The following is a 56,553-nucleotide window of genomic DNA, read 5'->3' on the forward strand; positions in this document are numbered from 1 at the left end:
GGGACAGGGAATCGGCGAGTAATCGATGGACATGGCTGGAAAAGGATGAGGAAAGGAAATGCCCGGACGCCCGCCGCACGGCACCCCGGCACGGCGCGGCGAACTGATCGATCATTCCGTGTTCCGCCGCCTCGCGCAAGAGGCACGCACGTCCGGACAGCGCGACGCTGGCCCGGTGGCCCGACCGGGCCAGCCGGGCCGGCGCGCGTTCGCGCCATCGTTTTCCGGATTGAAAAAGGATGGCCCGCCGGTGGCGAAACGGTTCCGCTCGGGTTCCGTACACACGATTTTCTCGGCCTATATCGAGACGTATCTGCGAAACCGATGGTTCATCCCCATTGGCGGATCGATAAAAACACACCGCCCACCTGATACAAATCACGGAGCGAATCCGATACACAAAATCCGAACGTGGAAAAAACATCCACCATTCCGGCGCGCATTTGGGGGAACGACTGCGGAATTGCCGTACCGCGGCTCGCACGAAATTCCACTAACCGTTTGATTAAAATAAGAAACCTTCGCTGCCTCGACGCATATTCCAATACCGTACCGGTTTCACCCGGCGCCTCCCTGCTGCGTTGCAGCGTTAAACCGGTACTCGCGATTTAGATTTTATGCAACCCGCCCATTTTCTCAGGTTGACGGATATCGGTTCTCTATTTAACAATTGTCTGCGGAATCGAAAACCGATTTTTCGATACGAGGGCGAGCTGGAGCCGCGCGAAGCGCTTTCGACGTTGCGTGGCGAAAAATCACAACCAAAATCAATCAACCGGGCCAGAAATACGCAAGCCATGAACCAGATTCAGACCATGCGTGTATTCGTCTGCGTCGCCGAGCAGCAAAGCTTCCGGCGCGCGGCGCACCATCTCGGCGTGTCCAATGCGCTCGTCACGCGTTCGATCGCGATGCTCGAGGGCCACCTGAACACACGGCTGATCCATCGCACCACGCGCAACCTGTCGCTCACCGAGGCCGGCGTGCGCTACCTCGATGGTTGCCGCGCGCTGCTCGAGGAATTCGACCACCTCGAATCGTCCGTCGCGCATGCCGTGCGCGAACCGGCCGGCACGCTGCGCGTCGTCGCGTCGGGGCTGCTGTCGCCGCTGGCGCTGACGCCGCTCGTCAGCAGCTTCCGGCACCGCTACCCGGAGCTGCGCGTGCAGCTGACCGTCGCCGAAGGGCCGCTCGACGTGCTCGATTCCGGCTACGACGTCGGCATCGTCACCGGCACCCGGCTCGACGGCAACCCGTCGCTGATCGGCCATGCCCTCGCGCCGAACCCGTTCGTCGCGTGCGCGGCGCCGGCCTATCTCGACCGCCGCGGCGAGCCGCGCGTGCCCGACGACCTGCCGGGCCACGACTGGGTCACGCTCGCGCCGCACCAGCACGCGCCGACGTGGCAACTGGTCGGCCACGACGGCGTCGCCCATTCGGTCACGGTGCGCCCGGCCTGCACGGTCAACCAGCTCGCGCTCGTCCAGGCGGCGGCCGTAGCCGGCGCCGGCATCGCGGTGCTGCCCGAGCCGTGCGTGGCCGACGCGCTCAACCACGGCACGCTCGTGCGGCTGATGGCCGGCTACCGGATCGACGATCCCGACGCGCAGTTGTCGCTCGTCTATCCGAACCGCCAGTACGTTCCCGCCCGCACGCGCAGCTTCGTCGAGCACGCGCTCGAGCACTTCAACGCGCCGGCCGCCCGCGAGCAGACGGACTACGGCTTCCTGCGGCCGGTGCGCGGCCCCGAACGCGCCGACATCGTCACGGGCCTGCAGTAAACTGCGCGCGTCAGCCATCGGAGGTGCAGCGTGCGCGTGATCCTGTTCAGCAGCCGGCAGTACGACGACGATTCATTTGCCGCCGCCAACCGGCAGTTCGGCTATCGGCTGCACTTCCAGCCGTCGCACCTCGATGCGGAAACCGCGATCCTCGCGCACGGCTATGACGTCGTCTGCCCGTTCGTCAACGACACCGTCGACGCGGCCGTGCTCGAGCGGCTCGCCGACGGCGGCACGCGGCTGATCGCGCTGCGCTCGGCAGGCTTCAACCATGTCGATCTCGCCGCCGCCGAACGGCTCGGCATCACGGTCGTGCGCGTGCCCGCGTATTCGCCGCATGCGGTCGCCGAGCACGCGGTCGCGCTGATCCTCGCGCTCAACCGCCGCCTGCCGCGCGCGGTCGCCCGCACCCGCGAAGGCGACTTCTCGCTGAACGGCCTGCTCGGCTTCGACCTGCACGGCAAGACGGTCGGCGTGATCGGCACCGGCATCATCGGCAGCGTGTTCGCGAAGATCATGATGGGCTTCGGGATGCACGTGCTCGCGCACTCGGTGCCGCCCTACAACGACGAGCTGATCGCGTTCGGCGCGCGCTACGTCGAACTCGACGAGCTGCTGCATCACGCCGACGTCGTCAGCCTGCATTGCCCGCTGCTGCCGTCGACGCACCACCTGATCAACGAACGGACGCTCGCGCGGATGAAGCACGGCGCGATGCTGATCAACACGGGGCGCGGCGGCCTCGTCGATGCGCAGGCGCTGGTCGACGCGCTCAAGAGCGGCCAGCTCGGCCATCTCGGGCTCGACGTGTACGAGGAGGAAAGCGGGCTCTTCTTCGAGGATCACTCCGACCTGCCGCTGCAGGACGACGTGCTCGCGCGCCTGCTGACGTTCCCGAACGTGATCGTCACGTCGCACCAGGCGTTCTTCACGCGCGAGGCGCTGGCCGAGATCGCGCACACGACGCTCCTGAACATCGAGGCGTGGCATGCGGGCACGCCGCAGAACGTCGTGACGGCAAACCGCTGAAAACGGCACGTTTGACGCTCGGCAGCGCATCCGCAATCGTTTGCTCCTGCTTGCTGCCGCGCACCGCACTCATCTTCATTAACAATTCCCCGCATTGTTTCGACTGAAGTCACGTTTCGCGCGCGTCGTCTGCTATCGTTGCGCCGACGTCATCCCCGCCTTCGCCGCTCATGCGTTTCGACGATTCCGACCTCGCCGCCGTCTACCGTGCCATCTTCGAACGGCGCGACATGCGCCACTTCACGCCGGCGCCCGTCGATCCGGCCGTGCTCGCGCGCCTGCTGCGCGCGGCGCACCATGCGCCGAGCGTCGGCTTCATGCAGCCGTGGCGCTTCATCCGCATCACCGATCCCGCCTTGCGCACCGCGATCCACGCGCTGGTCGAGGCCGAGCGCCGCGCGACCGCCGACGCGCTCGGTGAGCGCCAGGACGCATTCATGCGGCTGAAGGTCGAAGGCGTGCGCGAATGCGGCGAGCTGCTGGTCGTCGCACTCGCCGACGGCCGCGAACGCCACGTGTTCGGCCGCCGCACGCTGCCGGAGATGGATCTGGCGTCCGCCGCGTGCGCGATCCAGAACATGTGGCTCGCGGCACGCGCCGAAGGGCTCGGGATGGGCTGGGTGTCGCTGTTCGACGTCGATGCGCTGCGTACGCTGCTGCGGATGCCCGACGGCGCGAAGCCGATCGCCGTGCTGTGCGTCGGGCACGTCGACGCGTTCTATGCGAAGCCGATGCTCGAAGAAGAACGCTGGGCCGCGCGGATGCCGATCGACGCCTGCCTGTTCGAGAACGGCTGGGACGATCCGGCGGCGAGCGACGGGGCCGAATCGGCTGCCGTGCCGTCGGAAACGGCGCCGGACACCCAGACCACGAACCCGTCGGACGCGGCGACGCCCGACAGGTCGTCCGAACGCATCGCCTGATCCGCAGTTGACGGCGGCCATCGTCCCGGCCCTGAAACGGCCGCAAATCCCACAGTGTGAGCGTCTCGCCCGCCGGCCCGTCGCACGCCGGCAACACCCGTTTTGGCCCCAAGCGTCAGGGTTTTCACTGAAGTAGAATCGCGGCTGACGTTCGCCTCACCGACCGCCCGCCCCGCGCGTCCCGCGCCCGGCTCGAGCGGCATCCTTTCCCGAGCCTACCGCGATGCCCCTGCCTCTTTTCGCCCTTGCCGTCGCCGCCTTTGGAATCGGTACCACCGAATTTGTGATCATGGGGCTGCTGCCGAATGTCGCGCGCGACCTCGGCGTGTCGATCCCGGCCGCCGGGATGCTCGTGTCGGGCTACGCGCTCGGCGTGACGATCGGCGCGCCGATCCTCGCGATCGTCACCGCGAAGATGCCGCGCAAGCGTGCGCTGATGGGCCTGATCGGGCTGTTCATCGCCGGCAACCTGTTCTGCGCGATCGCGCCCGGCTACGCGGTGCTGATGGCCGCGCGGGTCGTCACCGCGTTCTGCCACGGCGCGTTCTTCGGCATCGGCTCGGTCGTCGCCAGCAACCTCGTCGCGCCGAACCGCCGCGCGCAGGCGATCGCGCTGATGTTCACCGGCCTCACGCTCGCGAACGTGCTCGGCGTGCCGCTCGGCACCGCGCTCGGCCAGGCATACGGCTGGCGCGCGACGTTCTGGGCCGTCACCGGGATCGGCATCGCCGCGGCCGCCGCGCTCGCCGTGTGCCTGCCGAAGCACCTCGCGATGCCCGACACCAGCATCACGCGCGAATTCGGCGTGCTGAAGCACCCGCAGGTGCTGATGGTGCTCGGCATCAGCGTGCTCGCGTCCGCGAGCCTGTTCAGCGTGTTCACGTACATCACGCCGATCCTCGAGGACGTGACGGGCTTCTCGCCGCGTCAGGTCACCTACGTCCTGCTGCTGTTCGGCCTCGGCCTGACGGTCGGCGGCACGCTCGGCGGCAAGCTCGCCGACTGGCGCCGGATGCCGTCGCTGATCGCGACGCTCGCGCTGATCGGCATCGTTCTCGCGCTGTTCGCGGGCACGATGCATCTGCCGTTCGCCGCGCTCGCGACGATTTTCGTGTGGGGCATCCTCGCGTTCGCGATCGTGCCGCCGCTGCAGATCCTGATCGTCGATCGCGCGAGCGACGCGCCGAACCTCGCGTCGACGCTGAACCAGGGCGCGTTCAACCTCGGCAACGCGACCGGCGCCTGGCTCGGCGGGATGGCGATCGGCTCGGGCGTGTCGCTCGTGAACTTGCCGTGGGTCGGCGTCGCGATGGCCGTCGCGGCGCTCGCGCTCACGCTGTGGTCGGCGTCGCTCGAACGCCGCCCGGCGGCCGTGCCGACCGAGTACGTCTGAACGCCCCCCCTGCTGCAACCCTGCGGCGATCGTTGCGGACACAACGCCATTCGATCCTGACGGCCTTCATGGACCTTTCAAGGGCCGCGGTGTAGCATCCCCGCCGATGAAAGCCATTCTCAATCGCGATTTCCTCGCGCTGATCCTGAGCGTCGCGGTCGTCGGCCTCGGCACCGGCGCCACGCTGCCGCTCACCGCGCTCGCGCTGACCGAAGCCGGGCACGGCACCAACGTCGTCGGCATGCTGACGGCCGCGCAGGCCCTCGGCGGCCTCGCGATCGTCCCGTTCGTCACCGCGCTCGCGCGGCACATCGGCGCGCGCCGCGCGATCGTCGTGTCGGTCGTGCTGCTCGCGGCGGCCACCGCGCTGATGCAGTTCACGTCGAACCTGATCCTGTGGGGCGTGCTGCGCGTGCTGTGCGGCGCCGCGCTGATGCTGCTGTTCACGATCGGCGAAGCATGGGTGAACCAGCTCGCCGACGATTCGACGCGCGGCCGCGTCGTCGCGATCTACGCGACCAATTTCACGCTGTTCCAGATGGCCGGCCCCGTGCTCGTCAGCCAGATCGCGGGCGCGACGGGTATCCGTTTCGCGCTGTGCGGCGCGCTGTTCCTGCTCGCGCTGCCGATGCTCGCGACGATCCGCCGGGCGCCGCTCGCCGGCGACGACGCGCATCACGCCGCGCACGACAGCTGGCTCGCGGTGCTGCCGCGCATGCCCGCGCTGATCATCGGCACCGGCTTCTTCGCGCTGTTCGACACGCTCGCGCTGTCGCTGCTGCCGCTCTATGCGATGGACCACGGCGTCGAGAGCGCGACCGCCGTGCTGCTCGCGTCGATCATGCTGTTCGGCGATACCGCGATGCAGTTTCCGATCGGCTGGCTCGCCGACAAGCTCGGCCGCGAACGCGTGCACCTCGGCGCGGGCTGGATCGTACTGGCCGGCCTGCCGCTGCTGCCGTTCGTCATCGCGAATCCGTGGCTGTGCTGGCCGCTGCTGTTCGTGCTCGGCGCGGCGGCCGGCAGCATCTACACGCTGTCGCTCGTCGCGTGCGGCGAACGCTTCCGCGGCGCGGCGCTCGTCACCGCGAGCTCGCTCGTGTCGGCGTCGTGGAGCGCCGCGAGCTTCGGCGGCCCGCTGGTCGCGGGCGCGTTGATGGAGCAACTGGGCAGCCATGCGCTGGTCGGCGTGCTGGTCGCCTGCGTCGCCGCGTTCGTCGCGGCGGCGCTGTGGGAGCGCCGCGACGCGGTGCAACGCGCGGCCTGATACAGATTGGCGCTGGATCGGCCCGCTCTCGCCCATCCCCCGGTAAACGAAAACGGCCCGCGCAATGCGGGCCGCGCTGTCCTGCCGAACTACACGTGACCGGCGCGTGATGTCTCGCGCCGCGATGCGTCACGCACTCCGCGCCGGCAGGATCTTGCCCGCACACGTACCGAAGCCGACGCGATAACCGTCGCCCTGGCACCAGCCGGCGAGCGTCAGTTCGTCGCCGTCCTCGATGAACGTGCGGCTGCCGCCGCCGTTCAGCGCGACCGGCTCCTTGCCGTTCCACGTCAGCTCGAGCAGGCTGCCGAACGAATCCTTCGTCGGCCCGCTGATCGTGCCCGAACCCATCAGGTCGCCGACGCGCGTGTTGCAGCCCGCGACCGTGTGATGCGCGAGCTGCTGCGCCATCGTCCAGTACATGTGCTTGAAGTTCGTGCGGCAGATCGACGTCGCTTCGGCCGCCCCTTCCGCGCGCAGCGTCACCTCCAGCGCGATGTCGAACGCGTGCTTGCCCGCGTGCCGCAGATACGCGAGCGGCTGCGGCGACTGCTCGGGCTGCGCGACGCGAAACGGTTCGAGCGCGTCGAGCGTGACGATCCACGGCGAGATCGTCGTCGCGAAGCCCTTCGAGTTGAACGGTCCGAGCGGCACGTATTCCCACTGCTGTATGTCGCGCGCGCTCCAGTCGTTCAGCAGCACCATCCCGAAGATGTGCGCTTCCGCGTCCTCGCACGCGATCGGCTCGCCGAGCGCGTTGCCCTTTCCGACGATGAAACCGGTCTCCAGTTCGATGTCGAGCTTGCGGCACGCGCCGAACACCGGGCGCTCCCGGTCGGGCAGCTTCAGTTGCCCGTTCGGGCGCCGCACCGGCGTGCCGCTCACGACCACCGACGATGCGCGGCCGTTGTAGCCGATCGGCATCTCCGACCAGTTCGGCAACAGCGCATTCTTCGGATCCCGGAACATCGACCCGACGTTGGTCGCATGCTCCTTCGACGAATAGAAATCGGTGTAGCCGGGAATCTCGATCGGCAGATGCAGCGTCGCGTCGCGCCGCGCGACGAGCACCTGCGCGCGCAGCGCCGCATCGTCACGCAATGTCGCGTTATCGCGCGAGAACAGGGCCGACAGTTGCACGCGCACGCCGCGCCATGCATCGCTGCCGAGCGCGATGAACGCATTGAGCGTCGGCGCGGCGAACACGTCGGCGCCGGCCGGCAGCGTCACGAGGCCCGCACGCGCGAGCGCGGCGAGATCGACGACCTGGTCGCCGAGCGCGACGCCCGCGCGGCGCGCCGTCTGCTTCGCATCGCTGAAGATCCCGAACGGCAGGTTCTGGATCGGGAAATCGCAGGCGGGATCGTTCGCGGTATCGATCCAGCTCTTGCGAGCCGGGTCGAGCGTCGCGCGCCAGTCTTGGGTGTCGCTCATCGTTGCTCCGGATTGAAGTGTTTCCTGATGCCTTGCCAGCATTCGAAGTAGTCGGCCTGCAGCTGCGCGGTGTCGAGCGCATAGCGCGTCGGCCGGATCAACGTGCGGGTTTCGAACATGAACGCCATCGTCGCGTCGACCTTGTGCGGCTTCGTCGTGTCGCTCGCGGACGCCTTCTCGAACGTGTCCGCATCGGGCCCGTGGCCCGACATGCAGTTGTGCAGGCTCGCGCCGCCCGGCACGAAACCTTCGGCCTTCGCGTCGTACGCACCGTGCACGAGCCCCATGAACTCGCTCGCGACGTTACGGTGGAACCAGGGCGGGCGGAACGTATCCTCGGCCGCGAGCCAGCGTGGCGGGAAGATCACGAAGTCGATCGTGTCGACGCCCGGCGTGTCGCTCTGCGCCTGCAGCACGAGGAAGATCGACGGATCGGGATGGTCGAAGCTGATCGAGCCGATCGTGTTGAACAGGCGCAGGTCGTATTTATACGGCGCATAGTTGCCGTGCCACGCGACGACGTCGAGCGGCGAATGGCCGATGTCCGCGCGCCACAGCCGGCCGTTCAGCTTCGCGACGAGTTCGAACGCGCCTTCGCGATCCTCGTAGGCGGCCTGCGGCGTCAGGAAGTCGCGCGGGTTAGCGAGCCCGTTCGAGCCGATCGGGCCGAGATCCGGCAGGCGCAGCAACGCGCCGAAGTTCTCGCAGATGTAGCCGCGCGCGTCGCCGTCCGGCAGCGCGACGGTAAAACGCACGCCGCGCGGGATCACCGCGATTTCGAACGGCTCGACGTCGAGCCGGCCGAGTTCGGTCGCGATGAACAGGCGCCCCTGCTGCGGCACGATCAACAGTTCGCCGTCCGCGCTGTAGAAGAAGCGGTCCTGCATCGACCGGTTCGCCGCGTACAGATGGATCGCGCAGCCGTTCATCGCGGCCGCCGAGCCGTTGCCGGCCATCGTGACAAGCCCCTCGACGAAATCGGTCGGCTCGACCGGCATCGGCAGCGGATCCCAGCGCAACTGGTTCGGCGGCGTCGGCGGCACGTCGGCCGAATCGCCGAATTCCGACACGAGCCGCTGCGGGCCTGCATACGGCTCGAACGGCCGGTGCACGGCCGCCGGCCGGATCCGGTACAGCCACGAGCGGCGGTTGTGGCCACGCGGCGCGGTAAACGCGGTGCCCGACAATTGCTCCGCGTACAGCCCGTACGGCGCACGCTGCGGCGAGTTGCGGCCGTGCGGCAGCGCGCCGGGCAGCGCCTCGGTCGCGAATTCGTTCGCGAATCCGCTCAGGTAGCCGGCGGCTGCCGGTTTCGACAGGTCAAGCGTCATCGTTTCCTTTCTCCATCAATTCAGGGCGGCGTTCGGCGCCTGCGCGCCGCCGCGCCGCGCGACACCGGCGAGGCCCAGCACGAACAGCGCCGAGCACAGCACGGGCACCGCGGCCGCGTGGAACAGCGCGCCGTTGGTCCAGTTCAGCGCGATCAGTTGTCCGCCGACGAGCGGCCCGAGCACCGAGCCGATCCGGCCGATGCCGAGACTCCAGCCGATGCCGGTCGAGCGCAGCGACGTCGGGTAATACTGGCCCGCGAGCGCGTTCACGGCCGGCTGCCCGCCGACCACGCAGAAGCCGCCCGCGAACACGACGACCAGCAGCCACGGCAGCGCATGCGCGACCGAGCCGATCAGGCCCACCGACACGGCCGCGCACGCGAAGCACGCGAACAGCACGCGCACGAAGCCGTAGCGTTCGATGAACCAGCCGAGCGACAGCGTGCCGATCACGCCGCCCGTCTGCAGCACCGTGCCGACGATCACGGCCGTACCCGGCGAATAACCGGCGTCGCGCATCACGGTCGGCAGCCAGTTCGACAGGAAGTACAGGTCGATCAGGTTCATGAAGCTGATCGACCACAACAGCAGCGTGACCGGCAGGCGGCCGTCACGGAACAGTTCGGCGACCGGCGCGCCGCTCGCCGCACGCTCGCGCACGACGAGCCGCGTGTTCGCATCGATGCCGGCGTGCGGCGCGAAGCGCGCGAGCCAGTCGCGCGCCTGCGCGACGCGCCCTTTCAGCACCAGGAACTGCAGCGATTCCGGCAGCCGCGCGAGCATCGCGATCGCGAGCGCGAGCGGCACCGCGCCGCCGACGAAGAACACCGAACGCCAGCCGAGCGCCGGGATCAGCGCCGCGCTGACGAAGCCGCCGAGCGCCGCGCCGAGCGTGAAGCCGCACGACACGATCATCATCCGCTTCACGCGATGCGCGGCCGGGCTGAACTCGCCGACGAGCGCCATCGCGTTCGGCATGATGCAGCCGAGGCCGAGCCCCGTGACGAAGCGCAGCGCCATCAGCACGGGGATCGAGCCCGCGAACGGCGTCGCGAGCATCGTCACCGCGAAGAACAGCGTCGAGCCGATCAGCACCGGGCGCCGCCCGATCCGGTCGGCCAGCACCGACAGCCCGAGCGCACCGAGCAGCATCCCGAACAGGCTCGCGCTGAACACGGGCCCGAGCGCCTGTTTCGGCACGCCCCATTCGGCGATCACGCTCGGCGCGACGTAGCCCATCGCCTGCGCATCGAAACCGTCAATCACGAGGCACAGCCCGCAGAGCGCGAGCAGCATCCCGTGAAAACCCGGGCGACGGGTCTCGTCGATCACGCGCTCGACTTCGAGCACGCGCGGTTCGGCCGCCGCGCTCATTGCGCCACCTCGGCGGCCGGGTGCACGGGCGGCGTCACGCCCTGGCGCGCGAGCGCCATCGCTTCGCGCAGCACGTCGGCGTCGCCGACCTGGTTCGCGAGCAGCAGGATCAGCTTCGCGTTGACGAGCTGGCTGTCCGCGTCGGACAGGTCGCGATGCATGTCGATCAGCGCTTCGTAGAACGCGTCGGGGTCGGCGAGGCGCGGGCGGGTATCGAGTGAGGGCATGACGGTGTCTCCGGTGTCTTTATCGTAGTCAGCGTGCGCAGCTCGCGCGCGCCAGTGCGTCGGCAATCGCCTGACGGTCGAGCGTGCGCGTACGGGCGCAGACGTGCTGGTCGGGACGCAGCAGGTAGAACGTGCCGGGCTGCGCGTCGTAGCGCCGCGCGGCGAGCCCGTCGACGTCCTCCACGACGTCGACGCCGGCCACCGGCCGCGCGTGCCCGGCCGGCACGACGAGCACCGGCCGCACCGGCAGCACGAGGCCGTCGACGGCCCGCGCGAGCGCGGCCGCATCGCCCGGCAATCCGAACAGCACGCCGGTGAAGCCGCCGCGCAGATGCTGCAGCAGCCAGCCCGACGCACCCTGCGCACGCACCGGCGCATCGGCCGCCGCCGCACCCGGCCGCATCGCGCACGCGAATGCGTCGCCGTTACGGTCCGGCGTATTGAGCGGCGAATCGGCCAGCACCGCCGGCACCGACAGGCGCCCGCTGTTCACCAGCTTGCGTGCGAACTCGCAGTCGCGCGCGAGCTTCAGCGTCGCATCGCGGAACACGCGCGACACCGCGCTCTTCGGCGTGATGAAGTCGGTCGAGCGCGTCGAGTTGCGGATGTTCTCGTCCGCCGCGAACTCGCGCTCGCTCGCGTAGGTGTCGAGCAGACGGTCGTGCGCGCGGCCGTCGAGCACCAGCTTCAGCTTCCACGCGAGGTTGTCCGCGTCCTGCACGCCGCTGTTCGCGCCGCGCGCGCCGAACGGCGACACGCCGTGCGCCGAATCGCCCGCGAACAGCACCCGGCCGTGCCGGAACGTCTCCATCCGCTGGCAGCGGAACGTGTAGACGCTCACCCACTCGAGCTCGAACTCCACGTCCGGCCCGAGCAGCGCGCGCACGCGCGGGATCACGCGCTCCGGCTGCTTCTCGGCAACCGGATCGGCATCCCAGCCGAGCTGGAAGTCGATGCGCCACACGTTGTCCGGCTGGCGGTGCAGCAGCACCGACTGGTTGCGGTGAAACGGCGGATCGAACCAGAACCAGCGCTCGGTCGGAAACTCCGCCTTCATCTTCACGTCGGCGATCAGGAAGCGATCCTTGAACGTGCGGCCGCGGCTTTCCAGGCCCATCATCGTGCGCATCGGGCTGCGCGAACCGTCGGCCGCGATCACGTACTGCGCGCGCAGCGTCGCGACGCCGTCCGGCGTCTCGATCGTCAGCACCGCGTGTTCGGCCGACTGCTCGACGCCCGTGACCTTGTGCTTCCAGCGGATGTCGATATTCGGCAACTCGAACGCGCGATCGGCCAGATAGCCTTCGACGTAGTACTGCTGCAGGTTGATGAACGCGGGGCGCGCATGCCCTTCCTCGGGCAGCAGATCGAATGCGTAAAGCTGCTCGTCCTGCAGGAACACCTTGCCGACGTGCCAGCTCACGCCCTTGTCGACGAAGCGCTCGCCGCAGCCGAGCCGGTCGAAGATCTCGAGCGTGCGCTTCGCGAAGCAGATCGCGCGCGAGCCGGTCGACAGCGTGTCGTCGTCGTCGAGCAGCACGACCGGCACGCCCTGCTGCGCGAGGTCGATCGCGGCCGCGAGGCCCACCGGGCCCGCGCCGACGACGATCACCGGATGGACGGCCGCGTCGTGCGCACGCGCCCGGTACTCGAACTTCAGCGTCTGGTAATCGATGCTCATGGTCGCCATCCGCGCCTCAACCGCGCCGCGCGCGCACCGCCGCGCCCGTCGTCCCGTCCGTCTTCTGCCGGCGCGTGTGCGCGCCTGTCCTGTCTACCGCCACGTCTCGCTCCTTGCTCCTGTTGATTCGCGAACGACGCCGCGTCGCGGCGCCCGCCTGCCGCATTTCTTGATCGGCGACCCATCCTGGATTTACGAATAGTAAAACCAATTACGGATAGTGAAATCAACGTAAACCCTAGTCGTTCGCTCGGGGACGGGATAACCATATGAGTGAAACGCCGAGCCGAGCGCGGCGCGCGCTGCTAATATCAAGTCACGAGGCGGCCCTTTCGGCCGCCATTTTTCCTTCTCACGCCGATGATTCCGCCTACCATCCCCGAGCTGGTCGCCCGTGCCGGGCAACTGCCGTATCTGCGGGAACACCTCGCGCTTGCCGAAGGCGGCACCGCGTGCGCGACTCTGCCCGAGCGCACGCTCGCCAGCGCGTACGAGCCGATCTACGACGTGACGATGCCGGGCTCGCCGCAATCGACGTCGTTCGCCGACGCGATCGAGCGCTACGGCGACGAGCTCGGCTTCCAGGCCGTCACGCTCGTCACCGACGGGCAACACGATCCGGTCGACGCAGCCGTCGACGACCAGACGCTGGTCGCGATCGACCGCCTGTCGCGCGCGCTGCACGCGATCAATTTCTTCGGCGCGCAGCGCCACGGGCTGCTGTTCCTGCGTGTGCACGAGCGGCTGCTCAAGAGCGTGAAATACGACCACGGCAAGCATTTCTCGTCGGTGCTGCAGCGCTTCGGGCTGCCGACCGAGCGGATCGTGATCGAGCTGCCGGCGGTCGCGGTCGCCCACAAGACGTTCCTCGGCTACCTGACGCGCAGCTACCAGCATCACGGCTTCAAGGTCGCGGACAAGCTGCCCGACCCGGGCCGCATCCTCGCGGTCGAATCGGACATGGCGCGCCCCGACTACATCAAGATGGATGCGGGCATCGCGCTGCGCGACGGGATGGTCAAGGCGCTCGTCGCCTACGCGCAGCGCGTGCGCATTCCGCTGATCTTCGACGGCGTCGTCGACGAGACGCAGTGCGAGCTGCTGCGCCAGCACGACGTGCGGTTCATGCAGGGGCCGGTGTTCGCGAAGGTCGTGACGGCCTGAGCGATGGGCGGAGAAGGCGCGCCTGCGGCCGGGTGGTATCGAGATGTTCCGGGGATGGAAAACGCAGCCGCGTCGCGCGGCCTGCGGCCCCTGCCGAGAGTTACCGCCTACGCCCTTCCGTCATCGTCGTGCTTGGGCAGATCGTCGCCGATCTCGACGCCCGGCAAACGATCGCCATACCAGACGTGCCACGCCGGACGCAGCCGCGACGGCTCGTCGAGCGTCGCGTAGTTGATCTCGACCGTTTGTGGCGCGTCGGCGCGCCGGTATTCGAGCTGCGCGCCGCAACGGCCGCAGAAACGCCGCTCGCCCCACGCGCTCGACGCATAGACGGTCGGTTCGCCCTGCAGGTATTCGAATGCGTCGATCGGCACCGATGCCGATGCGACGACCGCCGCGCCGGTCGTGCGCTGGCAGAGCCGGCAGTGGCAGAAGCCGGCATCGGTCGGAACGTCGGCGATACGGTAGCGGATCGCGCCGCACGCGCATCCGCCTTCCATCGGTTCCGGGTGCGTCATGGCGGACCTCGTCGTCGGGAAGCAGGCGATCGATGATGAGCGCGGTTCGCCCGTCGCGCAAGACGCGAGCGCGCCGCCTCTGCCGCCACGCGCGTCGGGACTGCAACGGCTGCCGCGCGACCGCAACGCCCGCGCGTGCTCCCTTCCCCTGCTCAGACCGTCTGCCCGAGCCGCTGCGCGAGCGCCTTCAGCCGCGGCCCGACCTGCGTGCGAAACACGGCCTCGTCCATCGACGACGCCGGGCCGCTGCAGCTCAGGATCAGCCAGCGCCCCTCGCGCGGCTCGCGAAACGGCACGGCCGCCGCGTTCACGTCCGTGTGCCACGCGCGAAACGAATAGCAGCAACCGCCCGTCGAGAACTCGGCCACCGCCTGCCGCGCGGCCTCGACGAGCGCGTCCGCGTCGGCCGCGCCGCCGGCCGCGCGATGCAGCTCGGCATAGAGCGCGCGGCGCACGTCGTCCGGCTGCACGGCCAGGTACGCACGCCCCATCGAGCTCGTCAGCATCGACAGCCGCGAACCGGGCGCGAGCCCGAGCGTCAGCGCGGTCTCGCTGCGGATCGTCTCCAGATAGATCATGTCGAGCCCGTCGCGGCAGCCGAGCGACACGGCCGCGCCGATCTCGCGCGCGAGCGCCTGCATGTGCGGCCGCGCGAGATCGATCGTCCCCGCGCCCGACAGCAGCGCGTAGCCGAGCGACAGCACGCCGGCGTCCAGCGCATACTTGCCGAGCGTCTCGTCGTAGCGCAGGTAGCCGAGCACCGTCAGCGTATAGGCGAGCCGGTTCACCGTCGCCTTCGGCAGGCCCGTGCGCTCCGCGAAATCGCGGTTGCCCAGCATCGTCTCGCCGGGCCGGAACGCGCGCAGCAGGTCGAGCCCGCGCGCGAGCGCGACGACGAACTTGCGCTCGTCGATCGGGGTGTCGTCGATGGTTGAAAGTGTCATCCGGTGCTACACTGGGTTCGATTTGCAAAACATTGTTCCGCACAGCGGAACTTGAGTCAAGCAAACTTTTGGCACGGGGCCGGCTGGAAGACCGGACCAACAGGAGATGAGACGATGAGTGCTGCAACCTTTCATTGGGACGATCCGCTGCTGCTCGACCAGCAACTGACCGAAGAGGAGCGGATGGTGCGCGATGCCGCGCAGGCCTACGCACAGGACAAGCTCGCGCCGCGCGTCACCGAAGCGTTCCGCCATGAACGCACCGACGCGGCCATCTTTCGCGAGATGGGCGAGGTCGGCCTGCTCGGCCCGACGATTCCCGAGGAATATGGCGGCCCCGGCCTCAACTACGTCAGCTACGGGCTGATCGCGCGCGAAGTCGAGCGCGTCGATTCCGGCTACCGGTCGATGATGTCCGTGCAGTCGTCGCTCGTGATGGTGCCGATCTTCGAATTCGGCTCGGACGCGCAGAAGCAGAAATACCTGCCGAAGCTCGCGACCGGCGAATGGATCGGCTGCTTCGGCCTGACCGAGCCGAACCACGGCTCCGACCCGGGCAGCATGGTCACGCGCGCGAAGAAGGTGCCGGGCGGCTACGCGCTGTCCGGCGCGAAAATGTGGATCACCAACTCGCCGATCGCCGACGTGTTCGTCGTGTGGGCGAAGCTCGAGGAAAACGGCAAGGACGCGATCCGCGGCTTCATCCTGGAGAAAGGCTGGAAGGGCCTGTCGGCGCCCGCGATTCACGGCAAGGTCGGGCTGCGCGCGTCGATCACCGGCGAGATCGTCCTCGACGAAGTGTTCGTGCCGGAAGAGAACCTGATGCCGAACGTGAGCGGCCTGCGCGGCCCGTTCACCTGCCTGAACTCGGCGCGCTACGGGATCGCTTGGGGCGCGCTGGGCGCCGCCGAATCCTGCTGGCATACCGCGCGCCAGTACGTGCTCGATCGCCAGCAGTTCGGCCGGCCGCTCGCCGCGAACCAGTTGATCCAGAAGAAGCTCGCCGACATGCAGACCGAAATCACGCTCGGCCTGCAAGGCGTGCTGCGTCTCGGCCGAATGAAGGACGACGGCACGGCCGCGGTCGAGATCACGTCGATCATGAAGCGCAACTCGTGCGGCAAGGCGCTCGACATCGCGCGGCTCGCGCGCGACATGCTCGGCGGCAACGGCATCTCCGACGAATTCGGCGTCGCGCGCCACCTCGTGAACCTCGAAGTGGTCAACACGTACGAAGGCACGCACGACATCCACGCGCTGATTCTCGGCCGCGCGCAGACGGGCATCCAGGCATTCTTCTGATGGTCCGGCCATGACGCACGCGGCAGCGATGCCGCGCATGCGCCGCCAGGTAAAAGGCCCGCCCGGCATCGCTGCCGGACGGGCCTTCTTTCACCGCCGGGGCCGGGGCTGCGGCTCGCGGCCGACGTCGCTTACTTGTTCGGCTGCGGCGTCAGGCGCAGATACGGACGCACCGCTTTGAAGCCCTTCGGGAAGCGCTTCTTCAACTCTTCCGGATCCTGCAGCGACGGCACGATCACGACGTCGTCGCCGTCCTTCCAGTTGCCGGGCGTCGCGACCTTGTAATTGTCGGTCAATTGCAGCGAATCGATCACGCGCAGCACTTCGTCGAAGTTGCGCCCCGTGCTGGCCGGATAGGTGATCGTGAGCCGCACCTTCTTGTTCGGGTCGATCACGAACAGCGAACGCACCGTCAGCGTTTCGTTCGCGTTCGGGTGAATCATGTCGTACAGCTGCGACACCTTGCGGTCCGCGTCGGCGATGATCGGGAAGCCCACGACCGTCGACTGCGTTTCGTTGATGTCGTTGATCCAGCCCTTGTGCGATTCGACGCCGTCGACCGACAGCGCGATCACCTTCACGTTGCGCTTCTCGAATTCGCCCTTCAGTTTCGAGGTCAGCCCGAGTTCGGTCGTGCACACCGGCGTGTAGTCGGCCGGATGGGAGAACAGGACACCCCAGCTGTTGCCGAGCCACTCGTGAAACTTGATGGTGCCCAGGCTCGATTCCTGCTCGAAATCCGGTGCGATGTCGCCAAGACGCAGACTCATGATGTTCCCTCCTCGAACGATGCTGGTTGAAACCGCGCGCCGGACAGCGCGAGGCAGTCCATCAGCTTACGGGAAGCAATGGGCCGTGCGAACGATTATTCCGTTTGATATTCATACTTTTTTGTCATTTTTACCCGGCGTCGTGGCAGGACGGAGGGCCGCGGGGAAACTTTTCAACCCGTTTGCCGCTCTGTTCATGATTACAAGTCGTTTACCATGCAGTCTTGCGCTGCCGCCGTGTGCCTTCCCGGCTCGCCAGCAGGCAGGGGTTTCGCTACGATGTGAACCTGCAGCATGACAGCACGAAGGGAGTTGCAATGTCGGAAATCAACAAGGAGAAACTGATGTCGGATATCAAAACCGTTCTCTCGGACGCCGAAGACCTGCTCAAGCAAGCGGCGAGCAGCACGGGCGGCCGAGCTGCGCGAGAAAGCCATGTCGCGCCTGAAGCAGGCCAAGGAAAAGGCAGCCGACGTCCAGGTCGTGGTGGTCGAGAAAGGCAAGAAGGCCGCGCGCGCGACCGACGACTACGTGCACGAGCATCCGTGGACGTCGATCGGCGTGGCTGCAGGCGTCGGCGTGCTGATCGGCCTGCTGATCAACCGCAAGTAACGCGCTTCGCGCCGTTTCGTCCCGCGGGCCGCGTCGCGACCCGCGGGCGTCGAAGCCAGCCGGCCCGCGCCGGCCGGCTTTGTCCTAGCTGCTCACTGCACGCGCAAGCCTCTTACCCATGACGACAGACACCCACTCGCAGCCGTCCGGTCCCGGACCGCTGCGCCGCCTCGTCGGCTCCGCCATCGGCCTTTTGCAGACGCGCCTCGAACTGGTGGGCATCGAGCTTGCCGAGGAAAAGGAGCGCCTGCTGGGCGTGCTGTTCCTCGGACTCGCCGCGATGATGCTCGCGACGATGGCGCTCATCAGCCTGACCGTGCTGATCGCGATCGCGTTCTGGGATACCTACCGCTGGCAGTCGCTCGCCGTGATCACCGCGCTGTACGCCGTCAGCGGTATCGTATGCGCGCTGAAGGCGCGCTCGGGCCTGCGCGACGCGCCGACCGTGTTCGAGGCGACGCTCGCCGAACTCGAGAAAGACCGCGACCTGTTCCGCGGCAAGCCGTGAACGCCCTCGCGCTCATCCCTCCCACCTACTTCGCCGACGCGCCATGAGCCAGAACATCACGGGCAATCCATCCCGCTCCCATTCGTCGCGATCGAACTGGAGCGCATCGCAGCACCGCGCGCTCCGCAAGGAATTGCTGATCCTGCGATCCGAGGTCGAGCGGCTCGAACTCGCGGAAGCCGCCGCCGAAATGCGTCAGGCCGTCACGCGCTTCAGCTGGCTCAAGGTGTTCATCCCCGGCCTGTCCTCCCACAAGTTCGGCCAGTCGGCCAAGCACCTGAACGCAAGCCTCGGCCAGCTCGTCAACCAGTATCCGATGCTGAGCTCGCTCGCGTCGCTCGTGCTGGCGAAACCCGTTCGCGCGCTGCTGCGCGCGAGTGCGGGCCCCGCGTTGAAGTGGGGCACGCTCGGCTTCGCCGCATGGGAGGTCTACCGGATCTGGAAGCAATCCCGCGACGAACGCGGGCTCGACGCACGCGACGACTGACCGGCGGCATCCCCCGCGCACGGCCATGCGCCGCTGCGCGCCAGCCTCGCGAACTCATCGCCCGCCCCAACAAAGCGCGCCCGGTTCGTCGGCGCCATCGCTTCCTGCATTGCCTTTCGTCCCGTCCGAGCGCAACGTGAACGTGCCGCATGCATCGTCGCGCATCGGCCCGGTGTCGAGCGGCGTCGCTGCCAGTTCATAGCTCACCGGCGAATCGTCGCCGTCCGGCCGCCCGAGCGTCACTCGATAGACGGCATGCCCGTCCGGCGGCGCCTGCGCGAGCGCGCCCGGCAACGCCGCGGGCAGCGCGCCGTCGAGCGTTTCAAGATAGTGGGCCGCACGGTACAGCGCGGACACCGCCGACGCGCGGTGAACCCGCACGACATGCTCGCGGTACGACGGGATACCCCACCCGGCGAGCACCGCGACGATCGCGAGCACGATCATCAGCTCGATCAGCGTGAATCCGGGCGAGCGGCACAGGGACAGGCGGCCGTTCATCGCAGCACCGTCGCGACCCGACGCCAGCGCAACTCGACGATATGGCCGTCGCGTATCGCGACCTGATGTTGCAGCCATACGGCACTCGACGCGTGCGCGCCGACGCCCCGCGCGGTGACCAGGTAAGCGCGGCTGGCAGCCTGGTCTGCCGGACGCCGCCATGCTTCGACCAAGCATCGCGGCGGCTGCGCAGCCATCGGCCATTCGGCAAACGGCGCGAACGCTTCGGCAGCCGCCAGCGGCGGCATGCGTCGCCATGCTTCGGGCTCCGCGTGAGATTCGCTTTCGTTCAGATACGGCGCCGAACCACGCAGCAATCGCACGGTGCACGCGGCAAGCGCGGCATCGGCCGCGTGGAACGCGATCAGCCGATCCGACAATGCGCGTGTGCGGCGCGACTCCGTCAACGCGGCGTCGAACCATGTGCCGGTCAGTGCCGCGACCGCTGCGCCGACCGCAATCACCGCCGGCAACGCAAGGCCCGCTTCGCGCCGCCTGACGCGACGGGCCGGCAGAAAACACATGTGCGGCTCGCGCGGGCTCGCCGCCGGAACGCCGACGCATGCGGCCCGCTGCGGATCGCCGCCGCTCGCGACGGTGCGCGCATGCGCGTGGCCGGCCTCGATGCATTGCGAGCATTGCGAGAGGTCGCCCGACGCGTACCGCATTGCCCCGCTCATCGCGCCACCTCGCTTGCCCGAGTTGCATCATGCAACGCAACGTCGGGGGCAACGGCGACGTTCCGCAACGCGACGATCCGGTCGAGCGTCAAACGTGCGCGGCCGTCCGGTGCGCCGGTGACGCGACCGTCGCAGTCGAGTTGCGGCGTCGGCTCACGCATCGGCTCGCCGCGCGCCCGCACGCAGACATGCACGGCCACGACATCGCGCCAGTCGTCGGCACGCATTGCATCGGCGCCGACGAACTGCGTGGCGCCGCGACGCAAATAACGCATGCGCAACTGATCGATTCCCGCCACGACGGGCTGCGGCGTGCCCGGACGGCCGCTTCCTTCGCAATACAGTTCGGGCTCGCCCGTCGACGGGCTGACATGCGCGTCGAAGCGATTCTCCACCGGCACGGGTTCGCCCGGCGCGCCGACACCCTGCCCGAGGCAATCCGACGCCTGGCCGCTCACCGTCGTCCACGTCGATACGGCATCGCCGACATACCGGACCAGCAACGCGTCCGACGCCAGGCGCACAGGCTCGCAGCGCACCTGCGCGCCGCTCCCGCGCACACGCGCCGTCGAACAGCCGAACACCGGCGGCAACGACGATGTCTCCTCGGCGTCGAGCGGCCGGAAGCCCGCCATCTGGATCTGCTGACCGATCAGCATCAGCGCGGTCGCGGCCGCGTCGCGCAGCCTGAATCCGTCTTCCGCGCGACGCTGTGCAACGCGCTGCGCGTGGTACAGCGCACCGGCCGCCGCGAGCACGAGGAGCCCGACGGTCATCGCGATCAGTACTTCGAGCAGCGTATGGCCACGCGCACGGCGATCAGTGCCCATCGGCGTTCCCCTCCAGAAACGGCATCCGGACACACGATGGCGAGTGCGTCGACGCGCCCCCGCTGCCGCCACGCCAGCCGACCACCACGTAGCGGATGCCGCCCGGCCCGCCATCGAGCGTCATCGCGCCACCCGGCAACGATGTGGCCGCCAGCGCCGCGAGACCGTCATCGGCCGCCGCCGCGGCATGCAGACGCTCGATACGTGCATCGGCCAGCCACAGCCCGCGTTCGCGCCAGATCGTCGCGCGCTGCGCACGCGCCATCGCGAGCTGGCTGCCGGCTACGGCCAGCATCACGGTGGCGAGCAGCGCGATGGCCAGCGTCGCCTCGATCAACGATGTACCGCGCATGGCATTGCGCATGGCGATCACGCCGCGTCGCAGCGGCCGGCGACCATCCGCGCGCGGCCGCCCGCAGCAATCCGCACGCAACGCGACGCACGCGTATCGTCGTCCGCGGACACACTGCGCCGCGGACGCAATTCGAAACGCCGGATTCCACCGATCGATTGACCGACCGGCGGCGCAAACGCGAGCTCGTGCGCCGCGCCCGTGACGGCCACTTCGGCATCGCGCGGATAGCGTCGCAGCACACGCGACTGCCCGTCGACCTGCCCGCTGACGATCCAGTCGCACGACCATTCGGCCGGATCGCACCGCTCGCCGGCACGCAAACAGGCGCCGTCGCGCCCGGCGCGGCACAGCGTGACGCGCGCGCCGAGACGCGTGGCCTCGGTACGCGCAAACGACAGCGCACCGAGCAGCGCGCGCGAGCGGGCATCCACGCGTTCGCGCATGCGCCACTGCTCGAACGTGGGCATCGCATACAGCGCGAGCCCCGCCGCCAGCGACATGGCGACCATCAGCTCGACGAGCGTGAATCCGCCCGGTCGTTGCACCACATTCTTCAAGGGTTGAGCGCGCCGTTCCATCGCAATCGTCCTCCGCCACGGTGATGCAACGACTGTAGCGGCGCGTGCGGACGGGCGCCATTGGCCGAACGGCCGACTGGCGACATGCGATCGCAACCGACACAATCGGCGCGAATCGAACCAAAGGAGCAGACGATGAACGGACGCAGCGCGTCAGCGCTTACGTGGGGTCTTGGCGGGAGAGGCGCGACGGAACTCTTCGATCACGTCGGCAAATTCGGAAACGTCCTCGAACCGGCGATACACCGATGCGAAGCGGACATAGGCGATCGTATCGAGGCCGCGCAACTCGTTCATCACAAGCTCGCCCAGCTTCTCGCTACGCACTTCACGCTCGCCGGTCGCGAGCAATTGATACTCGATGCGGGCGACCGCCGCGTCGATCGCGTCGGCGGCAACCGGCCGCTTGCGCAGCGCGAGTTGCATGCTGGCGACGATCTTGCGACGGTCGAATTCGGTGCGGCTGCCGTCCTTCTTCACGACGGCCGGCAGGTTCAGCTCGACCCGCTCGTACGTCGTGAAGCGCTTGTCGCAAGCCGAGCAGCGACGGCGCCGGCGAATCGCGGCGCCATCTTCGGACACGCGCGAGTCGACGACCTGCGTGTCTTCATGCCGGCAGAACGGGCAGCGCATCGGCGATCAGCGATAGACCGGGAAACGCTTGGTCAATTCGGCGACCTGCGCGCGCACGCGCTCGATCGTCGCCGCATCTTCCGGGTTCTCCAGCACGTCGGCGATCAGGTTGCCCACCTGCTCGGCTTCCGCCGGGCCGAAGCCGCGCGTCGTCATCGCCGGCGAGCCGAGACGGATGCCGCTCGTCACGAACGGCTTTTCCGGATCGTTCGGGATCGCGTTCTTGTTCACCGTGATGTGCGCCGCGCCGAGCGCCGCTTCCGCTGCCTTGCCCGTGATGTTCTTGGCGCGCAGGTCGACCAGCATCACGTGGCTTTCCGTACGGCCCGACACGATCCGCAGCCCGCGCTTGACCAGCGTTTCGGCCAGCACGCGTGCGTTCTCGACCACCTTCTCCTGATACGCCTTGAACTCCGGCGACAGCGCTTCCTTGAACGCCACGGCCTTCGCCGCGATCACGTGCATCAGCGGGCCGCCCTGGATGCCCGGGAAGATCGCCGAGTTGATCGGCTTCTCGTACTCGGCCTTCATCAGGATCACGCCGCCGCGCGGGCCGCGCAGGCTCTTGTGCGTCGTCGTCGTCACGAAATCCGCGTGCGGCACCGGGTTCGGGTACACGCCCGCCGCGATCAGGCCCGCGTAGTGCGCCATGTCGACCATCAGGTATGCGCCCACCGACTTCGCGATCTTCGCGAGGCGTTCGAAATCGATCTTCAGCGCGAACGCCGATGCGCCCGCGACGATCAGCTTCGGCTTGTGTTCCTGCGCGAGCTTCTCGGCTGCGTCGTAGTCGATGTCTTCGTTCTCGTTCAGGCCGTAGCTCACCACGTTGAACCACTTGCCCGACATGTTCACCGGCGAGCCGTGCGTCAGGTGGCCGCCGTGCGCGAGGCTCATGCCCATGATCGTGTCGCCCGGCTTGAGCATCGCGAAGAACACGCCCTGGTTCGCCTGCGAACCCGAGTTCGGCTGCACGTTCGCGGCTTCCGCGCCGAACAGCTGCTTCACGCGGTCGATCGCCAGTTGCTCGACCACGTCGACGTACTCGCAGCCGCCGTAGTAGCGCTTGCCCGGATACCCTTCCGCGTACTTGTTCGTGAGCTGCGAGCCCTGCGCGGCCATCACGGCCGGGCTCGTGTAGTTTTCCGACGCGATCAGCTCGATGTGATCTTCCTGGCGGCGGTTTTCCTGCTCGATCGCTGCAAAGATTTCGGGATCGACGTTCGCGATGGTGCTTTGGGCTCTGTCAAACATACGGTTTCCGTTAAGTGTGTACAGGTTGACCGGAGTGGCCGAGTACGGTGCGCTGCTGGCGAGACCAGCTCGACGTGGCGGAAGAATCCGTATGACGCGAGGCAGGACAGCCACCGGCGATGCACGCGACGGCGCACAACGGCTGCCCAGGCGAACGGCAAAAACGGCGCCCCGCGCTTCACGGTGGGATGCTCCACCTTGAACCCGAAGGGTTCTATCGCCAGTCACGCAGGGGTGATGAGCGCGTTAGTTTATTGGATGCGCCATGAATAGGCAACCGCGCGGCAGGGATGCCGAGACAATAAGGGACAGGTTATATGCCCGCGCTCCGACGCGCTTCGGCGCCTTGCCGCGGTGCGGCAATCTCAGTAGGCTTGCGGGATACTATCCGCTACTTTGTTACCGACCAGGAGCAGCAATGATCGTGTTCGTCACAGGCGCGTCCGCCGGCTTCGGCGCCGCCATCGCCCGTGCCTTTGTCAAGGGCGGCCACCGCGTCGTCGCCACCGCGCGCCGCAAGGATCGTCTCGATGCGCTCGCGGCCGAGCTCGGCGACGCCCTGCTGCCGCTCGAGCTCGACGTGCGCGACCGCGCGGCCGTCGAGGCCGTGCCGGCCGCCCTTCCCGCCGAATTCGCGGCGCTCGACGTGCTCGTCAACAACGCCGGCCTCGCGCTCGGCGTCGAGCCGGCCCAGAAGGCGAGCCTCGACGAGTGGCAGACCATGATCGACACGAACTGCTCGGGCCTCGTGACCGTCACGCACACGCTGCTGCCGGGGATGATCGAGCGCGGCCGCGGCCATATCTTCAACCTGGGCTCGGTGGCCGGTACCTATCCGTATCCGGGCGGGAACGTCTACGGCGCGACCAAGGCTTTCGTCAGACAATTCAGCCTGAACCTGCGCGCCGACCTGATCGGCACGCCGGTGCGCGTCACGGACATCGAGCCGGGCCTGTGCGGCGGCACGGAATTCTCGAACGTCCGCTTCCGCGGCGACGATGCAAAGGCGGCGAACGTCTACCAGAACGTCCAGCCGCTCACGGCCGAGGACATCGCCGACACGATCTACTGGATCGCCACGCGCCCCGCGCACGTCAACATCAATACGATCGAAATGATGCCCGTCGCGCAAGCTCCGGCCGGCCTCGCGGTCCATCGCGGCTGACGCGTCGCGCACAGCCGCGGGCCGGTCTTCGGCCGGCTCGCGGTGTGCCGCGATGCACTACATTCCGTTACGAATCGGTTACGAATCGGGCCTTTGCCTTCCGGTAGAATGCGCGCCATGACTCAGCCTACCCGCTCCCCGGAAGCGCCCTCCGGCTTTACCTGGCCGGTACGCGTGTACTACGAGGACACCGATGCAGGCGGCATCGTCTTCTATGCCAACTACCTGAAGTTCTTCGAGCGCGCCCGCACCGAGTGGCTTCGCGCATGCGGCGTCGACCAGCGTCGGCTCGCCGACGACACCGGCGCGATCTTCATCGTGCGCAGCACGTCGCTCGACTACCGCGCACCGGCGCGACTCGACGACACGCTGACGATCACGAGCCGGCCCGGACGCATCGGCCGCGCATCGGTGGAATTCACACAGGAAGCCTGGTGTGGCGACACGCTGCTCGTGGCCGGGCATATCCGCCTCGGCTGCGTCGACCGTCACGGCATCCGGCCCGCGGCGATCCCGCCGGCCGTACTCGACGCGCTGCAACGCGGGCCCGTCATCGACGCCGGGCAGACTGGTTTGTCAACGAAGCTCGCATGAGTGCCGTTTAGACACAGCCTATGAACTTGCCGTTCTGATTCGATACTAAGCAAGGTTCGGCGTCAGGCATGGCGTGCGCGCCGCGCCGCACGCACACCGGACGCCCTTGCCGGGCACCCCCGAAGGGACGTTACTCAAACCTCTATGAATACTGCTCAAGACCTGTCGATCATTTCCCTCGTCCTCAACGCGAGCGTGCTGGCCCAGGCCGTGATGGGACTGCTGCTGCTGCTGTCGCTGATGTCGTGGACCTTCATCTTCCGCAAGTGGTTCGCGATCCGTCGCGCGCGCGCGCAGACCGAACGCTTCGAGAAGGATTTCTGGTCGGGCGGCGACCTGCAGGCGCTGTACCAGAGCGCAGCCAACAACCGCCACACGATCGGCGCGCTCGAGCGGATCTTCGAATCGGGGATGCGCGAATTCCTGAAGGCGAAGGAAAAGCGCCTCAGCGATCCGGGCCTCGTGCTCGACGGCGCGCGCCGCGCGATGCGCGCGTCGTTCCAGCGTGAAATGGACGTGCTCGAGGCCAACCTCGCGTTCCTCGCGTCGGTCGGCTCGGTCAGCCCGTACATCGGTCTGTTCGGCACGGTCTGGGGGATCATGAACTCGTTCCGCGGCCTCGCGAACGTGCAGCAGGCCACGCTCGCGAACGTCGCGCCGGGCATCGCCGAAGCACTCGTCGCCACCGCGATCGGCCTGTTCGCCGCGATTCCGGCGGTGGTCGCGTACAACCGCTACGCGCACGACATCGATCGCCTCGCGATCCGCTTCGAGACCTTCATCGAAGAGTTCTCGAACATCCTGCAGCGTCAGGCCCAGTAAGGAGCGCGTCATGGCAGGCAGTCCCATCCGATCCAGCATGCGCGGCGGCCGCTCGCGCCGCGCGATGGCCGACATCAACGTCGTGCCGTACATCGACGTGATGCTGGTGCTCCTCGTGATCTTCATGGTCACCGCACCGCTCGTCGCCCCGTCGATCATCAACCTGCCGACCGTCGGCAATGCCGCGCCGCAGGAGCAGACGCCGCCCGTCGTCGTCAACATCAAGGCCGACCGCACGATGAGCGTCAAGTACAAGGGCGACTCGGGCGCGACCCAGGAAGACACGATGACGAAGGCCGAGCTCGACAGCTTCATCTCGGCCCGCCAGGCCGATCACCCCGACCAGCCGGTCGTGATCGCAGCCGACAAGACCGTGCAGTACGATGCCGTCATGACCGTGATGTCCGATCTGAAGGCGCGCGGCGTCAAGCGCGTCGGCCTCCTCGTCAAATCGCAATGAACCGGCAGCAATCCACGCGCAGATCCGCCTACCCGCTCCAGCCTCCCCGCGAGCGCGGGACGTGGCGCGCGTTCGCGCTCGCCGCGCTGATGCACGTGCTGCTCGCGCTGTTCCTCTATCACGGCGTGCAGTGGCAAAACAGCACGCCGGCCGGCGCCGAGGCCGAGCTGTGGACCGAAGTGCCCGACGTCCCCGCGCCGCGGCCCGTCGTCACGCCCGCACCGCCCGCGAAGGTCGCGCCGCCTGCTCCGCCGGTGCGCGACGAGCAGGCCGACATCGCGCTGCAGCAGAAGAAGCGTCAGCAGGAAGCCGCCGCGCGCGAAGCGCTGCTCGAGCAGCAGCGCCGCGCGCAGCAACTGAAGGCCCAGCAGGAAGAGGAGGCCCGGCGCGCGCAGCTCGCCGCGCAACAGGCCGCCGCGCTCGCCGCCCAGAAAGCCGCGGAACGCGACAAGCAGAAGCAGGCCGAGAAACTCCGGCAACAGCAGCTCGCCGAGCAACAGAAGCTCGAACAGCAGAAACTCCAGCAGCAAAAGCAGGCGCAGCTCGAAGCGCAGCAGGCGGCGAAGGCCAAAGCCGATGCGGCCGCGAAGGCCAAGGCGGAAGCCCAGGCCAAGGCGAAGGCCGAAGCCGCGGCGCGCGCGAAGGCCACGGCGGCGGCGAACGCGAAGCTCGACCGCGAGCGCAGCGCGCGCCTCGCGCAGTTGCAGGGCCTGTCCGGCGCCGGCGAAGGCGGCGGCGAAGGCCTCGCGAAAAGCGGCACGGGCACGGGCTCCGGCGGCAATGCCGCCACGCCCGGCTATGCCGACAAAGTGCGCCGCCGCGTCAAGCCGAACATCGTTTGGGGCGGCGAGCGGGCAGGCCTGACCACCGTCGTCAAGATTCGGTGCACGCCGTCCGGTGACGTCTTGAGCGCATCGGTCTCCCGCTCGAGCGGGAATTCGGGGTGGGATCAAGCCGTGGTGAATGCGATCCACGCATCGGTCCCGTTGCCGCCCGATTCTAACGGTCGTACCCCGTCCGACATTACGATTACCTTCAAGGCCGCGGAGTGAAACGAAATACGCTTACACTCCGGGCGTCGCTGTCGGACGGGAACGAATCGGGTATTTTTACTGTCTCTGCCGTTGCGCAGCGATCCAAGCCATACGGGAAGCAAGAAGCATGAGTTTGATGACAAAGCTAGGTTTCAGGGCACTCGTGGCCTCGTGTCTGATCACGGCGGGCAGCGCCGCCAACGCCCAGGTCAACGTGCTGATCACCGGGGTCGGGTCGACCCAGTTCCCCATTGCCACCGCGAACTTCACGAACGAGGCGAACCTGCCGCAGCAGGTCACGTCGATCGTGCGCGCCGACCTCGCCCGCAGCGGCAAATTCACCAACATCGACGCCGGCAGCACGCCCGTGCCCGAGACCGCGTCGGTCGATCTCGGCGCATGGAAGGCCAAGGGCGCGAATGCGTTCGTCGCCGGCAGCGTGAATCGCGACGCGAACGGCCAGTACAAGGTCAACTTCATCCTGTACGACACCGTGAAGCAGCAAAGCCTCGGCGGCCTGTCGCTGACGGCCACCGATACCACGCTGCGCACGGCCGGCCACAAGATCGCCGACTACATCTACCAGAAGCTGCTGGGCGTGCGCGGCGTGTTCGCCACGCGCCTGTCGTACGTGATCAAGACCGGCAACCGTTACCAGTTGCAGATTTCCGATTCGGACGGCCAGAACGCGCGCATCGCACTGTCGAGCACCGAACCGATCATCTCGCCGGCGTGGTCGCCGAGCGGCACGAAGGTCGCGTACGTGTCGTTCGAGCGCAAGAAGCCGATCGTCTACATCCATGACCTGCCGACCGGCCGCCGCTACATGGTCTCCGACCAGAAGGGCAACAACAGCGCGCCGGCGTGGTCGCCGGACAGCAACACGCTCGCCGTCGCGCTGTCGCTGACGGGCAATACGCAAATCTATACGGTCAACGCGAACGGCGGCGGGCTGCGCCGTCTCACGCAGAGCAGCTCGATCGACACCGAGCCGTTCTACTCGCCGGACGGCCGCTGGATCTACTTCACGAGCGATCGGGGCGGTGCGCCGCAGATCTACCGGATGCCCGCCCAGGGCGAAAGCGCCGGTGCCGCGCAGCGCGTGACCTTCACCGGCAGCTACAACACCAGCCCGCGCGTGAGCCCGGACGGCAAGCTGCTCGCTTACATCTCCCGCACGGGTGGGGGCTTCAAGCTGTACGTTCAGGATCTGCAGACAGGCGCGGCGAACGCCATCACGAATACCAATCGCGACGAATCGCCGAGCTTCGCGGCAAACGGCCAGTACATTCTGTACGCCACCCAGTCGGGCGGTCGTAACGTTCTGGCTGCAGTGCCCTCCGACGGCAGCGCGCCGCCGCAGATCCTGTCCGTCCAGGGCGGCTCCGTTCGCGAGCCGTCGTGGGGGCCCTTCATGCAATGACCACAAGGAGAGTAACCATGATGTCGAATAAAGCTCGTCTGGCCCTGGCCGTGATGATGATCAGCGCGCTCGCAGCGTGCAAGTCGGGTGTGAAGCTCGACGACAAGGCAAACAACGCGGGCGCCGTCAGCACGCAGCCGAGCGCCGACAACGTCGCGCAGGTGAACGTCGATCCGCTGAACGACCCGAACAGCCCGCTCGCGAAGCGCAGCATCTACTTCGACTTCGACAGCTATTCGGTGAAGGACGAGTACCAGCCGCTGATGCAGCAGCACGCGCAGTACCTGAAGAGCCACCCGCAGCGCCACGTGCTGATCCAGGGCAACACCGACGAACGCGGCACGAGCGAGTACAACCTCGCGCTGGGCCAGAAGCGTGCGGAAGCCGTGCGCCGCGCGATGGCGCTGCTCGGCGTGAACGATTCGCAAATGGAAGCCGTGAGCCTCGGCAAGGAAAAGCCGCAGGCAACGGGTCACGACGAAGCATCGTGGGCGCAGAACCGTCGCGCCGACCTCGTCTACCAACAGTAAGTAACGGAAGAATCGCCGTATGACGCACCGTTTAACCTGGCTGCGCGTTGCCGCAGCATTCTGCGTCGCGGGCGCGGCATGGTCGGCCGCGCCGGCGCACGCCGGCATGTTCGACGACAATGAAGCGCGCCGTGCCGTGCTCGATCTGCGCAGCAAGAGCGACAACCTGTCGAGCCAGTTGTCGGCCGCCCAGCGTACGATCCTCGATCAATCCGGCCGTATCGACCAGCTGAACCAGCAGGTCGCGACGCTGCGCGGCGAGAACGAGGATCTGACGAACCGGCTGACGACGCTCGAGCGGCAGCAGAAGGAGTACTACCAGGATCTCGACACGCGGCTCAAGAAGTTCGAGCCGCAGCAGGCGACGATCGATGGTGTCGAAGGCACCGTGCAGCCGGGTGAAACGGATGCGCTCAGCGCGGCGCAGCAGCAGTTCCGCAACGGCAACTTCAAGGCGGCGGCGGCTTCGTTCCGCGCGTTCATCGCGAAGTATCCGCAGAGCCCCTATCAGCCGACCGCGCAGTACTGGTACGGCAACGCGCAATACGCGCTGCGCGACTACCGCGGCTCCACTGCGACGTGGCAAGGGATCGTCAGCAAGTTCCCGCAACACCCGCGCGCGGCCGACGCCCTCGTGGCGATCGGCACGAACCAGCTCGAACAAGGCCAGAAAGCGGCCGCGAAGAAGACGTTCGAGCAGGTCGTGTCGCAGTACGCCGGGTCGAACGCGGCGCAGACGGCGCAGGGCAAGCTCGAGACGATCAAATAATTATCGTGACGGGTTGTTGACAGTCTCTCAACCCGTCGCTATAATCTTTTGCTCTTTAGGTCGTCGCCCAAGTTGTTGAAGCAACGAACCCACCGGTTTCAAGAACGTGGGGTGGTAACTCAGTTGGTTAGAGTATCTGACTTTTAATCAGAGAGTCGAGGGTTCGAGTCCCTCCCACCCTACCAACTATCTTCGATAGTGCAAACAAGCCTCCCTCGCGGAGGCTTTTTTGCGTCTGTCGCTTTGCCGTATCGGACGTCCTTCCCCTGACACCAGCGCCCGCATCGATCGAAGCGGGCCCGGTGCGCGCAGCCGAACGATCCCTTCGTCGCCCAACTTCCACGAGCAGCTCGCCGTTGTGCGTGTCCGCGCTGCACTTTCAGTGAAGTTCTGTATCCCGAATATCTTCATCGTCATGTGCGGCGGCATGGACGAAACGAAAGGACGACGACCGTGCGGCACGCAGGCCGACGCGGGCATCACGGACATCCTCGCGCAACGGGCGCCCCTGACGTCCGCCCGCCCCGCACGCCATCACTCCTGAATGGAAGGCGCGGAATCGACGTCGATATAACGCGGCTTCGCGTTCTGCAAGTCACGCGTGTTCTTCTGCACGGCCACCGAGCCGAACAGCGCGAGCACGAACGACATCGCGTAAAAACCCTTCTCGCTCAACTGCAGCGTCGCGTTGAACAGGCCGACGATCAGCAGCGCGATCGACAGCAGCAGCGCGATCCAGCTGAGGCCGTAATAGATGCCGGTGACGGGAATGCCTTCCGCGCGGTCGCGCACGCTCTTTTGCAGCGAGATCGCCGCATAAAGGCCGAACACCAGCACGGTGAAGAAGTAGCCCTTCTCGTTGAGTTGCATGCCGGCGTTCCAGAGCCCGATCAGGAATGCCGCGAAACCGGCGAGCAGCGCGGCCCACGATGCGGCCACGAACGCGAACGACGGTTGCTGGATGGTGGTGGTCTGGTTCATTGCTTTGCCCTCTCTTTCTTGTTGTTCGACATCGTTTTGGTTGAACTGCGTTTTGCGCATGGTAGCAGCTTTGGCGCGCATCACGACGGGCGTGCTTGCATGCTCACGTTTCGCGCCGCGCGCGCCGCCAGCGCCCCGGCGTCGTGCCGAGCACCGCGCGAAACGCCTTGCCGAACGCAGCCTCGGACTGGTAGCCCACCGCCTGCCCGATTTCCGCCTGCCCGCGCTGTGTGTCCTGCAGCAGCGCGCACGCATGCATCATCCGGATCTGCGCGACGAACGCGCCGACGCTCATCCCCGCCTTCTCGCGGAAATGCCGCGCGTAGGTCGCGCGCGACATCGCCGCGGCCGCACCGAGCGATTCGACCGTCCACGGTTGCGCCGGCGCCCGCAGCACGGCCTGGACCGACGGGCCGAGCCGCGCATCGGCCGCAAGCGCAAGCCAGCCGGACGGCACGCGCGCGCCGCGGCCGTACGCGCGCAACGCATACGCGAGCAGCGCCTGACCGAGCGCATTCACGATCGCGCCGGCGCCCGGCTGCACGTTCGATGCCTCGGTACGCAGCACACTCGTCAACAGTTGCAGCGGCGCGGCCCCCGATGCGTCACGCAGCCCGACGTGCAGCACCTGCGGCAGCGTGCGCATCAGCAATTCGCCCGCGCCGCGCGCATAGACGAACCGCCCGCAGAGCAGATCCACGCTCGCGCTGCCCGGTCCGGCCGGATCGCGATTCGACTTGACCGGCAGTACCGCACCGTCGCCGGCGCCCGAATCGCGCAGCGGCGCGAGCGGCTTCGAGCGGCCGCCCCCTGCGTCGAGCAGGTCGTGCGCGCCGCCGGCGGGCAGCAACACGAAATCGCCGTCGGCGAGTTGCAGCGTGCGCCCGTCGGCGGCCCGCAGCCGGCAGGTGCCGGCCAGAACCAAATGGAACGCCGCCTCGCCGGGCGGCAGCGGATCGTGCGGCATCGCAAACGGGCCGTCGAGCAGGCAGCGCACGTCGAGCTCGACATGGCTGCGACCCAGCGACAGCAGTTGACTCAATGCGTCCATGAGACGATTGCGCTAAAAATTGACACTGTAACGTATCGAAACCCTCAGCGTGAGCGATCAGAATAGCCCTGCATCGCCCGAGATCGCGGCACCCGCCGCCCTCCTCACTCTTCTCGACAAGGACGCATCATGCTGAACTGGAACGAATACCGGAAGGAACTCTCGACCCGTATCGGCGACATCGCCAAGCTGTCGCCCGACACGCTGGCCGGCTACAAGGCGCTGTCCGGCGCGGGCGCCAAGACCGGCCATCTCGACGCGAAGACGCGCGAATTGATTGCGCTCGCGGTGGCCGTCACGACGCGCTGCGACGGCTGTATCGCCGTGCATACCGCCGAAGCGGCCAAGCATGGCGCGACCAAGGAGGAAGTGGCGGAAGCCCTCGGCGTCGCGATTGCGCTGAATGCGGGCGCGGCGCTCGTTTATTCGGCGCGTGTGATGGACGCGCTCGGCGACTGAGCCGGCGCGGTGCGGCACCTCTTCGTGCCGCACCGCACCGCACTGAACTGCTGCGCTGCGCGGCGCTTGGCCACGGAGTCGAGCGTCGCGCAGCGCGCGTATGCGGCCGCCACGTATGACGACGGTGGGCGACTCCCCCGGACGCGGCGACGCCGCAGAGTCGGCTACCATGCGCGAACGATACATCGTGAAGGAGCGCTCCATGTGCCGCTGGCTCGCCTATACGGGTAATCCGATCCACCTGGAAACCGTGCTGTTCCGCGCGAAGCATTCGCTGATCGACCAGAGCCTGCATTCGGAGCTGGGCGCGACGACCACCAACGGCGACGGCTTCGGCATCGGCTGGTACGGTCATCCCGACGAACTCCCGTTCCGCTATCGCTCCGTGCATCCCGCGTGGAACGACCGCAACCTGCGCGAAGCCGCGCGTGCGATCCGCTCGCGGATGTTCATCGCGCACATCCGCGCGGCGACCGACACGCCCGTGCAGGAAACCAACTGCCACCCGTTCCGCCACGGCCGCTGGCTGTTCGCGCACAACGGGCTGATCCGCGATTTTCACAAGCTGCGCCGCGACCTGACGATGAAGGTCGATCCCGCGCTGTTCCCGACACTCGAAGGCTCGACCGATTCCGAACTGATGTTCCGCCTCGCGCTCACGTACGGCCTCGAGCAGGCGCCGCTGCCCGCGCTCGAACGAATGGTCGGTGTAGTCGAGGAAACCGCCGCGCGGCATCGCGTCGCCAACCCGCTCAACATGACGATCTGCGCGACCGACGGCGAACGGATCGTCGCGGTGCGCTACTCGAGCGAACGGCAATCGCGCTCGCTGTTCCACAGCACGTCGTTCAAGCATCTGCACGAGTTGTATCCGCATAACCCGCGTATCGCCGAAGCCGGCGACGATGCGTTCATGGTCGTGTCGGAGCCGCTCGTGGACCTGCGCGGTGCGTGGGAGGAAGTGCCCGAGGGGATGGCGATCGTCGCGCAGGGTGCCGATGTGCAGCAGCGGCCGTTCGGGCCGCGGCACAAATGACATGCTGCACTCCTGAAGAAATCGCAGGCGTTCAGGTGACGAATACTTCAGCGCGATCAGACAATTGCGGCGGCGCTCCGGTTTTGAGGGGCCGGCGCCCGGTACTGTCGAAGCAATCGGAAGGGATACCGATCATCGCTCGACAAATATAATCGACCAACACGCGTCTGATAATTCCCTGTTCGATAATGAGCGACGGAATTGCATGACGAAAGCAGCCGCCGCGCGCACTCGCCTACGGCTTTCACTGAATCAAAAATTAATACTCTTGCGATTTTATGCTCGCCAGAAACCGGGGCGATAAACGATTCGCGTTCGACAAGATATGTGTCGAGAACTCCTGCAACACGTCGACGGGCAACCGCCGCCATTCTTCTAACGATTCCGGTGCAAGTTGTTCGCCCGCGGTTTCCCTCATGACGCCTGGGCTGATGGGGACATACCGAAACCTTGGCGGGGCGATGAAACGGGGCCAAGATTCTACGCGTCCATTACCGTGGCGGCGACACGTGTTCATTTCGAATTATTACGACGAATCGGCAATCATTACCGGGCAGGTCGTGCTTGCACAACGTCGTGCCGCGCGAAGGCGAACGCTTATTCCCGATTAAAATATTCAAGTTACAAATTTCGATAAGGCACGTTACAATTCGCCGACGGATGAATCCGCATCACAATAAAGTAGCGACGCAGTTACCGGCACATCGACTCCGAGATGACTCAAGATCTCCAAAACCTTCTTCCTGTCATGCTGACGGGTAATCAACCCGTGCTTTCCAGCATGAAGCAGGACCATGCCTTCGTGGTATGGCTCACCGGTGTCTCCGGTGCCGGCAAATCGACGCTCTCGAATCTACTGAAGGAACAACTCGATGCGCGCGGCCTGCGGACTTTTCTGCTGGACGGCGACCAGCTTCGCGAAGGATTGAATCAGGACTTGGGTTTCAGCGACGCAGACCGCCACGAGAATATTCGCCGGACGGCCGAGGTCGCGCGCCTGATGGTGGAGGCCGGGCTCGTCGTCATCGTCGCGCTGATCTCGCCGTTTCGGGAGGCACGCGCCAAGGCACGCGCACGTTTTCCGCAGGGCATGTTCTTCGAAGTCTTTGTCGACGTTGCGCTGGATGTGGCGGAAGCGCGCGATCCCAAAGGGCTGTATGCGCTGGCAAGACAAGGAACCATTCGGCAGTTTACCGGCATCGAGTCGACCTACGAAAAGCCGGTATTGCCCGACGTGCACGTGCGCACCGGCGAAGCAAGCCCGCTGGAATGCGTTCACGCGATCATGCAGAAATTGCCATTGAACGGCTGATATTCGCACAATCACCGGCTCGTCTGCGCCTCGACAACCCTGTCTTTTTCGACGCGCTATTTATTCCACAGTCTCCAGCGTGTCGCGAAAAGCACGCTGAACATGCCTGTGCCACGCTGACGCTCATCCTTCGGCTCGAACTGAGGTTCCGCGTCGCACAAACGGACGTAGCTTGAGCTAGTGCCGCGCTGCCAGCGCCTGATCTGCACGGCTGAGGGCAATGAATCGTCGCAGTACACTACTCGAGCGAAGGGCAAGCACGCTCGTTGTTGCACCGTACCTCGTTCAAGCACCTACTGGGACTGTGTCCGCATAAGTCCCAACCCCGGTCGCAGGTGCGCCAGCGCATTTCATCGCTGCTGGCCGCCGACTCGCGGCAGTTAGAGTTGCCCGATTCGACGACCAAAGGGGCTCAAATTCTACAGAGGTTCAATCCGAAGCGTATCAATACGCATTTCCGCTTGTGCGGCGACCCACACCCGAATCTCGAGATCACTGACCGCCTCAACAAGATCAAATGTGCAGTCAGAAATCGCTCCCGCCCCCGTCGTCGAGATTAAGTCTTGTCGCGCTAACACCTGCATCCCTCGATCGGAGCAGACATCCAGCCATATCTCGCCACTTTCCGGTGATCGGAGCCAGCCTTCGAGACGCACATAATAACGCCCAGGCGACAATGCCGCGTATGGCCCATAGATCAGAAACCCTTCGCGTCCTGTGCTTGCGATTGCGCCATTCTCGCGTCGGCCGACATGAGACGACAATCTAATATCTGCCCCCCGATATACACGCTTGGCATTCCACTCCATCACATCAAGCTCTAGCGTCAATGGCTCGAAACCTCGTTCGTTGAACCAACAATTTCCATCTTGGGTTGGAACCAGTACCAGTCGATAGCGCCCGTTCTCGCTCGGTGCAACAATGCGCATCTTGACGGTAGACGTAGTGCCTGCCGCCACACTTCGCTCCGGCAATGCGGTACGCCCACCGTCGAACACGACGTTCCGCCCCATATCGTCGAACCAGTGATACGAAAGAAATATCGGATTGATCTGCGTACTGGTCCACGTTTGATCAGATTCGTTACATAACGACAGCTCCAGTTCGAAACTTTCGCCGACATTCAACTCACCAAGCACCCCGTTGCTAATCAAGCGTCCGGCGGCATCGATCACTAACCCAGGGGTGACATCGCTTGTGCGCAGGCAATCGAAATCGGTAGGAATACATACATAACCATTGCTCGGCATCAGTCGCGGCACACTCACACTAAACGACACCAGCGCCTCGTATCGAGCGAGCTCGATCGTCCGCCTCGTCCGGCACGTCGCAAACGAGAATCCTGCAGTGTATTGGCCCTCCGGGAGATTCGCCGCCACGTAATATCGCGTGCAGTAGGTACCACTCGATACATCTATCAGGCGTCGATTTAGGAGCGCGTTGCTCGTACTGAACGCCACGCGACCATCTTCGTCACAAATATCAATACGGATATCCAGTTCCGAGATATCAACATTCATCGAGAATGCGAGATTGAAGCGAACGATCTGTCCTTGCAAGTACGTATCGCCCCCCTCAATTTCAGCAAACAGCAGCGAAATTTCCGAGGAAGCAAACACAAGATTACCGACACGCTCGTACGGCTTCCATCCCGACCGCTCGGCCACCAGCACCGACTTATAACTGCGACATTCTAACTTCCAACGCTCCTGCAATATTCGATAGAACTCCAGATCAAGTTCATTCAAATTTTTCAAGTGCGTCCGAAACTCCTCCGAAATCCGCTCAACATTGGGTCTCGTGAGCGTGACATTCACTTTTTCCAAGCGCGCAGGAGGAGGCACCTCAATTAATGCGGCGAACGCCGACAGAAATGCAGGCATGTCTTCGAAGAGCCCCCAAACATCGTATTGCTCAATGCCATTCAGTGCTGCACGAATCTTTTCATCGTCGGTGCGTGACACTGCTCCCGAGACCCGGCAGAAATGCTCGACATACGGATTGGCAATGTTGGCGAGGCACAGATCCCAATCGAGCGGAGCACCTGCAACACCGAAGACACGCCCGCCCTGGTCGTCTCCCTCGCATGCGATGAAGTGTTCAACCTGCTCCCAAAGTCCCGGCAGTTGCCCCACTTCATGGTTTTTCACCACGAAAAACAGCCATGAAAGAGCTCGGTCGATCGGCTCTCTCAAGCACGTGGCGTAACGATATCGCGGATCAAGACCGTTCCCTTCAAATTCGATATGTGCAGAAATAACTGAATATTCACCGCCATATCTGCGAATCAGATCTCGATGTCGTCCGATCAAATTAGGCGTAACACTGCCCCCTCCCAACTCCTTGCTTAGCCATGCATTGACAGCCTGCCCGGCGGTCTTCGGCAAATGATCAAAAATGATTCGACCGGAGAAAATCTGCGACCGCCTGCTCATACTTCGATGCCCCTTACTCAATTATTTATTTGATCCGAACGACCAAGCGGCAAGATCTCCTCCTATGGAGCTCGTTATACTGAGCATTGGCTAGACCGCCCGTTCGACCATACGTGTCACGAAAAAGCAATTTTATTACAAATCGAATGACTGATGTAAGGAAATCAATTCCTACTTGGACAGCGGGCGCGAAATCATTCGAATCAAATCCAAATTATCCAGATGAATGACAAGGTTTAAATAGCCACTTCAACCTGCTACGCGGCTTCTGTCATCTCCATCCTTCCGAACAAGCCGCATCCGTACTGATGCAAGTTCGACCGGCAACCGCTGCGATCGAGCATACGAGCGGGACATCTCGACAAATCCCAGCCTTTCATAGAGGGTTCGCGCCCCTGTGTTACTGACCAGTACGTCCAATACCACGTCCCGGTCTTCTGTAGCAGCAAATACTCCACTCCTCAGTGCATGCTCGAAAAGTAAACTGAACACCCCCATCCCTCGCATGCACTCGTCGGTGGCGCAATGTGCGATCAGGGTCTGCCTCCGTTTCGGCGACGGCAGTTCACTTTCAAGCACCAAACCTCGCAACAATGCCCTGATCGTGCGCGACGGACCGAAGAAGGCAAGCAGCATCCAGACCACGTGAAAATCATCAAAACCGGTCACTCGGCCGTCGTGCGAAGCCATTACCGCACATACCGTACCGTCCAACGTTACCGCGACCCGGTGGCGTCGCCATGAAAAGCGTCCGAATCTAGAGGCGAACGCGTACTTCAAAAATGCAATACATTGATCGGGGGTCGCGCCGAGAAAAAATCCAAACTCCCGCGTTCCCGACGCGAAAATAAGTGGTGCGCAAGCGTAAGCGTCACCCTCCGTAGCCCGACGAAATCTCAGGCTCGTCTTAAGATGTCTCGGACCAGGATTGTTCCGCTTGTCGACCGTGCATTGGCTCACGAGCGCCCCAACTGGTTCATAAGCCGACCGAGGACAGCCACCGCCCGGCTGATCTGCTCCGGCTCATGCGTCGAGCAGATGAAGAAGCGCAGGCGCGCAGCCTTCTCCTCGACGGCCGGATAGAAAATCGGCTGCACGTTGATCCCTTCGTCGAACATCGCATTCGCCCACTGGGCCGCCTTCAGCGAACTGCCCGTGATCACCGGCACGACCGCGTAGCCTGCGCTCGTGCCCGTATTCAGCCCGGCGGCACGCGCCTCGGTCAGGAACTGCCGCCCGCGCGCCTGCAGTCGCGCGACGCGCTCCGGCTCGGCCTGCAGGCGTTCGAGCGCGGCCAGCGACGCTTCGGCGAGCGTCGGCGCGAGCCCGACGCTGTACAGGAAACCCGGCGCCAGATGGCGCAGCATGTCGACGAGCGGCTGGCAGCCGGCGATGAACCCGCCGCAGCCGGCCAGCGTCTTGCTCATCGTGCCCATCCACATGTCGACCTGATCGGGCGCGACGCCGCAATGCTCGCGGATGCCCCGGCCAGTCGCGCCGAGCACGCCGAGCGAGTGCGCCTCGTCAACGAGCAGGAACGCCCCGTGGCGCGTCTTCACGTCGACGAAGCGCTGCAGGTCGGGGAAATCGCCGTCCATGCTGTACAGCCCTTCGATCGCGATCAGCACGTGCCGGTATTCGCGGCGCACGCGCGACAGCAGCTCGTCGAGCGCCTGCCAGTCGTTGTGCGCGAAGCTCAGCCGCTTCGCGCCGCTCAACTGCGCGCCCTGCACGATGCTGTTGTGCGCGAGCGCATCGTGGACCACCAGATCGCCGGGGCCGAACAGCGCGCCGATCACGGTCACGTTGGTCGCATGGCCGCTCACGAACGCGACACAGTCGTCGGTCTCGTAGAACGCGGCCAGCGCGCGCTCGAGCGCGCGCTGCACCGGGCGCTCGCCCGCGACCATCCGGCTGGCCGAGGCCGACGTGCCGTAGCGGTCGATCGCGGCCTTCGCGCGCGCGGACACGGCCGGATCGCCGGCCAGGCCGAGGTAGTTGTAGTTGGCGAAGTTCAGGTATTCGCGGCCGCCGATCTGCGTGGTCGCACCGGCGACGCCGTCGTGCACGCGGAAAAACGGCGAGTCGACCTGCAGCTTTTCGCCCATCTCGCGCATGATCCGGACTTGCTGATACTGCGGCATCGATTCGAAGCGGCTGCGCGCCGACGCGGCCTGCGCAGCCGGCGTGCCGGGCACACCGGGCGCCGCCGCGGCGTCGGTCGCGCGCTCCAGTTGCCGTTTCAGCGCTTTCGCCGCCAGTTGCTGGCGAAGATGCTCTCCCAGTGCCATTGCTTCCTTCGCTGTATCTCGAAAAGGCGCTATGTTACGCCGCGTATTTTTGAAAAGCGTGGTGTCACGCGTCAGAAAACTCGGCCCACTGCCACGCATCCGGCGCAGCCAGCAACGCATCGACCAGCCGGAAATTCATCTCGTGGCTCGGCCGCAGCGCGCTCACGCGCGCGAGCAGCGGCGCGCCGGCCAGGGCAAGATCGCCGACCAGGTCGAGCACGCGGTGCCGGACGAATTCCTCCGGCAGCCGCATCCCGCCCAGCACGCGATTGCCGACGATCGACGCGGTGCACGACGGCCGGGCGCCGCGCAGGATCGGCACGCCGCGCAGATAGCCGGCGACGATCGCCGGCACGGCCCACTTCACGCGCCCGTACGAGCGCGACGGCGCGATGTCGGTCGCGAATGCGGCCGGCGTCAGCGCGCCGTCCCAGTGCATGTCGCCGAAGCCGCGCAGGTCGTTGCGCACGCTCAGCTCATAACGCGGCGCCGGCTCGATCCGCATCTCGCGCCGCTGGTCGCCGTCGCCGTCCGTGACGACGAGCGGCCGCAGCACGCGGATGAAGCGCTTCGGCGCATCGAGCGCGACGCGGCCGCACGCGCGAATCGCGTCCACCCACGGCGTCGCGCTGCCGTCGAGAATCGGTACCTCTTCCGCATCGAGCTCGACGATCGCATGATCGATCTCGCACGCGAGGAGCGATGCGAGCAGATGCTCGACCGTGCGCACGCCGACGCCGTCGGCATTGCGCAGCATCGTGCAGAGCGGCTGCGCGCGGCGCAGCGCGGGATCGACCGGTAGCGTCGCGAGCGTGCGCCCCTGCTCGACCCGGCGGAACACGATGCCCGTCACGCCGTCTTCCGGACACGCGGGCAGAATCCGCACGCCCACCCGGCGCCCCGTGTGCAAGCCATGTCCGTCGATCGTCAGCGGGCGCGCGAGCGTGCCCTGGCGCGTCGCCCAGCCGGCCGGTGCGCTCATCGGGCCACCTCGAGCGATGGCGACGGCTGCTCGGCGACAGGCGCCGGCTGCGTATCGAGCATCGCGCGCGCTTCGCCGTCGATCGCATGCTTCGCGGCCAGTGCCGCGACGGCCTCCTGCGCGCCATCGGTCGCCGGCGCGGCATCGCAGCCGGCATCGGCCGACGCGCCGATCGAATCGACGATGCGCGCGGCCAGCGTCGTCACCGACGCCCCTTCCGCGATCGCCATCACCGACAGCTTCACCTCGAACGCTTCCTCGACCGCCAGGCCGAGCTCCATCCCCATCAGCGAATCCATGCCCATGTCGAGCACCGACTTGTCGAGCGCGATGCGATCGGGCGTCATGTGCAGGATCCGCGCGATCTGCGCCTGCAGCGTCCGCGCCACCAGCGCGATCGCTTCGTCGCGTGGCAAGGCGAGCACTTCTTCACGCAGTTGCGTGCCGCCGTCGCGCGCATCGCCGCCCTTCGCCTGCGATTGCAGCAGCGCATACCGGCGCGCCTTCGCGGCCGGCATCCCGCGCGCCACCGCGTGCCAGTCGAGCCGCACCACCGCTTCGCCGGCCGCGCCCGCGACCAGCACGCGTTCGAGCGCGGCCATCGCCTCGTCGGACGTGATCGATGCCCCGCCGATCCGCGACTGCAACGCTTCGCGCGTATCGGCGTGGCGCGCGAGGAAGCCGACGTCCTCGAGCGGGCCCCAGGCCATGAACGTACCGGGCAACCCTGCCGCGCGGCGATGTTCGACCAGCGCCTCGAGGAAGGTGTTGGCCGCGACGTAGTTCGATTGCCCCGGATTGCCAAGATAGGTCGTCGCCGACGAATAGACGACGAACAGGTCGAGCGGCAGCCCGCGCGTCGCGCGATGCAGGTTCCATGCGCCGGCCACCTTCGGCGCGAGCACCGCGGCCATCCGCGCATCGTCGAGATTGCGCACGAGGCCGTCGTCGATCGACATCGCGGAATGCAGCACGCCCTTCAGCGGATGGGCGCGCCGGGCGATCGCGGCGATCATCGCGTCGACCGCCGCGGCGTCGGTCACATCGCACGACACGACGTCGACGGTGACGCCGAGCGTGTCGCGCCAGCGCGCGACCTCGTCGCGCGCCGCGGCGGCGAGTTCGCCGGAGCGGCTCGCGAGCGTCAGCCGGCGTGCACCGTGCCCGACCATCCAGCGCGCGCTCGCGAAGCCGAGGCCGCCCGTGCCGCCGACCACCAGGTAGACGCCATCCGGATCGAGCGCGAGCGACTCCGCAGGTGCGACGCCACGCGTCGGCGCGGGCGTGCCGCACGGATAGGTCACGAGCACCTTGCCGATCTGGCGCGCCTGCTGCATGTAGCGGAACGCATCCTCGGCCCGCTCGGCCGGGAACGCGCGATACGGCAGCGGATGCAGCACGCCTGTCGCGAACAGCGCCATCACTTCGCCGAACAGCCGTGCGGTGAGCGCCGGCAACGCGCCCATCAACTGGTCGGCGTCGATGCCGAAATAGCTGATGTTGTTGCGGAACGGCCGCAGCCCGATATGGCTGTTTTCGTAGAAATCGCGCTTGCCGAGTTCAAGGAAACGGCCGAACGGACGCAGCGTATCGATGCTGCGCACCATCGCCTCGCCGGCGAGCGAATTCAGCACGATGTCGACGCCCTCGCCGCCCGTCATCGCGCGAATCTCGTCCGCGAACGCCAGGCTGCGCGAATCGAGCACGTGATCGGCGCCGAGCAGGCGCACGAACTCGCGTTTCTCGTCGCTGCCGGCCGTCGCGAACACTTCCGCGCCGAAGTGGCGCGCGAGCTGGATCGCGGCGATCCCGACGCCGCCTGCGCCGCCGTGCACGAGCACGCGCTCGCCGCGGCGCAGCCGCGCGAGTTCGACGAGCGCGTAGTACGCGGTGAAGAACGTGGTCGGCACGGTCGCCGCTTCCTCGAACGACAGACGTTCGGGCTTCAGCGCGATCGCTTGCGCGCGCGTCCTCACGCGCGTCGCGAACGACGCCGGCGCGAAGCCGAGCACCGCATCGCCCAGCGCGAATTCCGTCACCGCGCGGCCCACCCGGACGACGCGGCCGGACAACTCCATGCCGATCGTCGCGCCTGCGAAGCCGGTCTCGACCGCTTCGTCGGACAGCAGCCCCATCGCATACATCACGTCGCGGAAATTCAGGCCGGTGGCGACCGGCTCGATCTCCACCTCGTCGTCGCCGAGCGCGCTTTCCGGCAACGCGAACCATTCGAGATTGCGCAACGAGCCCGGTGCGTCGAACGCGAGCACCGACGCGCGTGCGATCGCGCCATCGTCGCGAGCCGCCGCCTGCGCAGCCGTCAGCATGCGCGGCACCAGTCGCCCGTGCGCGCTCAGCACGACTTCTTCCTCGACCGCCGCGCCGGTCAGCTCGCGGATCAGCGCATCGGGGATCCCGTCCGCGTCGCGATCGACGTCGATCAGGCGGCACGCGAGTTCGGGATGCTCGTTCGCCAGCACACGGCCGAGGCCCCACAGCGTCGCCTGTTCCGGATGCGCATGCGCGGCCCCGGCGAACGGCGTGCCGCCGCGCGTGACGACGGTCAACCGCGTGGCCGCGTTCGGCTGCGCGCCGAGCGCGCGCACGAGCGCCGCCAGGGCGATCACGCCGTGACGCAGCGCGGCCATCAGGCCGTCTCCCGTCGTCGTGTCGGCGAGCGGCGTTTCCGGCGCGCAGAACACGACATGCGTGGGCTGGCCCGCCGGCAACGACGCGATCGCATCGGCCGCATGCGTGACGTCGACGATATCGGCCGGGTAGCCCGCGTGCGCGAGCGCATCGGCGAGCCGCCCGCCGAAACCGCCGGCCGCGTCCGGGGCGTGCATCACGAGCCATTGTTCGCTGCGGGCGAGCGTATCGAGGTCGTTCGCGTCGCTGCCGCGGTGCGCGGCCGCGGCGCTCGCCGGGTTGCGCGCGATGACGAACGTCGGCGTGCCGTCCAGATCGAGCCCCTGCTCGACATGCCGCACGACGTCGACGTAGCCCGCGCGTGCGAGCGCGGCTTCGAGCTCCGCCGGCGCCAGCGGCGCGGGCGCATCGGCTTGCGTCGACGCCGCCTGCGAGGCGAACACGATGTCGGCGAAACGGCCGCGACGCGACTCCGCCAGCAGCAGCAATCCGCCCGGCGCCAGCCACGACCGCATCGCGTTCAGCGCATCGGCCAGATCGTGACGACCGCTCAGCGCGCGGTTCGCGACGATCAGGTCGTAAGGCCCGGCATCGTCTGCGGACAGCGACAGCCGTTCGCTCGGCTGCAACGCGACCGTGCGCACCGCGGCTTGCGCATCCGTATCGAACCCGGCCAGTTGACCGGCCGTCGCGGCGATCGTGTGATCGCAGCGCGCGGCGGCGAGACGCATGCCGAGCGTTTGCAGTACATCGCCGTCCGTCGCGCCCAGTTCGAGCACCCGCAGCCGGCGCGCCGGTTGCCACGCGTCGACCGCCTGCTCGACGCCGGCCGCCAGCAGCGCATGCACGTGCTGCCAGGTCGGCGATGCGGCAAGCAGTTGCTCGACCAGGCTGTGCCCGGTCGGCGACAGCCAGCGTGCATCATCCTTCGCACCACTCAGCACGTCGGGCAACACCGCGCCGCAATGGGCGAGCAGCATCAGCTCGGCCACGTGACCCGGCGACTCGGCCAGCAGCCCGCGCCACAGCTCGTCGAGCGGCGGCAGCGCCGCGCACGCCGCGTCGTCGCGTACCAGACGCGCGCCGTCACGAGCGGCAAGACCGTCCTCGACCAGTATGTCGGCCAGGCGTGCGGCCAGCGCCGCCCGCTCCGGCGCCGGCTGCCACGTGCCCGCGAACACGCCGAGCGTATCGAACGCGCGGAGCACGTACAGGCTTGCCAGCACGTCGAGCAGCGGCAGGATTTCGGTCAGATGCTGCGTCCGGCGGCCGTCGAGCCCGGCGGCATCGACACGCGTGACCGCTCGCGCCAGCAACGCGTCGGGCGCCGGCAACGCGGCCGCGTCGACGTCGTCCGGCAACGGCATCTCTTCGAGGCGATAGACGAAACGCGAAGGCAGGTTCTGCCGACGGCCGACGAGATCCACGCGCCGGAACCGGCAGCCGCCGAGCCGCGCGACGATCGCGCCCTGCGCGTCGAGGAATTCGAAATGCGCGACGATCGAATGCGGGCTGCGCCGATCGACCCGCGCGAGCACGCGCTCGATCGTGTCGCCGCGCAGGTAGTCGACCCGGCCGATCTGCACCGGCACGTAGGCCGGGTGCTCGCCGTCGCGCGCCTGCGCCGCCAGCAGCGCGAACAGCGGATGAAACCCGCTGTCCATCAGCGCCGGATGCAGCAGATAGGCGGACAGCGCCCGCGCATCGCCGCACGCGGCCGGCGCGGCGACGTCGGCCAGCGCGGCGTCCTCGGCCGCGGCGACCCGCACGGTGCGGACCCAGCGGAACGCCGGCCCGTAGTTGAGGCCGATGGCTGCCGTGTTCGCATACAGCGTGTCGCCGTCGGCCGCCGGCAGCGCGAGCAGACGCTCGAGCATAGCGGCCGGCACGATGCTCGCGGCGCCGAGCGCGTTGCCGCTTTCGAGCATCCGCCCCGTCACGTTCAGCGTCCATGCGCCGTCGGACATCCGGTCGCGCGTCTCGATCGTAAACGTCGCGGTGCGCGGCTCGATCACGAGCCGGAACAGCTTCGCCTGCTGCGGCTGGAACACGACCGGCGTGCGGATCTCGACGTTTTCGAGCGCCGCATCGGGCGTATCGAAGAAGGTGCGCGCCGCGGCGAGCGCCATTTCCACGTAGCCGGCCCCCGGGAACGCCACGCCGCCGTCGACGACGTGATCGGCCAGCATCGGCAGCTTCGCCGGATCGAGCTGGTTTTCCCAGCCGAACGCGTGTTCGTGCAGCCGATAGCCGAGCAGCGGATGCTCGCGGCGCCGATTGACGAGACCGTAGCCTTCGACGGTCGGCGTCAGCCAGAAACGGTCGCGCTGCCACGGGTACGACGGCAACGCCGCCCGCGATGCGCCCGGCGCAAAGCGGTCGGGATCGACGCTCGCGCCATGCGCGATCGCCGCGAGAATCGCTTGCCGCAGCGTCGCCGCGCTGCCGTGATCGCGCTTGAGCGTCGGCAGCACCGCGCCGGTCACGCCGGCGGCCGTCAACGCCTGCTTCACGTACGTGCGCAGGATCGAATGCGGCGAGACTTCGACGAACAGCCGGACGCCCTGCCCGATCAGGTGCGCGATGCCGTCGCCGAAGCGCACCGGCTCGCGGATATTGCGCCACCAGTAGCGCGCATCGAGTTCGTTACCGGCGAGCGCGCCGCCGGTCACGGTCGACACGAACGTGCCGTTGCCCGGCTGCGGCCGCAAGCTCGCCAGCTCGGCCAGCACGACCGGCTCGATGCGGTCCATGTGGCTGCTGTGGAACGCATAGTCGAGATCGAGCATCTGGAAGAACTTGCCGCTGCCGCGCAGCGCGGCCTCCAGCGCCTGCAAGCCCTGCAACTCGCCCGCGAGCGTCACCGCGTCGGGGCTGTTGATGCCGGCCACATCGACCCGGCGCGCGAGCCCGTGGCGTGCGATCAACTCGCGCGCCGCGGTCTCGCCGATGCCGACGGCCGCCATCCGGCCGCTGCCGCGCGTCATCGCCTGCGCGCGGCTGCGGACCTTGATCACGCGCACCGCGTCGGCGAGCGACAGCGCACCCGTCACCCACGCCGCGGCGATTTCGCCGACGCTGTGGCCGATCGCCGCGTCGTAGCGCATCCCGCGCGCGTCGATCACGCGGATCATGCCGACCTGGATCGCGAACAGCAGCGGCTGCGCGTTCTCCGTCGCGGCGAGCCACTCGGCGCCCGCGCCGGCCAGCCATTCCGCGCTCGGGCCGCCGCGCATCACGTCGACGAGCGACGGGCTGCCGTCCTCGCACCACAGCGCGTCGACTTCGTCGAGCGCCGCACGGAAGATCGCGTTTTCCGCATAGAGTTCGTTGCCCATCCCGACCCACTGGCAACCGTTGCCCGAGAACACGAGCGCGGCGCGCACCGCATCCGCGGGCGCCTGGCCGGTCGCCACGCAGGCCGGCAGGCCCTCCGGCGCCGGCTGGGCCAGTGCGGCAAGCGCCGCACGGCCTTCAGCCGCGTCGGCCGGCGCGACGATCGCGCGGTGTTCGAGCCACTGGCGGCGACGGGCGGCCGTGGCGGCAAGCGCCTGCCAGTCGCCGCCGTTGTCGAGCATCGACAGATAGCGGCCCGCGAGCGCCGCGAGCGCATTCGCGCTGCGCGCGGTCAGCACGAGCGGGGACGGTTGCGCTCGAGCCGGCTCGGGTGCGGCCGTCGACACGTCGTTCGCGGCCGGCGCCTCGGTCAGCACGACGTGTGCGTTCGTTCCGCCGAAACCGAACGAATTGACGCCGATCGTGAGCGGCGCGCCGCCCGTGTCGAGCGGCATGTAGCGATCGACGACGCGCAGGCGCCCGCCGTCGAAATCGATCCCGGGATTGGGCGTGACGAAGTGCAGCGAGCGCGGCACCGCGCGATGCTTCAGACACAGCACGGCCTTCAGCAGGCCGGCCATGCCGGACGCCGTTTCGAGGTAGCCGATGTTGGTCTTCACCGAGCCGATCAGCAACGGACGGTCCGCCGGGCGCTCGCCCGACACCACGTCGATCAGCGCGCGTGCTTCGATCGGATCGCCGACCGCCGTACCGGTGCCGTGCGCCTCGAGATAGGCGAGCGACTGCGGATCGATGCCGGCGCGCGCGTACACGCTGCGCAGCAGCGACGCCTGCGCGGCCGCGCCCGGCACGCTGATCCCGCCCGGCGAGTGGCCAACCGAGTTCACGCCGGAGCCTGCGATCACCGCGTGGATCGTGTCGCCGTCGGCCAGCGCGCGATCGAGCGGCTTGAGCAGCACGAACGCGCCGCCTTCCGAGCGCACGTAGCCGTCGCCGGTCGCGTCGAACGCACGGCAGCGGCCGCGCGGCGACAGCATCGACGCCTTGGAGAAGCTGACGAAGCCGAACGGGTGCAGCAGCAGGTTGACGCCGCCCGCGAGCGCCACGTCGGCTTCGCCGGACTGCAGCGCCTTGACGGCTTGATGGAGGGCAACGAGCGACGACGAGCAGGCCGTGTCGACCGTCATGCTCGGGCCGTGCAGGTCGAACAGGTAGGACACGCGGTTCGACGCGATGCTCAGCGTATTGCCGGTCGCCGAATACGGATCGATCGCGTTCAGATCGTCCATGCTGCGGTTGCCGTAATCCATGCTGGCCGCGCCGACGAAGACGCCGCAGTTGCTGCCGCGCATGTCGGCCGGGCGTACGCCGGCATCCTCGAACGCTTCCCATGCGAGTTCGAGCAGCAGGCGCTGCTGTGGATCCATCTGCACCGCTTCACGCGGGGAAAGGCCGAAAAACGCGGCGTCGAAGCCGGCGACGTTGTCGAGCACGCCGGCCGCGAACGTGTAGCTCTTGCCCGGTTCGCGTTTGGACGGGTGCTGGTAGAAATCGGTGCCGAAGCGGTCGGCGGGGATTTCGGTTACTGCGTCGCGTTCGTCGCGCAGGAGTTGCCAGAAGTCGCCAAGATTGTTTGCGCCCCCGGGAAACCGACAAGCCACCCCAATTATTGCAATCTTACTGTTCATCTTTTATGTCGCTTTCTCGGATGCGCACGGCTGTTCCACGCGATTTCCGTCATCTTGTACCACATGCAGCAGTGCAACCCCAAGCTCTTCGGCTGCCAAATTCCGGCATTCGGGAGTATCTGTGCCGTAATTTCGCCAAATGAAGTAGTCGCTGGTTTGCGGTGTAACGCCCAGCTTTTCGAATACGTGCGGTAGTGCGGGAACGTGGTCGCCGTAAAAGCAAACGACCGTTTCACGATCGCTGTTGCGCAAATGATCGAGCAAGCGCCCAATCATTGCGTCTGCATTTTCAATGTGCCGCAAGTAGGCCGTCAGGTCACGCCACGTTGGGTCTTCGCCGAGAGTATGCCTCGAAGACGACTCTCCCGGTAATACCTGCTCGAGGTGCAGTGGGCCGTGGTTTTCCATTGTCATCGCGAAGATGAAGCGTGGAGGGCCGTCCCCTCCCGCCTCCAGTTCCGCGATGATCGACTCTGATACGGCGGCGTCCGCCACATACGGACCGGCGCGGGACGCCGACTCGAAATGACGGATATCGAGAAAGCGCGTAAAACCGAGCAGCGGAAATACGCGGTTCCGGCCGAAGAAATCGGCGTAATAAGGATGAATTGCAACTGTGTCGTAGCCGCAACGGTCGAACCAGGACGCAAGCGAAGCGATCTTTTTTCTTACAAATACGTAAGGATAGAAGCGCGCATATTCGAGCGCAAAAGATTCCGTGCCGGTCAGCACCGCGAATTCCGTACGCATGGTGTTTGCCCCCCACGCAGGCACCGTCATCTCGCCATGCCAGACGGCCTCTCGACACGCCTCGTCGAAGCGGGAAAAGAGCCTCGACTCGACCACACCACCGAGCCGGCGTGCATCGAAGAACGATTCGCTCTGGATCAGGATCACGCCGGGGCGCCGGCTCGGCTGGGCCGTTGCGAACGGCCCAGCCGCCACAACCTCGTGGAACTTCCGGAACGTCGCGGGGCGCAGGCCGTTGAGCAGATAGGCGACGAACACCGCGAAAAAGCCGTGACGACGCTGGTCGGCCCCGGGATCGAGCGTCAGCGACAAGCGCCCCGCGATGGGCACCGCGAGCGCGAACGGCAGCGCCGCCGCGAACCACGCCATCGCAACGGAACCCCGATGCACCGGTCGCTCGACGACAAAACCCGCGATCACGAGCAGGATGCCGGCACCGATCGCTACGACCTTGCCAATGCTGAGGAACGGCAAGTAAAGACGGGGGTGCGCAAACAACTGGCTAAACAGGCTCAGATCGGTAAATACGAACGGCTCGCGCAACGACTCGTACTTCGCATTGCTAACTGCGGCGACGAGACCGACGAGTGCAAGCGACACGCAGGCCGAGAATAGCGGCCGCGACGTGATGATCAAAACGAGGTGGGTAAGAAAGACTACAGAAAGAATATGAAGAAATTGTGCCATCGCGGGACGGCGCAGAGGGGCACGAGGCGCCGCGATAGCGTCAAGCAGGAACGAGATTGCAATGGCAGCGGCGAGCATCGAAACGAAAGCGCCGTTCAATTGCGTGCATCCTCTTGCGGCAAATACGACAGGCGATCCAGGATTGCATCGGCCAGCGTGATAGGCAGCAAGGGCAAGAGCCGCATTCCGAAAGCAAGCAACCCGGGAAATGCGATCTCGGCGCGCCCCACATCAAGCCCCCGGCGAATATAGGCGGCAGCACGCTCTGCACTCCAAAGGAACGGTTTATCGCCCGGAAACACGTCACTCATCGCAGTCTTGACGAAGCCAGGCAAGATCACGGTTATCGCAATGCCATCTCGCTTAAGCAATGGTCGCACGGAATCCGCCCATGCCTTGATCGCCGCCTTGCTGGCGCAATACGCCGGTGAAATGGCCATGCCACGCAGTGCAGCAATCGATGCAACCATTGCAATCCGACCACGCCCTCGCGCTCGCATGCGCTCGATTACCGGAAGCACGGCATTCATGGCACCATGAAAATTCGTGTCGACGACGCACAACGTGCGCTCCCGATCTTCCCAATCGTTAGCATGCGCAATCGTGCTCGCCACCCCCGCGTTGGCCACCAGCAGATCGATAGGATACGTCTCGTCGAACGCCTCGAGCCAACCTTGCAGGGCCGCGGCATCGCGCACATCGACTTGGCCGGCAACGACATCGGCTCCGAGCGCACGGCACGCTATCACGCTGGCGGTCAAACGCTCACCATCGCGCCCCACGAGCCCAAGTACGACACCTGGCTCCGCGTAGGCAAGTGCGAGCGCGCGGCCGATACCCGCGCTTGCCCCAGTGATCACGACGTGTCTGACGGTTTCAACCACAGTTCACCTCAAGTCGAGCAACAGCACCCGCCACTGCCATCTCAATACCGGTATGGGTGTAGAAATCGCCATTGATCTGTGTGTGGTGAATCACATAGTCAAGAAATGCCTGATAGAGCTGCATGTCTGGTTGAGCCGCGTTCAACCAGAAGTCGTCAAGCGATTCTTGCCATGTTAGCCCCGGCATATCGTAGATCGCCGTACCTAATGCAATCAGCGGTCGCGCATGATGCAATGCCGACAATCCGACTGTGCTGTTGACCACCACGACGCCGCGAGCATGCTCAAGCAGGGTCGGCAAATGGCCGGCATCAATGAACTGCACCCTATCGCCGATTCTCAATTCGCTCGCAAGCTGACGTACATGCCCCTCATGACGGATCAGGCCCGTATCGAGAGGATGATTCTTAATGATCAGCCAACCATCTGCCGGGGCGTGCGCTGCGAATGACCGCATCACCTTTTCGATAGACGCGCGCACTCCGTCAAACGGGGAATGAACGATGATCTGGGCGTCCGAGTTCACCTGCAACGGAAATAGGTAGTACATGCGCCGCGCCTCCAGCAGGTCGCGCGTGACCCACTCGGCATATCGGGCGAACTGGCGATCCCGAAGTGCTCGCACCGCGAGGCCGCCGTATTCGAGGAACCCGTTCCTTGGTCGATGACTACGATAATGGGGGAAGTGCCTAGCGTAGATCGCGTTCGCACCACGATAACGGATATCATGGTACGCACGCTCGTACAGATTGTAGCCCGTCGCCCGACCAGGTTGACTCGGGGGAGTGACGCGACGCTCAGCGAGATACCATGCCGGATCCCGTGACAGTAGTGAGCGCCCGTTAACGCCATGCCGCTCTAAGGTTAGCCAATGCGGCCGAACGTATCCCTCCTCAAAAACATGAACTCGAAGTCCGAGTTCATGCGACAGGGGATGCACGTGGCAGTGAACCTCCCGACAGTCACCGAACATGACAATGTCCGAAAAATTCCCGCTCCGAAGCTTTTGCGAGTACCAGTCGGGGAGCTCGTCGACTTTTCCTCTGTAGTTCGAGGTATCAATCGCCCCCCCATAGAGCAGGTCGCCGCCGCAAAAGTTGACCTTACACACCTTATGCCCTCGCTCTCGCAACGCGGACGCAAGTCTATCGAAAAACGGTGAGGCGGTGCCCTGCAGGAGAAGAAAAGAGCGAAGCGTGTGCATTGAGGAACGTCGGGCGTAGCACGTCCGGAAGCGCGCCCACTTTCCCCGCCGCAGCTTCCTACGAGCCAGCGCCTGCAATATGATTGAAATAAAAGTCAGCTAGACACGATTCGAGGGCGAAGAATACCGCACGAACATGAAAATAAATATAGAGTGCAAGAATAATACAGGATGACCGTCAGACTTCCACGAAAGATGGCGTCGATCATGTTCGGCCGCTATAATCGAGCCCCCAATGCCATGCTTGCACGCGAAACTCCGTTGCCACGGCGCTCCGAGACATGTGAGCCCCGACACTAGTGCTTCCGGCAAGCTTCGCATTGGGCAAACCGGAAGGTCGTTTGCTTCGCAGTTGCTGCAGGAAGACCAAGCGACACTGCCCCATATCTTCGTTCGCTTGCCAGCCGCACCGCCAAGTGGCAAACAAGCGGCCACTAAGCTCGGAAAACAGTTGGAAACGATATCACGCGATGAGGTGGCCACGGCGCCATCGCCCACGGGAAAAAAAAGCTTGATCAATCGCATCAAGGGAGTCAATCGCCTCCTCGCGCTGACGGTAATTCTACCCACCACGATCGCCACTCTGTACTACGGAATCGTTGCGTCCGATGTGTATGTCTCCGAGTCGCGCTTCGTTGTACGTGGAGCACAGCGTCCAAATTCAACCGGCGTATTTGGTGCGCTACTGCAGGGAACCGGGCTCGCCCGCTCCCAAGATGATACATATCCGGTTATCGACTATATCCAATCACGTGACGCCCTCAAAGAACTGAATCAAGGAAATTATATTCGCAACGCTTATTCGGAGCGCGGAGACATCATAAGCCGATTCAATTCGTCGATTAATGACAGCTTCGAATCCCTCGTAAAGTACTATGAGAAGCGAATCGTGTCCGTACATCTCGAATCAGCATCAGGCATAACGACTCTCCAAGTGAGGGCCTTTACAGCCAAAGATGCCGAGAAAATCAACGAACGACTTCTCGAAATAAGCGAACGCCTTGTCAATCGAATGAACGAGCGAGCTGCCGCCGATACCATTCGATTTGCGCAATATCAAGTTGATCAGGCGACGACCAAAGCGAAGATTGCTGCAGCGGCGCTGGCATCTTTCCGAAATTCTCACACCGTATTCGATCCGGAAAAGCAATCAGCTCTTCAATTGCAGCAGGTCACAAACCTTCAAACACTACTGTTTGACGCACAAACGCGACTAATGCAGCTCTCGTCAATTGCTCCACAGAACCCTCAAATCCCCGCCCTAAAGACGAGCATCGAATCGCTGCAGAAGCAAATCCAAGCGGCAACCGGTGGCGTCGCCGGGGCACGGGACTCGTTGTCGCACAAGGCTGAGACGTACGCAGGTCTTCAACTCGATGCTCAATTTGCCGAGAAGCAGTTGGCCTCCGCGATGACTGGATTGGAAAGCGCTCGTGCAGAGGCTGAACGTAAGCAGCTTTATCTGGAAAAGCTTGTGCAGCCCAACACTCCCGACGAGGCAATTGAGCCGAAGCGACTGAAGTCGATCTTCGAAGTGTTCGCCCTCGGCATGATCGCATGGGGCATCTTGAGCCTGCTGCTCGCAGGGGTTCGCGAACACCACGATTGATATCATGGCTATCGACCACGGAACCCCCCTATTTAGATCGGTGCAAATTCAAAGGCGCGTTATCGGCGCGCTTTTGATGCGAGAAATCATTACAAGATACGGTCGACACAATGTCGGATTTCTGTGGATTTTCTTCGAGCCGATGATGTTTACGCTTGGCGTGCTCGGGCTATGGACACTGACAAAGGCTACGCACGGCTCGAATCTCCCCATCACCGAGTTCGCGGTAACGGGCTATTCACCAGTGCTACTTTGGCGAAATTGTGCGAACCGCTGCGCACTCGCGATTCAGCCGAATCAGTCCCTTCTCTATCACCGTAATGTACGAGTGATAGATTTCTTTTTCGCTCGTCTACTGCTCGAAATATCGGGCGCGACAATGTCTTTTGCTTTTCTCTCGATCTTTTTCATTACTGCAGGCCTGATGCGTCCGCCCGAGAATATGACGATGATTCTCGGCGCGTGGCTGCATCTCGCAGCGTTTGGTACCGGTCTGGCGCTCATTATTGGGGCGCTATCGGAACGCAGCGAGTCGGTCGAGCGAATCTGGCATACCATCGCATACCTTCTATTCCCGCTATCTGGTTCGCTTTTCATGGTGTCTTGGTTACCCGAGAAATTCCAGAACGTAATTTTATTGTTACCGATGGTTCACGGCGCGGAAATGCTGCGCGGCGGCTACTTCGGCTCACTTGTGACACCGCATTACAGCATCCGCTACATGGTGTTCAGCGACATGATCCTTGTGCTGACTGGCCTGTTTTTCGTCCGCGATGCAAGCCGCAGAGTGGAGCCGGAATGATCGAACTTGAAGGAATTTGCAAGGACTATCACACACGGCAAGGCGTGCGTCGAGTACTGAACAAGATCGATCTGCACGTGAAGCACGGTGAGAAAATCGGCATCCTCGGGCGCAACGGCGCCGGCAAGTCAACTCTAATTCGGATGATTAGCGGTGCCGAGTTACCGACGGCGGGCCGCATCCGGCGCGGCATGCAAGTGTCTTGGCCGCTCGCTTTCGGCGGCGCTTTCCAAGGCAGCCTCACCGGCATGGACAACTTACGCTTCATCTGCCGCGTCTACGGCGCCGACACCAAGGTGGCCGAGCCGTTCGTGCAAGAGTTCTCGGAGCTCGGTTATTACCTGCGCGAACCAGTCAAAACATACTCCGCAGGAATGCGTGCGCGGCTCGCGTTCGCGATCTCGATGGCAATCGAGTTTGACTGCTTTTTGATCGATGAGATTATTGCGGTCGGAGACAGCCGCTTCCATGCGAAATGTCATTACGAATTGTTTGATCGACGTAAAGACCGGGCGCTTATCATCGTTAGTCACGACGCCGGTTATATCCGCGAGCATTGTGACCGCGCATCGGTACTGATCGAAGGCAAGCTGCATTCGTTTGATTCAGTAGAGGATGCGTACACGTTCTATCAGGAAAGTATGGCATAACGTGCCTCACCCTCATCCCTCCCAAGCTTGAGCAAAACATTAAAATCCGCGGCCCTTCAATCGGTCGCCATATGGATCGCCCCGCAGGTCGCACGTGCCGCTCGCCGTGCAGTACGTGCGCTTGCACCATCACCCGTGCCGCTTTCACCGATTCACTGCAAGCGACAATTACTCGTAGACGTGTCTATCATCGCCGCGCACGACGCGGGCACCGGCATCCAACGGGTAGTCCGCTCGCTTCTCGCCCAGCTACTGCAATCACCACCCGATGGCTTCACCGTACGCCCGATCTGCGCAACTAGAAGATCCTCTTATCGCTATGCGGATAGTTTCCTCGCAGAACAAACGTCAGTGCCAAACCACCGCCCTCTCGACACAGCAAACAATCCAGCAATTACCACTGTACGCGTCGAACCGGGCGACATTTTCGTCGGACTTGACTTGACGAGCCGCATCATTCCGCGGCGGCAGCGCGATCTACTCGCGTGGAAACGACAAGGGGTGCGGTGCGCATTTGTCGTTTACGACTTGTTGCCATTTCAGCATCCATATTGGTTTACCCCACGCGCGCGGCGTTCATTCAAGCACTGGCTGTCCACGCTCGCCGTGCATGCAGACGCGCTTTGGTGCATCTCTCGCACTGTCGCCCGTGACACCCATGAATTGATGCAGAAGCGCTTTGGCTTAACGGCCGACGACACCACGATTTGCTCGTTCGATCTAGGAACGAGCGCTCCCGATCCCTTATCCGCACCACCATTCTTCGCGCCCAATTCGTCTCGTCGCACGCCTATGCGTCCGATGTTGCTGATGGTTGGAACTATTGAACCTCGCAAAGGGCACGTGCAAGTGCTCAACGCGTTCGATGTGCTATGGAGAAACGGAACTGAGGTCGAGCTCGTGATCGTCGGCGCACCAGGCTGGCACGTCGAACCCGTCGTCGACCTACTAACGCAGCATCCGCAGAACGAACGACGCCTGTTTTGGCTACGCGATACCGACGATGCACAACTCGAGGCGCTATACGCTCGGGCGGACGGCCTCGTTATGGCCTCGGAGGCCGAGGGCTTTGGGTTGCCCATCATCGAGGCGGCTCGACATGGCAAACCACTGTTCCTACGTGATCTAGATGTTTTCCACGAAGTTGCTAGAGAACACGCGACCTATTTTCGTGCAACGACTGGTGAAGCGCTAGCCCTCCAATTGTCGGACTGGCTCGCTCAGTTGGCAGCTGGCACTGCGCCGACAAGCGAAGCGATCAAGCCAGTCACGTGGGCGACAAGCGCCGCTCAACTGAAGGCTCTTATAGCGACACTCGCCGGCACCGCGTAGCTCACGCGAAGCGACTACAAATATCCAACGTCCTCCGCGCACATCGGGTCCAGGTGGTTTCGCTTGCAACCGCCAAGCCGC

General features: G+C 65.5%; 51 protein-coding genes, 1 tRNA gene, 2 pseudogenes and 1 riboswitch (2 of these 55 cut by a window edge). Of the genes and pseudogenes, 27 read left to right on the forward strand and 27 right to left on the reverse strand.

All coding sequences use genetic code 11. The annotated features are described in order from the left end of the window. Positions 1-33 carry the 5' end (the start) of an alanine--glyoxylate aminotransferase family protein gene (locus HWX62_RS27070; protein ID WP_175930015.1) on the reverse strand. Its footprint begins 1,179 nt before the window's first position, so only the first 33 of its 1,212 coding nucleotides appear in the window; its start codon is at positions 31-33; the stop codon falls past the left edge of the window. Between the two features lie 764 nt (positions 34-797). On the opposite strand from HWX62_RS27070, the gene HWX62_RS27080 reads away from it, so the two are divergent. The 5 genes from HWX62_RS27080 (at position 798) to HWX62_RS27100 (ending at position 6,393) form a co-directional block, all read left to right on the forward strand. Continuing rightward, positions 798-1,781, forward strand: coding sequence for a LysR family transcriptional regulator (locus tag HWX62_RS27080; protein ID WP_175930014.1), 984 nt, complete (start codon positions 798-800; stop codon positions 1,779-1,781). A 30-nt stretch (positions 1,782-1,811) separates the two neighbouring features. Beyond that, positions 1,812-2,810, forward strand: coding sequence for a 2-hydroxyacid dehydrogenase (locus tag HWX62_RS27085; RefSeq protein WP_175930013.1), 999 nt, complete (start codon positions 1,812-1,814; stop codon positions 2,808-2,810). A 170-nt stretch (positions 2,811-2,980) separates the two neighbouring features. Beyond that, entirely contained in the window at positions 2,981-3,733 is a 753-nt protein-coding gene (bluB, locus tag HWX62_RS27090; RefSeq protein ID WP_175930012.1) for a 5,6-dimethylbenzimidazole synthase, read from the forward strand. A gap of 223 nt (positions 3,734-3,956) precedes the next feature. Then, entirely contained in the window at positions 3,957-5,126 is a 1,170-nt protein-coding gene (locus HWX62_RS27095; RefSeq protein ID WP_175930011.1) for an MFS transporter, read from the forward strand. A gap of 106 nt (positions 5,127-5,232) precedes the next feature. Then, positions 5,233-6,393 carry an MFS transporter gene (locus tag HWX62_RS27100; protein WP_175930010.1) on the forward strand — a complete coding sequence of 387 codons (1,161 nt, stop codon included), beginning with the start codon at positions 5,233-5,235 and terminating at the stop codon, positions 6,391-6,393. Positions 6,394-6,522: 129 nt separating this feature from the next. On the opposite strand, the gene fahA is transcribed toward HWX62_RS27100, so the two are convergent. From fahA to HWX62_RS27125, 5 genes are read right to left on the reverse strand one after another with little or no spacing between them, the layout of a single operon-like run. Beyond that, positions 6,523-7,827: a fumarylacetoacetase gene (gene fahA, locus HWX62_RS27105; protein WP_175930009.1), complete on the reverse strand. Its 1,305-nt coding sequence runs from the start codon at positions 7,825-7,827 to the stop codon at positions 6,523-6,525. Next, positions 7,824-9,158, reverse strand: a complete 1,335-nt coding sequence (gene hmgA / locus HWX62_RS27110) for a homogentisate 1,2-dioxygenase (RefSeq protein WP_175930008.1) — start codon at positions 9,156-9,158, stop codon at positions 7,824-7,826. Before hmgA ends, fahA begins: the two co-directional genes overlap by 4 nt. Before the next feature lie 15 nt (positions 9,159-9,173). Beyond that, entirely contained in the window at positions 9,174-10,532 is a 1,359-nt protein-coding gene (locus tag HWX62_RS27115) for an MFS transporter (protein WP_175985272.1), read from the reverse strand. Further along, positions 10,529-10,759: a DUF2783 domain-containing protein gene (locus HWX62_RS27120; protein ID WP_006484941.1), complete on the reverse strand. Its 231-nt coding sequence runs from the start codon at positions 10,757-10,759 to the stop codon at positions 10,529-10,531. Before HWX62_RS27120 ends, HWX62_RS27115 begins: the two co-directional genes overlap by 4 nt. A 28-nt stretch (positions 10,760-10,787) precedes the next feature. Next, the gene (locus HWX62_RS27125) at positions 10,788-12,449 is read right to left on the reverse strand and encodes an FAD-dependent oxidoreductase (RefSeq protein WP_175933190.1); all 1,662 of its coding nucleotides are present in this window, start codon (positions 12,447-12,449) and stop codon (positions 10,788-10,790) included. A 351-nt stretch (positions 12,450-12,800) separates the two neighbouring features. Between HWX62_RS27125 and HWX62_RS27130 the strand changes: the two genes are divergently transcribed. Beyond that, positions 12,801-13,604 carry an EAL domain-containing protein gene (locus HWX62_RS27130; RefSeq protein WP_175933189.1) on the forward strand — a complete coding sequence of 268 codons (804 nt, stop codon included), beginning with the start codon at positions 12,801-12,803 and terminating at the stop codon, positions 13,602-13,604. Positions 13,605-13,711: 107 nt separating this feature from the next. On the opposite strand, the gene HWX62_RS27135 is transcribed toward HWX62_RS27130, so the two are convergent. Continuing rightward, a complete protein-coding gene (locus HWX62_RS27135) occupies positions 13,712-14,122 on the reverse strand; it encodes a GFA family protein (RefSeq protein ID WP_175933188.1) in 411 nt (136 codons plus the stop codon). A gap of 152 nt (positions 14,123-14,274) precedes the next feature. Further along, a complete protein-coding gene (locus tag HWX62_RS27140) occupies positions 14,275-15,066 on the reverse strand; it encodes an IclR family transcriptional regulator (RefSeq protein ID WP_175933187.1) in 792 nt (263 codons plus the stop codon). Between the two features lie 114 nt (positions 15,067-15,180). Here HWX62_RS27140 and HWX62_RS27145 point away from each other — a divergent pair, with 114 nt between their 5' ends. Continuing rightward, positions 15,181-16,368, forward strand: a complete 1,188-nt coding sequence (locus HWX62_RS27145; RefSeq protein WP_175933186.1) for an acyl-CoA dehydrogenase — start codon at positions 15,181-15,183, stop codon at positions 16,366-16,368. Positions 16,369-16,499: 131 nt separating this feature from the next. Here HWX62_RS27145 and HWX62_RS27150 read toward each other — a convergent pair whose 3' ends face one another. Continuing rightward, complete coding sequence (locus HWX62_RS27150) at positions 16,500-17,138, reverse strand: peroxiredoxin (protein ID WP_027783653.1); 639 nt, start codon at positions 17,136-17,138, stop codon at positions 16,500-16,502. 317 nt (positions 17,139-17,455) lie between these two features. Between HWX62_RS27150 and HWX62_RS27155 the strand changes: the two are divergent. The 3 genes and pseudogenes from HWX62_RS27155 (at position 17,456) to HWX62_RS27165 (ending at position 18,745) form a co-directional block, all read left to right on the forward strand. Continuing rightward, positions 17,456-17,750 (forward strand): annotated as a pseudogene (locus tag HWX62_RS27155) (DUF883 family protein). A 118-nt stretch (positions 17,751-17,868) separates the two neighbouring features. Beyond that, complete coding sequence (locus HWX62_RS27160) at positions 17,869-18,258, forward strand: phage holin family protein (protein WP_175933185.1); 390 nt, start codon at positions 17,869-17,871, stop codon at positions 18,256-18,258. Positions 18,259-18,301: 43 nt separating this feature from the next. Further along, entirely contained in the window at positions 18,302-18,745 is a 444-nt protein-coding gene (locus HWX62_RS27165; protein ID WP_175933184.1) for a DUF3318 domain-containing protein, read from the forward strand. A gap of 54 nt (positions 18,746-18,799) precedes the next feature. Here the strand turns inward: HWX62_RS27165 and HWX62_RS27170 are convergent, their stop codons facing one another. The 7 genes from HWX62_RS27170 to glyA form a co-directional block, all read right to left on the reverse strand. Then, the gene (locus HWX62_RS27170) at positions 18,800-19,246 is read right to left on the reverse strand and encodes a type IV pilin protein (RefSeq protein WP_175933183.1); all 447 of its coding nucleotides are present in this window, start codon (positions 19,244-19,246) and stop codon (positions 18,800-18,802) included. Beyond that, positions 19,243-19,770 carry a hypothetical protein gene (locus HWX62_RS27175; RefSeq protein WP_175933196.1) on the reverse strand — a complete coding sequence of 176 codons (528 nt, stop codon included), beginning with the start codon at positions 19,768-19,770 and terminating at the stop codon, positions 19,243-19,245. The genes HWX62_RS27170 and HWX62_RS27175 overlap by 4 nt, the downstream gene beginning before the upstream one ends. A 152-nt stretch (positions 19,771-19,922) precedes the next feature. Continuing rightward, positions 19,923-20,756 (reverse strand): PilW family protein, encoded by an 834-nt coding sequence (locus tag HWX62_RS27180; RefSeq protein WP_175933182.1) that lies wholly within the window; start codon positions 20,754-20,756, stop codon positions 19,923-19,925. Continuing rightward, positions 20,746-21,120, reverse strand: a complete 375-nt coding sequence (locus HWX62_RS27185; RefSeq protein WP_175933195.1) for a hypothetical protein — start codon at positions 21,118-21,120, stop codon at positions 20,746-20,748. The genes HWX62_RS27180 and HWX62_RS27185 overlap by 11 nt, the downstream gene beginning before the upstream one ends. A 5-nt stretch (positions 21,121-21,125) precedes the next feature. Continuing rightward, positions 21,126-21,689, reverse strand: coding sequence for a GspH/FimT family pseudopilin (locus HWX62_RS27190; RefSeq protein WP_175933181.1), 564 nt, complete (start codon positions 21,687-21,689; stop codon positions 21,126-21,128). A 153-nt stretch (positions 21,690-21,842) separates the two neighbouring features. After that, positions 21,843-22,322: a transcriptional regulator NrdR gene (gene nrdR / locus HWX62_RS27195; RefSeq protein ID WP_175933180.1), complete on the reverse strand. Its 480-nt coding sequence runs from the start codon at positions 22,320-22,322 to the stop codon at positions 21,843-21,845. A gap of 6 nt (positions 22,323-22,328) precedes the next feature. After that, positions 22,329-23,576 (reverse strand): serine hydroxymethyltransferase, encoded by a 1,248-nt coding sequence (gene glyA / locus HWX62_RS27200; protein ID WP_175933179.1) that lies wholly within the window; start codon positions 23,574-23,576, stop codon positions 22,329-22,331. A gap of 137 nt (positions 23,577-23,713) precedes the next feature. Continuing rightward, positions 23,714-23,814: riboswitch (ZMP/ZTP riboswitch) on the reverse strand. 180 nt (positions 23,815-23,994) lie between these two features. On the opposite strand from glyA, the gene HWX62_RS27205 reads away from it, so the two are divergent. The 9 genes from HWX62_RS27205 (at position 23,995) to HWX62_RS27245 (ending at position 30,558) form a co-directional block, all read left to right on the forward strand. Continuing rightward, complete coding sequence (locus HWX62_RS27205) at positions 23,995-24,741, forward strand: SDR family oxidoreductase (protein ID WP_175933178.1); 747 nt, start codon at positions 23,995-23,997, stop codon at positions 24,739-24,741. Between the two features lie 108 nt (positions 24,742-24,849). Then, positions 24,850-25,335: a tol-pal system-associated acyl-CoA thioesterase gene (ybgC, locus tag HWX62_RS27210; RefSeq protein ID WP_175933194.1), complete on the forward strand. Its 486-nt coding sequence runs from the start codon at positions 24,850-24,852 to the stop codon at positions 25,333-25,335. A 144-nt stretch (positions 25,336-25,479) separates the two neighbouring features. Continuing rightward, positions 25,480-26,157 carry a protein TolQ gene (gene tolQ, locus HWX62_RS27215; RefSeq protein ID WP_027783647.1) on the forward strand — a complete coding sequence of 226 codons (678 nt, stop codon included), beginning with the start codon at positions 25,480-25,482 and terminating at the stop codon, positions 26,155-26,157. A gap of 10 nt (positions 26,158-26,167) precedes the next feature. After that, positions 26,168-26,617 (forward strand): protein TolR, encoded by a 450-nt coding sequence (gene tolR / locus HWX62_RS27220; protein ID WP_006484943.1) that lies wholly within the window; start codon positions 26,168-26,170, stop codon positions 26,615-26,617. Next, positions 26,614-27,669 carry a cell envelope integrity protein TolA gene (gene tolA, locus HWX62_RS27225; protein ID WP_175933177.1) on the forward strand — a complete coding sequence of 352 codons (1,056 nt, stop codon included), beginning with the start codon at positions 26,614-26,616 and terminating at the stop codon, positions 27,667-27,669. The genes tolR and tolA overlap by 4 nt, the downstream gene beginning before the upstream one ends. A 109-nt stretch (positions 27,670-27,778) precedes the next feature. Beyond that, positions 27,779-29,074: a Tol-Pal system beta propeller repeat protein TolB gene (tolB, locus tag HWX62_RS27230; protein ID WP_175933176.1), complete on the forward strand. Its 1,296-nt coding sequence runs from the start codon at positions 27,779-27,781 to the stop codon at positions 29,072-29,074. A 17-nt stretch (positions 29,075-29,091) separates the two neighbouring features. Further along, positions 29,092-29,604: a peptidoglycan-associated lipoprotein Pal gene (gene pal, locus HWX62_RS27235; protein ID WP_006484980.1), complete on the forward strand. Its 513-nt coding sequence runs from the start codon at positions 29,092-29,094 to the stop codon at positions 29,602-29,604. Between the two features lie 19 nt (positions 29,605-29,623). Further along, on the forward strand, positions 29,624-30,373 hold the full coding sequence (gene ybgF, locus HWX62_RS27240; RefSeq protein WP_011544679.1) for a tol-pal system protein YbgF: 750 nt from the start codon (positions 29,624-29,626) through the stop codon (positions 30,371-30,373). 108 nt (positions 30,374-30,481) lie between these two features. Next, positions 30,482-30,558: transfer RNA gene (locus HWX62_RS27245), tRNA-Lys, on the forward strand. A gap of 349 nt (positions 30,559-30,907) precedes the next feature. Here HWX62_RS27245 and yiaA read toward each other — a convergent pair. Both yiaA and HWX62_RS27255 read right to left on the reverse strand, forming a co-directional pair. Next, on the reverse strand, positions 30,908-31,354 hold the full coding sequence (yiaA, locus tag HWX62_RS27250; protein ID WP_175933174.1) for an inner membrane protein YiaA: 447 nt from the start codon (positions 31,352-31,354) through the stop codon (positions 30,908-30,910). A gap of 103 nt (positions 31,355-31,457) precedes the next feature. Beyond that, the gene (locus tag HWX62_RS27255) at positions 31,458-32,405 is read right to left on the reverse strand and encodes an AraC family transcriptional regulator (protein WP_175933173.1); all 948 of its coding nucleotides are present in this window, start codon (positions 32,403-32,405) and stop codon (positions 31,458-31,460) included. Between the two features lie 129 nt (positions 32,406-32,534). On the opposite strand from HWX62_RS27255, the gene HWX62_RS27260 reads away from it, so the two are divergent. The 4 genes and pseudogenes from HWX62_RS27260 to HWX62_RS33340 form a co-directional block, all read left to right on the forward strand. Next, on the forward strand, positions 32,535-32,864 hold the full coding sequence (locus tag HWX62_RS27260; RefSeq protein ID WP_006484989.1) for a carboxymuconolactone decarboxylase family protein: 330 nt from the start codon (positions 32,535-32,537) through the stop codon (positions 32,862-32,864). Positions 32,865-33,066: 202 nt separating this feature from the next. Continuing rightward, positions 33,067-33,900 carry a class II glutamine amidotransferase gene (locus tag HWX62_RS27265; RefSeq protein WP_175933193.1) on the forward strand — a complete coding sequence of 278 codons (834 nt, stop codon included), beginning with the start codon at positions 33,067-33,069 and terminating at the stop codon, positions 33,898-33,900. Between the two features lie 748 nt (positions 33,901-34,648). Then, a complete protein-coding gene (gene cysC / locus HWX62_RS27270; RefSeq protein ID WP_175933192.1) occupies positions 34,649-35,212 on the forward strand; it encodes an adenylyl-sulfate kinase in 564 nt (187 codons plus the stop codon). 215 nt (positions 35,213-35,427) lie between these two features. After that, positions 35,428-35,526 (forward strand): annotated as a pseudogene (locus HWX62_RS33340) (class II glutamine amidotransferase); the annotation flags it as partial. A gap of 105 nt (positions 35,527-35,631) precedes the next feature. Here HWX62_RS33340 and HWX62_RS27275 read toward each other — a convergent pair. From HWX62_RS27275 to HWX62_RS27310, 8 genes are all read right to left on the reverse strand, one after another. Next, positions 35,632-37,647 (reverse strand): hypothetical protein, encoded by a 2,016-nt coding sequence (locus HWX62_RS27275; RefSeq protein WP_175933172.1) that lies wholly within the window; start codon positions 37,645-37,647, stop codon positions 35,632-35,634. Positions 37,648-37,896: 249 nt separating this feature from the next. Continuing rightward, the gene (locus tag HWX62_RS27280; RefSeq protein WP_244136106.1) at positions 37,897-38,547 is read right to left on the reverse strand and encodes a GNAT family N-acetyltransferase; all 651 of its coding nucleotides are present in this window, start codon (positions 38,545-38,547) and stop codon (positions 37,897-37,899) included. A gap of 56 nt (positions 38,548-38,603) precedes the next feature. Further along, entirely contained in the window at positions 38,604-39,938 is a 1,335-nt protein-coding gene (locus tag HWX62_RS27285) for an aminotransferase class I/II-fold pyridoxal phosphate-dependent enzyme (RefSeq protein WP_175933170.1), read from the reverse strand. 64 nt (positions 39,939-40,002) lie between these two features. Then, positions 40,003-40,920, reverse strand: a complete 918-nt coding sequence (locus HWX62_RS27290; RefSeq protein ID WP_175933169.1) for a UDP-3-O-acyl N-acetylglycosamine deacetylase — start codon at positions 40,918-40,920, stop codon at positions 40,003-40,005. After that, on the reverse strand, positions 40,917-48,554 hold the full coding sequence (locus tag HWX62_RS27295) for a type I polyketide synthase (protein ID WP_175985274.1): 7,638 nt from the start codon (positions 48,552-48,554) through the stop codon (positions 40,917-40,919). The genes HWX62_RS27290 and HWX62_RS27295 overlap by 4 nt, the downstream gene beginning before the upstream one ends. A gap of 3 nt (positions 48,555-48,557) precedes the next feature. Next, on the reverse strand, positions 48,558-50,069 hold the full coding sequence (locus tag HWX62_RS27300) for an LTA synthase family protein (protein WP_175933191.1): 1,512 nt from the start codon (positions 50,067-50,069) through the stop codon (positions 48,558-48,560). Positions 50,070-50,086: 17 nt separating this feature from the next. Further along, the gene (locus HWX62_RS27305; RefSeq protein ID WP_175933167.1) at positions 50,087-50,875 is read right to left on the reverse strand and encodes an SDR family NAD(P)-dependent oxidoreductase; all 789 of its coding nucleotides are present in this window, start codon (positions 50,873-50,875) and stop codon (positions 50,087-50,089) included. Further along, entirely contained in the window at positions 50,868-52,079 is a 1,212-nt protein-coding gene (locus HWX62_RS27310) for a capsular biosynthesis protein (protein WP_175933166.1), read from the reverse strand. Before HWX62_RS27310 ends, HWX62_RS27305 begins: the two co-directional genes overlap by 8 nt. A 460-nt stretch (positions 52,080-52,539) precedes the next feature. On the opposite strand from HWX62_RS27310, the gene HWX62_RS27315 reads away from it, so the two are divergent. From HWX62_RS27315 to HWX62_RS27330, 4 genes are all read left to right on the forward strand, one after another. Next, complete coding sequence (locus HWX62_RS27315; protein WP_175985284.1) at positions 52,540-53,688, forward strand: hypothetical protein; 1,149 nt, start codon at positions 52,540-52,542, stop codon at positions 53,686-53,688. Between the two features lie 4 nt (positions 53,689-53,692). Further along, positions 53,693-54,490: an ABC transporter permease gene (locus HWX62_RS27320; RefSeq protein ID WP_175985275.1), complete on the forward strand. Its 798-nt coding sequence runs from the start codon at positions 53,693-53,695 to the stop codon at positions 54,488-54,490. Continuing rightward, the gene (locus HWX62_RS27325) at positions 54,487-55,140 is read left to right on the forward strand and encodes an ABC transporter ATP-binding protein (protein WP_175985277.1); all 654 of its coding nucleotides are present in this window, start codon (positions 54,487-54,489) and stop codon (positions 55,138-55,140) included. Before HWX62_RS27320 ends, HWX62_RS27325 begins: the two co-directional genes overlap by 4 nt. 180 nt (positions 55,141-55,320) lie before the next feature. Then, complete coding sequence (locus HWX62_RS27330; RefSeq protein ID WP_244136104.1) at positions 55,321-56,472, forward strand: glycosyltransferase family 1 protein; 1,152 nt, start codon at positions 55,321-55,323, stop codon at positions 56,470-56,472. Position 56,473: 1 nt separating this feature from the next. On the opposite strand, the gene HWX62_RS27335 is transcribed toward HWX62_RS27330, so the two are convergent. After that, positions 56,474-56,553, reverse strand: the 3' end of a protein-coding gene (locus HWX62_RS27335) for a glycosyltransferase family 1 protein (protein ID WP_175933342.1). It continues 1,039 nt past the right edge of the window; the window shows 80 of its 1,119 coding nt (coding positions 1,040-1,119); the start codon falls outside the window, past its right edge; its stop codon occupies positions 56,474-56,476.

Source organism: Burkholderia sp. BCC0506 (genome assembly GCF_902833145.1).
In the GTDB taxonomy this organism is placed as follows: domain Bacteria; phylum Pseudomonadota; class Gammaproteobacteria; order Burkholderiales; family Burkholderiaceae; genus Burkholderia.

Excerpts from the sequence above, each read along its gene's own strand:
- HWX62_RS27180 (WP_175933182.1), bottom strand. The coding sequence starts at position 20,756 with ATGGGCACTGATCGCCGTGCGCGTGGCCATACGCTGCTCGAAGTACTG.
- HWX62_RS27100 (WP_175930010.1), top strand. The coding sequence starts at position 5,233 with ATGAAAGCCATTCTCAATCGCGATTTCCTCGCGCTGATCCTGAGCGTC.
- HWX62_RS27165 (WP_175933184.1), top strand. The coding sequence starts at position 18,302 with ATGAGCCAGAACATCACGGGCAATCCATCCCGCTCCCATTCGTCGCGA.
- HWX62_RS27160 (WP_175933185.1), top strand. The coding sequence starts at position 17,869 with ATGACGACAGACACCCACTCGCAGCCGTCCGGTCCCGGACCGCTGCGC.
- HWX62_RS27080 (WP_175930014.1), top strand. The coding sequence starts at position 798 with ATGAACCAGATTCAGACCATGCGTGTATTCGTCTGCGTCGCCGAGCAG.
- HWX62_RS27295 (WP_175985274.1), bottom strand. The coding sequence starts at position 48,554 with ATGAACAGTAAGATTGCAATAATTGGGGTGGCTTGTCGGTTTCCCGGG.
- HWX62_RS27275 (WP_175933172.1), bottom strand. The coding sequence starts at position 37,647 with ATGAGCAGGCGGTCGCAGATTTTCTCCGGTCGAATCATTTTTGATCAT.
- HWX62_RS27190 (WP_175933181.1), bottom strand. The coding sequence starts at position 21,689 with ATGGAACGGCGCGCTCAACCCTTGAAGAATGTGGTGCAACGACCGGGC.
- tolR (WP_006484943.1), top strand. The coding sequence starts at position 26,168 with ATGGCAGGCAGTCCCATCCGATCCAGCATGCGCGGCGGCCGCTCGCGC.
- HWX62_RS27255 (WP_175933173.1), bottom strand. The coding sequence starts at position 32,405 with ATGGACGCATTGAGTCAACTGCTGTCGCTGGGTCGCAGCCATGTCGAG.
- fahA (WP_175930009.1), bottom strand. The coding sequence starts at position 7,827 with ATGAGCGACACCCAAGACTGGCGCGCGACGCTCGACCCGGCTCGCAAG.
- HWX62_RS27325 (WP_175985277.1), top strand. The coding sequence starts at position 54,487 with ATGATCGAACTTGAAGGAATTTGCAAGGACTATCACACACGGCAAGGC.
- HWX62_RS27120 (WP_006484941.1), bottom strand. The coding sequence starts at position 10,759 with ATGCCCTCACTCGATACCCGCCCGCGCCTCGCCGACCCCGACGCGTTC.
- HWX62_RS27300 (WP_175933191.1), bottom strand. The coding sequence starts at position 50,069 with ATGCTCGCCGCTGCCATTGCAATCTCGTTCCTGCTTGACGCTATCGCG.
- HWX62_RS27285 (WP_175933170.1), bottom strand. The coding sequence starts at position 39,938 with ATGGCACTGGGAGAGCATCTTCGCCAGCAACTGGCGGCGAAAGCGCTG.
- HWX62_RS27140 (WP_175933187.1), bottom strand. The coding sequence starts at position 15,066 with ATGACACTTTCAACCATCGACGACACCCCGATCGACGAGCGCAAGTTC.
- pal (WP_006484980.1), top strand. The coding sequence starts at position 29,092 with ATGATGTCGAATAAAGCTCGTCTGGCCCTGGCCGTGATGATGATCAGC.
- HWX62_RS27205 (WP_175933178.1), top strand. The coding sequence starts at position 23,995 with ATGATCGTGTTCGTCACAGGCGCGTCCGCCGGCTTCGGCGCCGCCATC.
- yiaA (WP_175933174.1), bottom strand. The coding sequence starts at position 31,354 with ATGAACCAGACCACCACCATCCAGCAACCGTCGTTCGCGTTCGTGGCC.
- HWX62_RS27145 (WP_175933186.1), top strand. The coding sequence starts at position 15,181 with ATGAGTGCTGCAACCTTTCATTGGGACGATCCGCTGCTGCTCGACCAG.
- HWX62_RS27115 (WP_175985272.1), bottom strand. The coding sequence starts at position 10,532 with ATGAGCGCGGCGGCCGAACCGCGCGTGCTCGAAGTCGAGCGCGTGATC.
- bluB (WP_175930012.1), top strand. The coding sequence starts at position 2,981 with ATGCGTTTCGACGATTCCGACCTCGCCGCCGTCTACCGTGCCATCTTC.
- HWX62_RS27135 (WP_175933188.1), bottom strand. The coding sequence starts at position 14,122 with ATGACGCACCCGGAACCGATGGAAGGCGGATGCGCGTGCGGCGCGATC.
- ybgF (WP_011544679.1), top strand. The coding sequence starts at position 29,624 with ATGACGCACCGTTTAACCTGGCTGCGCGTTGCCGCAGCATTCTGCGTC.
- tolQ (WP_027783647.1), top strand. The coding sequence starts at position 25,480 with ATGAATACTGCTCAAGACCTGTCGATCATTTCCCTCGTCCTCAACGCG.
- HWX62_RS27185 (WP_175933195.1), bottom strand. The coding sequence starts at position 21,120 with ATGCGCAATGCCATGCGCGGTACATCGTTGATCGAGGCGACGCTGGCC.
- HWX62_RS27310 (WP_175933166.1), bottom strand. The coding sequence starts at position 52,079 with ATGCACACGCTTCGCTCTTTTCTTCTCCTGCAGGGCACCGCCTCACCG.
- HWX62_RS27095 (WP_175930011.1), top strand. The coding sequence starts at position 3,957 with ATGCCCCTGCCTCTTTTCGCCCTTGCCGTCGCCGCCTTTGGAATCGGT.
- cysC (WP_175933192.1), top strand. The coding sequence starts at position 34,649 with ATGCTGACGGGTAATCAACCCGTGCTTTCCAGCATGAAGCAGGACCAT.
- nrdR (WP_175933180.1), bottom strand. The coding sequence starts at position 22,322 with ATGCGCTGCCCGTTCTGCCGGCATGAAGACACGCAGGTCGTCGACTCG.
- HWX62_RS27260 (WP_006484989.1), top strand. The coding sequence starts at position 32,535 with ATGCTGAACTGGAACGAATACCGGAAGGAACTCTCGACCCGTATCGGC.
- HWX62_RS27175 (WP_175933196.1), bottom strand. The coding sequence starts at position 19,770 with ATGTGTTTTCTGCCGGCCCGTCGCGTCAGGCGGCGCGAAGCGGGCCTT.
- HWX62_RS27150 (WP_027783653.1), bottom strand. The coding sequence starts at position 17,138 with ATGAGTCTGCGTCTTGGCGACATCGCACCGGATTTCGAGCAGGAATCG.
- tolB (WP_175933176.1), top strand. The coding sequence starts at position 27,779 with ATGAGTTTGATGACAAAGCTAGGTTTCAGGGCACTCGTGGCCTCGTGT.
- HWX62_RS27170 (WP_175933183.1), bottom strand. The coding sequence starts at position 19,246 with ATGAACGGCCGCCTGTCCCTGTGCCGCTCGCCCGGATTCACGCTGATC.
- tolA (WP_175933177.1), top strand. The coding sequence starts at position 26,614 with ATGAACCGGCAGCAATCCACGCGCAGATCCGCCTACCCGCTCCAGCCT.
- HWX62_RS27290 (WP_175933169.1), bottom strand. The coding sequence starts at position 40,920 with ATGAGCGCACCGGCCGGCTGGGCGACGCGCCAGGGCACGCTCGCGCGC.
- HWX62_RS27130 (WP_175933189.1), top strand. The coding sequence starts at position 12,801 with ATGATTCCGCCTACCATCCCCGAGCTGGTCGCCCGTGCCGGGCAACTG.
- glyA (WP_175933179.1), bottom strand. The coding sequence starts at position 23,576 with ATGTTTGACAGAGCCCAAAGCACCATCGCGAACGTCGATCCCGAAATC.
- ybgC (WP_175933194.1), top strand. The coding sequence starts at position 24,850 with ATGCGCGCCATGACTCAGCCTACCCGCTCCCCGGAAGCGCCCTCCGGC.
- HWX62_RS27320 (WP_175985275.1), top strand. The coding sequence starts at position 53,693 with ATGGCTATCGACCACGGAACCCCCCTATTTAGATCGGTGCAAATTCAA.
- HWX62_RS27125 (WP_175933190.1), bottom strand. The coding sequence starts at position 12,449 with ATGGCGACCATGAGCATCGATTACCAGACGCTGAAGTTCGAGTACCGG.
- HWX62_RS27265 (WP_175933193.1), top strand. The coding sequence starts at position 33,067 with ATGTGCCGCTGGCTCGCCTATACGGGTAATCCGATCCACCTGGAAACC.
- hmgA (WP_175930008.1), bottom strand. The coding sequence starts at position 9,158 with ATGACGCTTGACCTGTCGAAACCGGCAGCCGCCGGCTACCTGAGCGGA.